51 protein-coding genes and 3 pseudogenes (1 of these 54 running past the window's edge) are annotated in these 57671 nt (G+C 61.2%); 41 read left to right on the top strand and 13 right to left on the bottom strand.

The genetic code is table 11. The features are described 5' to 3' along the window. Positions 1 to 515, top strand: partial view of a substrate-binding domain-containing protein gene (locus ASD01_RS08855; protein ID WP_060517939.1) — the final stretch only. The gene continues 529 nt to the left of window position 1, outside the view; 515 of the gene's 1044 nt are visible here — the last part of the coding sequence; its start codon lies off the left edge, out of view; it ends in the stop codon at positions 513 to 515. Positions 516 to 572: 57 nt separating this feature from the next. On the opposite strand, the gene ASD01_RS08850 is transcribed toward ASD01_RS08855, so the two are convergent. The 3 genes from ASD01_RS08850 to ASD01_RS08840 all read right to left on the bottom strand — a co-directional run bounded on the left by ASD01_RS08850 (position 573) and on the right by ASD01_RS08840 (position 3960). Continuing rightward, positions 573 to 797 (bottom strand): hypothetical protein, encoded by a 225-nt coding sequence (locus ASD01_RS08850; protein WP_034796449.1) that lies wholly within the window; start codon positions 795 to 797, stop codon positions 573 to 575. Between the two features lie 70 nt (positions 798 to 867). Beyond that, entirely contained in the window at positions 868 to 2922 is a 2055-nt protein-coding gene (locus ASD01_RS08845; RefSeq protein ID WP_060643833.1) for a bifunctional aldolase/short-chain dehydrogenase, read from the bottom strand. A 57-nt stretch (positions 2923 to 2979) separates the two neighbouring features. After that, positions 2980 to 3960: a sugar-binding transcriptional regulator gene (locus tag ASD01_RS08840; RefSeq protein WP_034796445.1), complete on the bottom strand. Its 981-nt coding sequence runs from the start codon at positions 3958 to 3960 to the stop codon at positions 2980 to 2982. A 296-nt stretch (positions 3961 to 4256) separates the two neighbouring features. On the opposite strand from ASD01_RS08840, the gene ASD01_RS08835 reads away from it, so the two are divergent. From ASD01_RS08835 to ASD01_RS08825, 3 genes are read left to right on the top strand one after another with little or no spacing between them, the layout of a single operon-like run. After that, positions 4257 to 4808, top strand: coding sequence for a MaoC family dehydratase (locus ASD01_RS08835; protein ID WP_060643832.1), 552 nt, complete (start codon positions 4257 to 4259; stop codon positions 4806 to 4808). Positions 4809 to 4815: 7 nt separating this feature from the next. Beyond that, a complete protein-coding gene (locus ASD01_RS08830) occupies positions 4816 to 5976 on the top strand; it encodes a CaiB/BaiF CoA transferase family protein (RefSeq protein WP_060643831.1) in 1161 nt (386 codons plus the stop codon). Continuing rightward, a complete protein-coding gene (locus ASD01_RS08825; RefSeq protein WP_113080539.1) occupies positions 5973 to 7109 on the top strand; it encodes an extracellular solute-binding protein in 1137 nt (378 codons plus the stop codon). The genes ASD01_RS08830 and ASD01_RS08825 overlap by 4 nt, the downstream gene beginning before the upstream one ends. Positions 7110 to 7163: 54 nt before the next feature. Here ASD01_RS08825 and ASD01_RS08820 read toward each other — a convergent pair whose 3' ends face one another. Together ASD01_RS08820 and ASD01_RS08815 are read right to left on the bottom strand one after the other, a co-directional pair. Then, the gene (locus tag ASD01_RS08820) at positions 7164 to 8000 is read right to left on the bottom strand and encodes an amidohydrolase family protein (RefSeq protein WP_060643830.1); all 837 of its coding nucleotides are present in this window, start codon (positions 7998 to 8000) and stop codon (positions 7164 to 7166) included. 76 nt (positions 8001 to 8076) lie between these two features. Then, on the bottom strand, positions 8077 to 8865 hold the full coding sequence (locus ASD01_RS08815; RefSeq protein ID WP_034796531.1) for an IclR family transcriptional regulator: 789 nt from the start codon (positions 8863 to 8865) through the stop codon (positions 8077 to 8079). A 164-nt stretch (positions 8866 to 9029) separates the two neighbouring features. Between ASD01_RS08815 and ASD01_RS08810 the strand changes: the two genes are divergently transcribed. The 15 genes from ASD01_RS08810 (at position 9030) to ASD01_RS08740 (ending at position 22757) form a co-directional block, all read left to right on the top strand. Further along, positions 9030 to 10349 carry an extracellular solute-binding protein gene (locus ASD01_RS08810; RefSeq protein ID WP_034796434.1) on the top strand — a complete coding sequence of 440 codons (1320 nt, stop codon included), beginning with the start codon at positions 9030 to 9032 and terminating at the stop codon, positions 10347 to 10349. Between the two features lie 81 nt (positions 10350 to 10430). Continuing rightward, positions 10431 to 11327, top strand: coding sequence for a carbohydrate ABC transporter permease (locus ASD01_RS08805; RefSeq protein ID WP_034796432.1), 897 nt, complete (start codon positions 10431 to 10433; stop codon positions 11325 to 11327). After that, a complete protein-coding gene (locus tag ASD01_RS08800) occupies positions 11327 to 12193 on the top strand; it encodes a carbohydrate ABC transporter permease (protein ID WP_034796430.1) in 867 nt (288 codons plus the stop codon). Before ASD01_RS08805 ends, ASD01_RS08800 begins: the two co-directional genes overlap by 1 nt. Positions 12194 to 12199: 6 nt before the next feature. Beyond that, positions 12200 to 13297 (top strand): ABC transporter ATP-binding protein, encoded by a 1098-nt coding sequence (locus ASD01_RS08795; RefSeq protein WP_060517928.1) that lies wholly within the window; start codon positions 12200 to 12202, stop codon positions 13295 to 13297. 1 nt (position 13298) lies between these two features. Further along, complete coding sequence (locus ASD01_RS08790) at positions 13299 to 14411, top strand: mandelate racemase/muconate lactonizing enzyme family protein (protein ID WP_060643829.1); 1113 nt, start codon at positions 13299 to 13301, stop codon at positions 14409 to 14411. Between the two features lie 15 nt (positions 14412 to 14426). Continuing rightward, positions 14427 to 14777, top strand: coding sequence for an L-rhamnose mutarotase (locus ASD01_RS08785; RefSeq protein ID WP_034796424.1), 351 nt, complete (start codon positions 14427 to 14429; stop codon positions 14775 to 14777). Then, on the top strand, positions 14770 to 15849 hold the full coding sequence (locus ASD01_RS08780) for a Gfo/Idh/MocA family protein (RefSeq protein WP_060643828.1): 1080 nt from the start codon (positions 14770 to 14772) through the stop codon (positions 15847 to 15849). The genes ASD01_RS08785 and ASD01_RS08780 overlap by 8 nt, the downstream gene beginning before the upstream one ends. 1 nt (position 15850) lies before the next feature. Continuing rightward, the gene (locus ASD01_RS08775; RefSeq protein ID WP_034796420.1) at positions 15851 to 16297 is read left to right on the top strand and encodes a MaoC/PaaZ C-terminal domain-containing protein; all 447 of its coding nucleotides are present in this window, start codon (positions 15851 to 15853) and stop codon (positions 16295 to 16297) included. Positions 16298 to 16307: 10 nt separating this feature from the next. Beyond that, positions 16308 to 17042: an SDR family oxidoreductase gene (locus ASD01_RS08770; RefSeq protein WP_060517918.1), complete on the top strand. Its 735-nt coding sequence runs from the start codon at positions 16308 to 16310 to the stop codon at positions 17040 to 17042. 25 nt (positions 17043 to 17067) lie between these two features. Continuing rightward, positions 17068 to 17913, top strand: a complete 846-nt coding sequence (locus ASD01_RS08765; protein ID WP_060643827.1) for a fumarylacetoacetate hydrolase family protein — start codon at positions 17068 to 17070, stop codon at positions 17911 to 17913. Positions 17914 to 17932: 19 nt separating this feature from the next. After that, positions 17933 to 19210, top strand: a complete 1278-nt coding sequence (locus tag ASD01_RS08760; RefSeq protein WP_060643826.1) for an L-fuconate dehydratase — start codon at positions 17933 to 17935, stop codon at positions 19208 to 19210. A gap of 195 nt (positions 19211 to 19405) precedes the next feature. Next, positions 19406 to 20383 carry a C4-dicarboxylate TRAP transporter substrate-binding protein gene (locus ASD01_RS08755; RefSeq protein ID WP_060517914.1) on the top strand — a complete coding sequence of 326 codons (978 nt, stop codon included), beginning with the start codon at positions 19406 to 19408 and terminating at the stop codon, positions 20381 to 20383. Positions 20384 to 20520: 137 nt separating this feature from the next. Continuing rightward, positions 20521 to 21033 (top strand): TRAP transporter small permease, encoded by a 513-nt coding sequence (locus ASD01_RS08750; protein ID WP_060518088.1) that lies wholly within the window; start codon positions 20521 to 20523, stop codon positions 21031 to 21033. Further along, on the top strand, positions 21030 to 22343 hold the full coding sequence (locus tag ASD01_RS08745; protein ID WP_060517912.1) for a TRAP transporter large permease: 1314 nt from the start codon (positions 21030 to 21032) through the stop codon (positions 22341 to 22343). The genes ASD01_RS08750 and ASD01_RS08745 overlap by 4 nt, the downstream gene beginning before the upstream one ends. A 165-nt stretch (positions 22344 to 22508) precedes the next feature. Next, a complete protein-coding gene (locus ASD01_RS08740; protein WP_060643825.1) occupies positions 22509 to 22757 on the top strand; it encodes a WGR domain-containing protein in 249 nt (82 codons plus the stop codon). Between the two features lie 19 nt (positions 22758 to 22776). On the opposite strand, the gene ASD01_RS08735 is transcribed toward ASD01_RS08740, so the two are convergent. From ASD01_RS08735 to ASD01_RS08725, 3 genes are all read right to left on the bottom strand, one after another. After that, entirely contained in the window at positions 22777 to 23316 is a 540-nt protein-coding gene (locus ASD01_RS08735; protein ID WP_370689566.1) for an NUDIX hydrolase, read from the bottom strand. Positions 23317 to 23376: 60 nt separating this feature from the next. Further along, complete coding sequence (locus tag ASD01_RS08730) at positions 23377 to 24960, bottom strand: Na+/H+ antiporter (protein WP_060530119.1); 1584 nt, start codon at positions 24958 to 24960, stop codon at positions 23377 to 23379. 641 nt (positions 24961 to 25601) lie between these two features. Next, positions 25602 to 26915, bottom strand: a complete 1314-nt coding sequence (locus ASD01_RS08725) for an MFS transporter (protein ID WP_060603774.1) — start codon at positions 26913 to 26915, stop codon at positions 25602 to 25604. A 202-nt stretch (positions 26916 to 27117) separates the two neighbouring features. On the opposite strand from ASD01_RS08725, the gene ASD01_RS08720 reads away from it, so the two are divergent. Genes ASD01_RS08720 through ASD01_RS08700 form a run of 5 tightly spaced genes read left to right on the top strand, consistent with a single transcriptional unit; the run spans position 27118 to position 32287 of the window. Continuing rightward, positions 27118 to 27957, top strand: coding sequence for an inositol monophosphatase family protein (locus ASD01_RS08720; protein ID WP_034796402.1), 840 nt, complete (start codon positions 27118 to 27120; stop codon positions 27955 to 27957). A gap of 56 nt (positions 27958 to 28013) precedes the next feature. Next, positions 28014 to 28634 (top strand): dual specificity protein phosphatase family protein, encoded by a 621-nt coding sequence (locus tag ASD01_RS08715; protein WP_029742776.1) that lies wholly within the window; start codon positions 28014 to 28016, stop codon positions 28632 to 28634. Continuing rightward, a complete protein-coding gene (locus ASD01_RS08710) occupies positions 28627 to 30327 on the top strand; it encodes a metallophosphoesterase family protein (RefSeq protein WP_060643824.1) in 1701 nt (566 codons plus the stop codon). Before ASD01_RS08715 ends, ASD01_RS08710 begins: the two co-directional genes overlap by 8 nt. Before the next feature lie 2 nt (positions 30328 to 30329). Next, a complete protein-coding gene (locus tag ASD01_RS08705) occupies positions 30330 to 30620 on the top strand; it encodes a MurR/RpiR family transcriptional regulator (RefSeq protein WP_049810991.1) in 291 nt (96 codons plus the stop codon). A 20-nt stretch (positions 30621 to 30640) separates the two neighbouring features. Further along, a complete protein-coding gene (locus ASD01_RS08700) occupies positions 30641 to 32287 on the top strand; it encodes a Na/Pi cotransporter family protein (protein ID WP_060530114.1) in 1647 nt (548 codons plus the stop codon). 10 nt (positions 32288 to 32297) lie between these two features. Here the strand turns inward: ASD01_RS08700 and ASD01_RS08695 are convergent, their stop codons facing one another. Then, positions 32298 to 33287, bottom strand: coding sequence for a LacI family DNA-binding transcriptional regulator (locus tag ASD01_RS08695; protein ID WP_060517897.1), 990 nt, complete (start codon positions 33285 to 33287; stop codon positions 32298 to 32300). A 584-nt stretch (positions 33288 to 33871) separates the two neighbouring features. On the opposite strand from ASD01_RS08695, the gene ASD01_RS08690 reads away from it, so the two are divergent. The 8 genes from ASD01_RS08690 to ASD01_RS08655 all read left to right on the top strand — a co-directional run bounded on the left by ASD01_RS08690 (position 33872) and on the right by ASD01_RS08655 (position 43733). Next, on the top strand, positions 33872 to 35722 hold the full coding sequence (locus ASD01_RS08690; protein ID WP_029742781.1) for an ABC transporter permease: 1851 nt from the start codon (positions 33872 to 33874) through the stop codon (positions 35720 to 35722). Then, positions 35722 to 36855 (top strand): ABC transporter ATP-binding protein, encoded by a 1134-nt coding sequence (locus ASD01_RS08685; RefSeq protein WP_060530112.1) that lies wholly within the window; start codon positions 35722 to 35724, stop codon positions 36853 to 36855. Before ASD01_RS08690 ends, ASD01_RS08685 begins: the two co-directional genes overlap by 1 nt. A gap of 54 nt (positions 36856 to 36909) precedes the next feature. After that, on the top strand, positions 36910 to 38046 hold the full coding sequence (locus ASD01_RS08680; protein WP_034796395.1) for an ABC transporter substrate-binding protein: 1137 nt from the start codon (positions 36910 to 36912) through the stop codon (positions 38044 to 38046). Between the two features lie 71 nt (positions 38047 to 38117). After that, positions 38118 to 39215 carry an ABC transporter substrate-binding protein gene (locus ASD01_RS08675; RefSeq protein WP_060530220.1) on the top strand — a complete coding sequence of 366 codons (1098 nt, stop codon included), beginning with the start codon at positions 38118 to 38120 and terminating at the stop codon, positions 39213 to 39215. Between the two features lie 68 nt (positions 39216 to 39283). Beyond that, positions 39284 to 40177, top strand: coding sequence for an inositol monophosphatase family protein (locus tag ASD01_RS08670; protein WP_060530111.1), 894 nt, complete (start codon positions 39284 to 39286; stop codon positions 40175 to 40177). A gap of 17 nt (positions 40178 to 40194) precedes the next feature. Beyond that, the gene (locus tag ASD01_RS08665; protein WP_029742786.1) at positions 40195 to 40827 is read left to right on the top strand and encodes a dual specificity protein phosphatase family protein; all 633 of its coding nucleotides are present in this window, start codon (positions 40195 to 40197) and stop codon (positions 40825 to 40827) included. Between the two features lie 856 nt (positions 40828 to 41683). Continuing rightward, entirely contained in the window at positions 41684 to 42961 is a 1278-nt protein-coding gene (locus tag ASD01_RS08660) for a pilus assembly protein TadG-related protein (protein ID WP_060643823.1), read from the top strand. 151 nt (positions 42962 to 43112) lie between these two features. After that, entirely contained in the window at positions 43113 to 43733 is a 621-nt protein-coding gene (locus ASD01_RS08655) for a pentapeptide repeat-containing protein (RefSeq protein WP_034796525.1), read from the top strand. A gap of 28 nt (positions 43734 to 43761) precedes the next feature. On the opposite strand, the pseudogene ASD01_RS36590 reads toward ASD01_RS08655, so the two are convergent. From ASD01_RS36590 to ASD01_RS08645, 3 genes and pseudogenes are all read right to left on the bottom strand, one after another. After that, positions 43762 to 43842 (bottom strand): annotated as a pseudogene (locus tag ASD01_RS36590) (helix-turn-helix domain-containing protein); the annotation flags it as partial. Between the two features lie 245 nt (positions 43843 to 44087). Next, complete coding sequence (locus tag ASD01_RS08650; protein WP_060580704.1) at positions 44088 to 45053, bottom strand: magnesium and cobalt transport protein CorA; 966 nt, start codon at positions 45051 to 45053, stop codon at positions 44088 to 44090. Between the two features lie 51 nt (positions 45054 to 45104). Beyond that, on the bottom strand, positions 45105 to 47003 hold the full coding sequence (locus ASD01_RS08645) for a potassium transporter Kup (protein ID WP_060643886.1): 1899 nt from the start codon (positions 47001 to 47003) through the stop codon (positions 45105 to 45107). A 415-nt stretch (positions 47004 to 47418) separates the two neighbouring features. On the opposite strand from ASD01_RS08645, the gene ASD01_RS08640 reads away from it, so the two are divergent. The 5 genes from ASD01_RS08640 (at position 47419) to ASD01_RS08625 (ending at position 53895) form a co-directional block, all read left to right on the top strand. Further along, positions 47419 to 49197, top strand: coding sequence for a hypothetical protein (locus ASD01_RS08640; protein WP_060643822.1), 1779 nt, complete (start codon positions 47419 to 47421; stop codon positions 49195 to 49197). 296 nt (positions 49198 to 49493) lie between these two features. After that, entirely contained in the window at positions 49494 to 50837 is a 1344-nt protein-coding gene (locus tag ASD01_RS08635) for an enoyl ACP reductase FabMG family protein (RefSeq protein ID WP_060643821.1), read from the top strand. Between the two features lie 452 nt (positions 50838 to 51289). After that, a complete protein-coding gene (locus ASD01_RS36155) occupies positions 51290 to 51427 on the top strand; it encodes a hypothetical protein (protein ID WP_164475046.1) in 138 nt (45 codons plus the stop codon). Between the two features lie 542 nt (positions 51428 to 51969). Then, the gene (locus ASD01_RS08630) at positions 51970 to 52539 is read left to right on the top strand and encodes a helix-turn-helix domain-containing protein (RefSeq protein WP_060517886.1); all 570 of its coding nucleotides are present in this window, start codon (positions 51970 to 51972) and stop codon (positions 52537 to 52539) included. Positions 52540 to 52698: 159 nt separating this feature from the next. Then, positions 52699 to 53895 (top strand): MFS transporter, encoded by a 1197-nt coding sequence (locus ASD01_RS08625; RefSeq protein WP_060643820.1) that lies wholly within the window; start codon positions 52699 to 52701, stop codon positions 53893 to 53895. A 32-nt stretch (positions 53896 to 53927) separates the two neighbouring features. On the opposite strand, the gene ASD01_RS08620 is transcribed toward ASD01_RS08625, so the two are convergent. Continuing rightward, positions 53928 to 54437, bottom strand: a complete 510-nt coding sequence (locus ASD01_RS08620; RefSeq protein ID WP_162250969.1) for a GNAT family N-acetyltransferase — start codon at positions 54435 to 54437, stop codon at positions 53928 to 53930. A 230-nt stretch (positions 54438 to 54667) separates the two neighbouring features. Between ASD01_RS08620 and ASD01_RS08615 the strand changes: the two genes are divergently transcribed. The 4 genes and pseudogenes from ASD01_RS08615 to ASD01_RS08605 all read left to right on the top strand — a co-directional run. Next, positions 54668 to 55240, top strand: coding sequence for an NADPH-dependent FMN reductase (locus tag ASD01_RS08615; protein WP_060643818.1), 573 nt, complete (start codon positions 54668 to 54670; stop codon positions 55238 to 55240). Positions 55241 to 55586: 346 nt separating this feature from the next. Beyond that, positions 55587 to 55769: pseudogene (locus ASD01_RS08610) on the top strand (helix-turn-helix domain-containing protein); the annotation flags it as partial. A gap of 215 nt (positions 55770 to 55984) precedes the next feature. Next, a pseudogene (locus ASD01_RS37535) lies at positions 55985 to 56161 on the top strand (helix-turn-helix domain-containing protein); the annotation flags it as partial. 1 nt (position 56162) lies between these two features. Beyond that, positions 56163 to 57459 (top strand): ISNCY family transposase (locus tag ASD01_RS08605; protein ID WP_162250965.1); only part of this gene is annotated, 1297 nt, incomplete at its 5' end. Between the last annotated feature and the right edge of the window lie 212 nt (positions 57460 to 57671).

Genomic DNA, 57671 nt, shown 5'->3' with positions numbered 1-57671 from the left:
GCGACGAGACCTGGAAGGAATTCAAGGCGAAGTATTCCGGCATCGAGGAAGCCGCGCAATTCGGAACGATGGACAACCCGATCGCCAACTCGGTAGCCAACCAGGCCCGCGCGGTGATTTCGGCCAAGCCCGACATCACCGTGATGTTTGCGCCCTATGACGAGTTCGCCAAGGGCGTGAAGATCGCCGTCGACGAAGCGGGCCTGTCTTCCAGCGTCAAGATCTACTCGGCCGACATTTCGACGTCCGACATCGCCGCCATGCGCGAAACGGGCTCGGCCTGGACGGCGACGGCCGCCACCAACCCCGCCGTCGTCGGCCAGGTCTCGGTCCGCTCGCTCGCCATGCTGCTTGCCGGCGAAGACCCGGGCCGCCAGGTGGTCGTACCGCCGACGCTGATCACCCAGAAGGACCTGAACGATCAGGACATCAAGAACATGGAAGAGCTCGGCGTGAAGCTGCCGCAGTTCGCCCATGCAGATGTAGCCATGCCCGCATGGATGCCGAAGCCTTAATCTCCCAAGGCGAAACGAAAGGGGCGGTCGATCAGACCGCCCCTTTTTTTGTCCTTATTACTCTAATTCGCTTTCCGCCTTTGGCGGCACCCAGGCTTCGATCGCCGTCTCGGGATAGATCTGCACGGAGCCCGGCTCGAAATGGCTTTCGATCGCGTAGCCGAGGCTGGTCAGGTCTGTGCGATACCAGCCGACGATCTTGCCGCGCCATGAGGCGCGGCCTTTCTTGGCGGCATAGTCACCCATTTGAAACGCGGCATCTGCGGGCCATCGATCGACCATTTCGTCTCCATCCGAACAACTCTGGCGGGAGACTGCAGTGTGGCACGTTTTTACGCTTAGACGGAAGCGCTCAGCGCATCGCCGCTGCGATATTGCCGCCATCCACAGTCGTCACATCCGCGGTGGTTCGTTCTGCGAGCGCGTGGTGCACGAAGGCGCGCGCTACGTCCTCGGCCGTCACTTCGAGACCGAGCAGGTTTCCGCCCATGTAGTCCTTGACCGAAAGGCCGCGGGCGGCTGCACGATTGGCGATCATCTCGTCATTGAGCAGGCCCGAGCGGATGCGATCGGCGTTGACGGCATTGACGCGGATATGGTCGGCACCATGCTCAAGCGCATATTGCCGCGACAGAAACAGCGTCGCCGCTTTCGGCAATCCGTAGGCGCCGAACTTCGCGCCCGGGTTGACTGCCTGCTTGGAGGCGTTGAAGAGCAGCACGCCGCCGGTCTTTTGTTCCTTCATGATGCGCACGGCATTCTGCGCGACCGTCTGATGCGCGAAGAAATTCAGCTCGAAGCTACGGCGCAGCAGGGCGTCGTCCATCGTCGCAATCGGGCTTTCCCAGGCGGCGCCCGCATTGGAGACGACGATATCGACGCCGCCGAAGGTCGCGACCACCCGGTCGAAGGCGGCGCGCACCGAAGCGGGATCCGTGATGTCGCAGGCGATGCCAATCGAGTTGTTGCCGGCCGCCTTTGCCACGACTGCAGCCTTGTCGCCGTCGAGATCGAGCACGACGGCATGCGCGCCCTCGGCGACGAAAGCCTTGACGATGGCAGCGCCGATGGCGCCGGCGCCGCCGGTGACGAGCGCGACCTGGCCGGTAAACGGCTTCGGCTTGGCGCCTGCGAGTTTCGCCTGTTCCAGCGACCAGTATTCGAGATCGAAGAGATCCGGCCGGCTGACCGGCTCGAAGCGGCCAACGGATTCTGCGTCGCGCGCAGCCTCGATCCACATCTCGCCGACGTCGACGGCGATCATCGCGTCCTTGTAGGTGCGGCCATGGCCGAACATGCCGAGCCCGGGCACCAGCGTCAGGCGCGGCATGGGATCGAGCATGATGCGCTTGACGTCGTCTCGTGCGTCGTTGCTGTGGAAATACCCGGTGTAGTCGGCGGCAAAGGCGGTGACCCGCGCGTCGATCACGGCCCGGTAGCCCAAGAGATCATCTTTAGCCGGCGCCGGAAGCACCATCGGGCCGGTCTTGATGCGGATGGAAAGATCGGGCGTCGAAACGCCCCTGGCTGCCATCTCCTCAACCTGCTGCGCATTGACGAAGTCGAGGATATCGGGCGAGGTGCGGAACACACTGACCATGCGGTCAAAACGGCCTTCGCCCTTGTCGACGGCAACGGCGCCGCGCAGCATTGGCGCGATATCGGCAGGGCTTGCAAGCACTGCGGGCAGGGCGGCGGGCGTAAACGGATTGTGCCCCTTCGCTTTCACATGCTCTTCGGCAAGCGTGACATAGTGGATCATCCGATCATAGGCTTCCTTCGCCGTGTCGGCGAAGGTGAAGATTCCGTGCTTGTCGAGGATCAGCCCCTCGACTGTCGGATCCTGATCGAACACGTCCGCCGCAGCCTTCGCCAGCGCGAAGCCCGGCATGATGTAGGGCACGAAGCCCATCTTCCTGCCGAAAAGCTCGGCGCACATCTCCCGGCTCTTGGCCTGATCGGCGATGGCAAGAATGGCGGTCGAATGGGTGTGGTCGACGAACTTGTGTGGCAGGAAGGCGTGCAGCAGCGCCTCCACGGACGGGTTCGGCGAGGCCGGGTCGATGAGGTTGGCGCGCAACAGCGTCACCATGTCCTCGTCCGAAAGCCTTTCGAGCTTGCGGCTCTTGAGCAGGGGGGCGATCTTGACGGCTGGCAGGCCGGGGGGCTCGATCGTGCCCATGTCCCAGCCACTGCCCTTGACGCAGAGCACGGCATGCGTGTCCCCGACGAGGTCTGTGATTTCGGTTTTCACCGAGGTGTTGCCGCCGCCATGCAGCACGAGCCGCGGCTCGCCGCCAAGCAGTCGCGTCGTATAGGTCCGCAGCGCCAGATCGCGGCCGGTGCCCTTGGCCTGATAACCCGCAACGACCTTCTCCGCCTCGTCGTCGCGCCAGAGATTATCCATAAGTTCAGCCTCCCGATAAACCGGCCCGGCCGGTATCGGCGGACCCAAATTCGAGGCTCAGGGGGCGCCTGAGCCGCTTCTGCCAAGCCCTTCGCGGTTCCAGCGATCGAGGACTTTGCGTGCCATCGACTCGGTGATGACGAGATGCGAGGCGAAGCCGCCCTTCAAGGCCGCCATCAGCGGTTCGAACTTGCTGTCCTCCTGCACGACCAGCATGCGCTTCTTGATCGTGCGGATGGAGCCGAGATCGGCCGAAATGCAGCGGCGATTGTGCTCGCAATCCATCCATTGGCCGTCGCGATCGATGAGCTGTCCGGCAATGACGCCGGCCGCGCCCTTTTCGCCCATCGCATGCATGTCTGCAGCCGAGAGCGCGCCGCATTTGACGAGGTGGCTGTCATCCTCGATGCCGCCGACCGAATAGAGCGCCAGACCGCAGTCGGAGATGGTCGCGAGCTGCTCCTTGATGACGGGTTCGCCGCGCAGTTCTTCGGCGAGCCGCTCGGAGGAAAGCACGAGCGGCGCATAAAAATTAATCCCTTCGGCATTGAGGCGGCGGGCGATTTCCGTCGTGCATTGATCCGGGCGGTAGGAATAGGGCGCGCCGAGGTTGCCGCAAAGCTGCACGACCGTGACGCCGCGCAGGTCCGCAAAGGGCATGACGTCGGCGATATGATAGACGGTGCGGCCCCAGGCAACACCGATCCGGTCGCCCTTGTTGATCAGTTCGAGAAAGACGGAGGCCGCGACGACGGGCATTTCGGCGGCCGGGTCCATCGCCTGCCGATCTTCCGGCACGAGCCATGCAGTCGTAAGCCCGGTGGCGTCTTCGAGCTCGCGGGCAAGCACGTCCTGCGAAAACAGTTCTGTCGACGTGGTGATCGTGACGATGCCCATCTCGCGGGCCTTGCGCAGATACATGGCGATCGAGGCGCGGGATATCTCCAGCCGCTGCGCCACTTCGTCCTGGCGCAGGCCGTGCGTATAATAGAGCCAGGCGGCCTTGTGAATGATCTGGTCTGTGGCTCGGATGGGCATTGGCGGAACCTTCGCAAGATGGATCTGACATATTTCATCTATACTGACAAAAGTCAACGTTGTTGACGAATGTCGCCCTTTTCCGCGTTGCAGCAGCTGACCCTCTATCTGAATGATGGTCTTTACGGCGTCGCTTCTCGCCGCGAACGCGCTTGCAGCCCACAGCCGGTTGCAAACGGAATCCATATGTGAACATACTATTCATATAAGGATCCGAATGGAGATCGAGCGGCATTGCCCTCGGGAACCGTCGAACGGACCCGCAGTTGCCGACCTATTGCATCAGGGACTGACCAATGGATGACTTCATGCCCACTGTCGGGGTGTCCTCGACCCATCCCGGGGACATGCCGGAGGAGCACGCCGCGCTTCCCGTGTGGAACGCGGAAAATTGGTTCTATGAGGACTGGCCAGTCGGCCAGCGTATAAGGTCCTTGCGTCGCACGATCGCCGAGAGCGACAGCCACCTCTTCAATACGCTCGTCGTCGATATCCATCCTTACGTGCAGGATCAGATGTTTGCCGAGCGCGAGGGCATCTTCGGCAGGCGTCTCGTTGCCGGCGCCTTCGTCTTTTCCGCAGGCCTCGGGCTGGTCGCCACCAACTGCGTGAACGCCTTTTCCTACGGCTATGACAAGCTGCGCTTCATCAAGCCGGTCTTCATCGGCGAAACGATCTACACGATCCGTACCAACCTGGACAAAACGCCCCGCTACAGGGAGCTCGGGCTTATCCGGGCCAGCTACCAGGTCTTCAAGGGCGAGGGGGAGCTGGTGCTCTACTGTGAGCACCTGCAGACCGTGAAATACAAGAACCCCGCCGACTTCGTCGGCAAGACCGAGAAGTAAGATACCGATGACCGAAACCAACGAACTGCCGCTCTCTGGCCTTGTCGTCGTCGACATGAGCCAGTTTCTCTCAGGCCCCTACTGCTCCTTGCGCCTCATGGATCTCGGGGCGCGCGTCATCAAGATCGAGCGCCCCGACGGTGGCGACCTGTCGCGCCGGCTTTATCTGAGCGACACCGAGATCGGCGGCGATTCGACGATCTTTCATGCCATCAACCGCGCCAAGGAAAGCCTCGCGATCGACCTCAAGAACGAGGCCGATCTTAAAGCCTTGAAGACGTTGCTCGCCAAGGCCGACGTGCTGATCCAGAATTTCCGTCCCGGCGTCATCCAGCGGCTCGGGCTCGACTACGAGGCGGTCAAGGCGATCAACCCGAAGATCGTTTATGCCTCGATCAGCGGCTATGGCGAGGAAGGCCCCTGGGTGAAGCGGCCGGGGCAGGATCTGCTCGCGCAATCGCGCTCCGGCGTCATGTGGCTGAACGGCGATGAGGGCCAAGGGCCGGTGCCCTTTGGTCTGGCGATCGGCGACATGCTTGCGGGCGCCGCAGCAGCGCAAGGTATCCTTGCAGCCCTCGTCCGTCGCGGCATTTCCGGCAAGGGCAGCCTGATCGAGACGAGCCTGCTCGAGGCCCTCGTCGACTTCCAGTTCGAAGTCCTGACGACGCACTTGAATGACGGCCGCCGGCTGCCGACCCGGTCGGGTTTTCGCAGCGCCCATGCCTATCTGTCGGCGCCCTATGGGGTCTATCCGGCCAAGGACGGCTATCTCGCCATCGCCATGACGCCCATCCCGAAGCTTGCCGATCTCTTGCAAATGCCACAACTCGACGCCTATCGCGACGATCCGGCTACCTGGTTCTCCGAACGGGACGAAATCAAGGCGCTGATCGCCAAGCGGATCGCCGAAAACACCATCGACCATTGGCTTGGCGTGCTTGAGCCTGCGGACATCTGGTGCGCCCGGGTTCTAAACTGGAACGAACTGCTCGAAAGCGAAGGCTTCCGCGTGCTCGACATGCTGCAGACGGTGGTGCGCGAAGACGACGTTTCGATCCTGACGACGCGTTCGCCGCTCAGGGTCAACGGTAAGCGTGCGCAGGTGGACCGCGCAGCACCACGCATCGGCGAGCATAGCACCTCGATCCGAGAGGAGTTCGGCCTGTGAGCGTCACATTGAAGGGCATGACCTGGAGCCACCCGCGCGGCTACGATCCGATGATCGCCTGTTCGCGGCTTTGGCAGGAACGCACCGGCATAACGGTAGAATGGGACAAGCGCTCGCTACAGGATTTTGAGACCTATCCGGTCGAGGAATTGGCGCGGGCCTATGATCTTATCGTCATCGATCATCCGCATGTCGGCCAAATCACCAAGGAGAAGTGCCTGGCGCCGCTCGATGTGGAAGGCCGCCAAGCCGAGAGGAAGGCGCTTGAGGATGCGAGCGTCGGGCGCTCCTATCCGAGCTATACCTGGCAGGGCCGGCAATGGGCCTTTCCGATCGATGCGGCGACCCAGGTCCAGGCGTGGCGCCCGGACCTGACGGACCGCATGGAAAGCTGGACCGACATGCTGGCGCTCGCGCGACAGGCAAGGGTGGCGCTGCCGATGCGCCCACCGCATTCCCTGATGAGCTTCTACACGCTCGCCGGCAATCTCGGTTCCCCCTGCCGCAGTGACGCTACCGGGCCGCTGATCGATCCGGATGCGGGCATCAACGCCTTCGAGCGCCTGCGTGAATTGACAGACCTGATCGATCCCTCCTGCTTTTCCATGGACCCGATCGCCGTGCTGGAGGCAATGAGCGATCCGGCGTCGAAAGTTGTCTGTGCACCTCTGATCTACGGCTATGTCAGCTACGCGATGCCGGGCTTCCGGCCGTCGCTCGTGACGTTCGGCGATGTTCCGGTTGCCGGAACCAATGGTCCGGCAGGCTCGGCCCTCGGCGGAACGGGGATTGCGGTCTCGGCTTTCTCACAGGCGCGGGAAGCGGCGATCGATTTCGCCTATTTCGTTGCGAGCGGCGCCGTCCAGCGCGGTCCTTATGCCTCAGGAGGCGGGCAGCCCGGCCACGCGGCCGCCTGGGATGACGACGCCGTCAATGCCGCGACCTCCGATTTCTATCGTGCGACGCGCAAGACGCTGGAGAGCGCCTGGGTTCGCCCACGGCACGATGGCTACATGGCCTTCCAGCAGGCGGCATCCGATCGCATCAACGACGGCCTCACGGGCAAAGAGGCGGCGCGAAAGGTCGTCGACGATCTCAATCGGCTGTTTGCAGAGAGTTTTGCTACAGCCTGATTTCTGAGTTCCGGGATGCCCAGGCGTCCCGGAACGGACTTAGGGCAGGGCTTGCTAGGCGAGATTCCAGATCCGGCGCGCGTTGTCGGCAAGCAGCTTGCGCTTTTCCTCCGCGCTGCAGCCTTCCAGAAGCGCGTGGGTGGCGCCGACCCAGGTCGAAAGATTGCCGCCGAGCGTGCAGACCGGCCAATCGCTTCCCCAGACCACCCGATCCCAACCAAAGACGTCGATCGTGTGCTCGACATACGGGCGCAGCGTCTCGACCTGCCAGGCCTCGTCCGCATAGGCGACGACGCCGGAGATTTTTGCCGTGACGTTCGCACGCTGGGCGATCTCGCTCATGTGCTCGCGCCAGGGATGCTCGGCGCCGGCGCGAATGTCGGGCACGCCGCAATGGTCGAGAATAAACGGAACGTCGGGCGCCAGATCGGCAAGCGCAATCGCCTTTTCGATCTGGTGCGGCAGGACGCAGAGGTCGAAGGTGAAGCGACGGCCGCCGAGCCGGCGGATATTGTCACGAAAAGTCGCTCCTTCGGAGAGATCATCCGGCATCACATGCAGCACGCGGCGGAAGCCCTTGACGAGGCCGTTTGCTTCCTGGCGTTCCAGATAGGCCGAAAAGCCATCCTCTTCAGGTCGGCAGGCGGCAATAGCGCCCTTCAGCAGGCTATCCGCCTGGCCTGCGAGCCGCGCGACCTCGGATGTCTCCTTCTCCATCTCTAAAGGATCGACATCGACCTCCATGTGCAGGCTGGCGGTAATGCCGAGCCGCCGCGCTTCGCGCTCGTAGGTGGCGTAGAGAAAGTCCTGGTTGAGGGCAGGCACACCGGCGAGCCAGGGATAGGCGAGCCTCGACCTGTCGATGAGGTGAAGATGGGTGTCGATGATCAAGGCGCGCCTCCTCCGAACGGCTTCTCACATAAGAATGATCTATTCAGATAAGAAGTACGACCGTTCCCAAGTGCCGTCAATCTGTTGTGGAGGCCACGTCCGAACCGGCCAACGTCGACAGTTGCTCGGCGGTTTTCAGCAAAAGGGCGATGCTTTCAGTGATGTCTGGCGCCGAGGGCGCGTTGACGAGCGCGATATAGGGAACGGTCAGCGCCGCGATGCCGCGGCCATCAGGCCCCAGGATCGGCGCCGAGAGGTTATAGACGCCGGCTGTCTGCGCGCTCGCCATCATTTCATAGCCGCGCTCGCGGATCTGATCGAGGCGCGCGTAGAACTCAGGCCCGCGCGGGACCTCGTCTTTGCTCCTGGCATGTTCCGCGATCATCATTTCGCGCTCTTCGGCCGAGCGGAAGGCAAGCAGGATATGGCCGGAACCCGTGTCGAAGAGGCTGATATGCGACCCGACCCGGATCGAAATGCCCCAATAATCAGGCGCTTCCTGCTGGGCGATGACGACGGCGGAGCCGCGATCGAAGACGGCGAGGTGGTTTGCCTGCTTCGAGCGCTGGGCCAGATCCCGCATCAAGGGCGTGGCGTAGGAGGCAAGCCTGCGGACCGGCGCATGCAGTTGCGACAACCCGAAGAGCTTCAATGTCAGCGAATAGCGATCTCCGTCGATGCGCGTGACATAGCCGCGCCGCACCAGCCGATCGAGCATGCGGTAGAACTCGTTCGGACTCCGGTTCAGGCGCTTGGAAATCTCGGCCTGCGTCAGTCCGCCGTCGACGCTGGCGAGCAGCTCGAGAATGTCGAGCCCCTTATCAAGGGCCGGTGCGCGGTAGCGATCTGACTCTTCGGTGTCCATGAAGCCTCCTTGGTGAATATTCATATCCATATACGCAGACGAAGGCGCCCACAAAGGAAAGTTCTCCCTTGACGCCTCATAAAAATGTTGTTTGTATATGAATTAGTTTCTCACAAATGAGAACGTCACGTCAGGAAGAGGGCGTGAACATGGGAGGAGTGGATATGAAAAGGCTGCTTGCCGGCGTCTCCGCCGGCGTCGTTATGCTTGCCTGTGCAGGGGGAGCGGCGAATGCCGCAGAACTGCCCGGCAAGTTCGAGGGCGTCACGATCGACGCCAAGCTGATCGGCGGACAGCAATACGAAAAGCTCTACGAGCGGATCGGCGAATGGGAGAAGGCGACCGGCGCCAAGGTCAACATCCTGTCGAAGAAGAACCACTTCGAACTCGACAAGGAGATCAAGTCGGACATCGCGACTGGCGGCGTCAGCTGGTGCGTCGGCTCGAACCATTCCTCCTTCGCGCCGCAATACCCCGACATCTACACTGATCTCCTGGCGCTCCTGCCGCCGGAGGAGATCGCCAAATTCGTGCCGGCGCTGATCGACGCTTCGACGCTCGACGGCAAGCTGGTGATGTTGCCGCGCGCCCAGTTCGACGTGTCGGCGCTCTACTACCAGAAGAGCCTCTACCAGGACGAAGCCAAGAAGACCGCCTTCAAGGCGAAATACGGTTACGACCTCGCGCCGCCGGACACCTGGGCCCAGGTCAGCGATCAGGCCGAGTTCTTCGCCGCCCCGCCGAATTTCTACGGCACGCAGTTTGCCGGTAAGGAAGAGGCAATCAACGGTCGCTTCTATGAAATGCTGGTCGCCGAAGGTGGCGAATATCTCGACAAGGACGGGCGCCCCGCCTTCAACTCGGAAGCCGGTGTCCATGCGCTTGACTGGTTCGTCAAGCTCTACAAGGACAAGGCCGTACCGCCGGGCACGACCAACTATCTTTGGGACGACCTCGGCCAGGGTTTTGCCTCGGGCTCGATCGCCCTCAATCTCGACTGGCCTGGCTGGGCGAGCTTCTTCAACGACCCGAAGTCCTCCAAGGTCGCCGGCAATGTCGGCGTGAAGGTGCAGCCGGCCGGTTCTTCCGGCAAGCGCACCGGCTGGTCGGGCCATCATGGCTTCTCGGTCACCGAAGATTGCGCCAACAAGGAAGCGGCCGCTTCGCTCGTCTGGTGGCTGACCAACGAGGACAGCCAGAAGCTGGAATCGGCTGCCGGCCCGTTGCCGACCCGGACTGCCGTCTGGGAATACAACATCAAGCAAGCCGAGGGCGACGCCTACAAGACGGAAGTGCTGCAGGCTTTCCAGGAAGCCGCAAAGCATGCCTTCCCGGTTCCGAAGACGGCCGAGTGGATCGAAATCTCCAACGCCGTCTATCCGGAACTCCAGGCCGCCATCCTCGGCGACAAGACGTCGAAGGAAGCGCTTGATGCCGCCGCTCAGAAAGCGACCGGCATTCTCGAAGACGCGGGCAAGCTCTGATCGTTACCCATGAGGCGGCGCCGATGCCTTGAAGGCGCCGGCGCCGCCTCAGCCATTTCATGCAATCCTCAGGACTGCCCGATGAAGCTCAAGAAATTGTCAGCACCGGCCCTGCTTCTGCTTCCGGCCTTTGTCGTGCTCGCGGCGGTGATCGTGTTGCCGCTCCTTTTTTCCTTCTATTCGAGCTTCACGCCGTTCCGCTTGACCAAACCGGAGACGCTGTGGGTCTTTGTCGGCCTGCGCAACTACGCGACCGTACTTGGCAACGCCGAATTCTGGGTCGCGTTTGGCCGCACCGTGCTGTTGCTGACTGTGGCTCTGAACGCCGAGATGCTGCTCGGTCTCGGCCTGGCTTTGCTTGTCAACAAGGCGACCCACGGCCAGCGCCTGCTGCGCACCATGATGATGTTTCCGATGATGTTTTCGCCGGTGCTCGTCGGCTTCCAGTTCAAGTTCCTCTTCAACGACAATATCGGCTTCGTCAACAATGCGCTGCAGTCGCTGGGACTGACGGATCAGGCAATTCCCTGGTTGATCGACGGCAATCTCGCACTGCTCTCGATCATCATCGCCGAAGTCTGGTCCTCGACCGCAGTCTTTGCGATCCTGATTCTGGCCGGCCTGCTCGCCATGCCGAAGGATCCGGTCGAGGCTGCCCATGTCGACGGCTGCACACCCTGGCAGACCTTCCGCTATGTCACCTGGCCCTATCTGATGCCGTTCGCCTTCATCGCCATGACGATCCGCTCTCTCGACGTCGCGCGCGCCTATGACATCGTCAAGATCATGACCGATGGCGGCCCGGCCAAGCGCACGGAGCTACTCTGGACGCTCGTCGGCCGCACAGCCTATGCCGATGCCCGCATGGGGCTCGCCAACGCCATGGCCTATGTCGCGATCCTCCTGTCGATCGTCTTCACCGTCTATTTCTTCCGCAAGCTCGCCGCGGCGCGCCAGCAGATCGGAGCCGAGTGGTAATGGATATCAACGCTTCGCACCGCCTGCGCCGCCGCCTGTTGAAGACGGTGCACCTGATCGGCCTGTTTCTCGCAATGGCCGTGATCTGCCTTCCCGGCCTCTGGATCGTGCTGTCGTCGCTGCGCCCGACCGTCGAAATCATGGCGAAACCACCGGTTTGGATCCCCGAGAGCATTTCGCTCGATGCCTATCGCGCCATGTTTGCGGGCGCCGGGCAGGGTGGCGTTCCCGTCTGGGACTATTTTCGCAATTCGCTGATCATCTCGGTGACCTCGACGGTGATTGCACTGGCGATCGGCATGGCCGGCGGCTACGCCTTTGCCCGCTATCGTTTCAAGGCGAAGTCGGCGATCTTCCTTGGCTTCATGCTGACGCGCGCCGTGCCTGGCATCGCGCTCTCGCTGCCGCTCTTCATGCTCTACGCCCGCACCGGGATCATCGACACGCATTTTTCGCTGATCCTGACCTATGTCGCGCTCAACGTGCCCTTCACCATCTGGCTGATCGACGGCTTCTTCCGCCAGGTGCCGAAGGATCTCGCCGAGGCCGCCCAGATAGACGGCTGCACGCCATGGCAGGCCTTCTGGCAGGTGGAGTTTCCGCTTGCCGGTCCCGGCATCGCATCCGCCGGCATCTTTGCGTTCCTGACGTCCTGGAACGAGTATGCGCTTGCCTCGCAGATCACCCGCTCGGTCAATTCCAAGACCTTGCCGGTCGGGCTTCTCGACTACACCGCCGAATTCACCATCGACTGGCGCGGCATGTGTGCGCTCGCCGTCGTGATGATCATCCCGGCGCTGACCCTTACCTTCATCATTCAGAAGCACCTCGTTTCGGGCCTCACCTTCGGCGCGGTGAAAGGATAATCGTTCATGGCTCCTGTCACCCTCAGGAAACTGGTCAAGCGCTACGGCGCGCTCGAGGTCGTCCACGGCATCGACCTCGAAGTGAAGGACCGCGAGTTCATCGCGCTCGTCGGCCCGTCGGGCTGCGGCAAGTCGACAACGCTGCGCATGATCGCAGGCCTCGAAGACGTCAGCGATGGCGCGATCGAAATCGGCGGAAAGAAGGTCAACGACCTGCCACCTCGGGCGCGCAACATTTCCATGGTCTTCCAGTCCTATGCGCTTTATCCGCATATGACGGTCGCCGAAAACATGGGTTTTTCGCTGAAGATCGCCGGACGCTCGGCAGACGAGATCAAGACGCGGGTCGATGAAGCCGCTGCCATCCTCGATCTTAGCCATCTTCTGGAGCGTCGCCCGTCGCAGCTTTCCGGCGGCCAGCGCCAGCGCGTCGCCATGGGGCGCGCGATCGTGCGCCAGCCGGATGTCTTCCTGTTCGACGAACCTCTGTCGAACCTGGATGCGAAGCTGCGCACCCAGGTGCGAACCGAGATCAAGAAGCTGCATGCCCGCATGCAGGCGACGATGATCTACGTCACCCACGACCAGGTCGAGGCGATGACATTGTCAGACCGCATCGTCATCATGCGTGACGGCTATATCGAACAAGTGGGCACGCCGGAAGAAGTGTTCCAGCGCCCGGCCACAAAGTTCGTGGCCGGCTTCATCGGCTCGCCGCCGATGAACATGGACGAGGCGATCGTCGACAACGGTACGCTCGTCTTTGTAAGCGGCATGCGGCTGCCGATCCCGCCGCGGTTTGTGAACGCGCTCCGTCCGGGACAGAAGGTCACCTTCGGTCTGAGGCCTGACGACATCTATCCGAGCGGCCATGGTCTGCATGCCGGCGACCCGGCCGCCGTGCACGAGGTCGAGCTACCGGTGTCGATCACCGAACCGCTGGGTAACGAAACGCTGGTCTTCATCCAGTTCAACGGTCGAGACTGGGTTTCGCGCATGCTCAATCCCCGCCCGCTTGGCCCGGGCGAGAAGGTGCGCATGAGCTTCGACCTCTCGCGCGCCCATCTCTTCGACATCGATACCGGCAAGGCTCTGGAAGGCTGACATGGCAAAAATCGAGAAAATTGAACTGCGCATGGTCGACCTGCCGCCGAAGGTGAAGCGGACCGATGCGATCCAGAGCTTCGTCAGCCAGGAAACCCCGATCGTCACCATCACCGACAGCGATGGTGCGACGGGCACCGGCTACAGCTATACGATCGGTACCGGCGGTTCGTCGGTGATGCGGCTTCTCTCCGACCACCTGGTGCCGATCCTGATCGGCGAGGATGCCGATTGCATCGAGGCGATCTGGCACAGACTAGAATTTGCGACCCACGCGACGACGATCGGCCCGATAACGGCGCTGGCGCTGGCGGCAGTTGACACAGCACTTTGGGACCTGCGCGCCAAAAAGCAGAAGCTGCCGCTCTGGAAGCTTGCCGGCGGCGCCAAGGAAAGCTGCCCCCTCTATACCACCGAGGGCGGCTGGCTGCACATCGAAAAGGAAGCGCTGATCGAGGACGCGCTTGCCGCCAAGGCCAAGGGCTTTTCAGGTTCGAAGGTGAAGATCGGCAAGGCGCACGGCTCGGAGGATTACGATCGCCTGTCGGCAATGCGCAAGGCGCTCGGCGACGGCTTCGAGATCATGACCGACTGCAACCAGGGTTTCACCGTCGACGAGGCGATCCGCCGCGCGTCCAGGCTGAAGGAGCTCGACCTTGCCTGGATCGAGGAGCCGCTGCCGGCCGACGATCTCGACGGTCATATCCGGCTGACGCGCTCGACGCCCACACCGATTGCGGTTGGTGAATCCATGTACTCGATCCGTCATTTCCGCGAATACATGCAGAAGGGCGCCTGCTCGATCGTCCAGGTCGACGTTGCCCGTATCGGCGGCATCACGCCGTGGTTGAAAGTCGCGCATGCGGCGGAAGCCTTCGACATTCCGGTCTGCCCGCACTTCCTGATGGAGCTGCATGTCAGCCTCGTCTGCGCCGTGCCGAACGGCAAATATGTTGAGTACATTCCGCAGCTCGATGATCTCACGACCAAGGGCATGGAGATCCGGAACGGTCGCGCATTGGCGCCGTCCGAGCCAGGCATCGGGATTTCCTGGGACTGGGATGCCGTGCGCGCCCGGTCGATCGACGAGTTTACCCGCGAGTTTCGGGGCTAGGATAGGGAGGTCATCATGCAGCGAATGGGAATGGTGATCGGTCTGGAGGCGTCCAAGGTCGCCGAATACAAGGCGTTGCACGCCGCCGTCTGGCCGGAGATCCTCGCGCTGATTTCCGAGTGCAACGTTACCAACTACTCGATCTTCCTCAAGGAGCCGGAAAACCTGCTCTTCGGCTACTGGGAGTATGTCGGCTCTGATTTTGAGGCGGACATGGCCAAGATGGCCGCCCATCCCAAGAACCAGGAATGGTGGTCGGTCTGTATGCCCTGCCAGAAGCCGCTTGAGACGCGCCAGGAAGGTGAGTGGTGGGCGATGATGGAAGAGGTCTTCCATCACGACGGCAAGGTCTCCCACAATGGCTGAAAATTTCGATCCGGGCGCGCTCAGGCAGTGGTGGCCGAAACCGGCAAAGCCCCGGCCGATCGTGATCTTCGGCGCCGGCAGCATCGTCGGCGACGCACATCTGCCGGCTTATCGCCAGGCCGGCTTCCCAGTCGCGGGCCTTTATGATCCAGACCGGGAGAAGGCCGCGAAGCTTGCCGGCGCCTGGTGCATTCCCGCCTTCGAACGGGAAGAGGATGCGCTTGCGGTCGCTGATGCAATCTTTGATCTGGCGACCCCGCCGGCGGCCCATGCCGCCATCCTGGCGAAGCTTCCAATCGGCGCCGCTGCCCTCATCCAGAAGCCGATGGGCTCGGACCTCGAAGCCGCAACCGCCATTCTCGAGACCTGCCGGACGCGCAAACTGAAGGCAGCGGTCAATTTCCAGCTCCGCTTCGCGCCGATGATGCTGGCGCTGAAAGACGCGATCGCGAAGGGATACCTCGGCGAGGTCGTCGATTTCGACGCCTGGCTTGCACTCTCCACCCCCTGGGGCTTGTGGCCCTTCTTGAAGGGCCTGCCGCGCATCGAGATCGCCATGCACTCGATCCACTATCTGGATCTCGTGCGCGGCCTGCTTGGCAATCCATTGGGCGTGCATGCAAAGACGATCGGCCATCCGAACCATGAGGTTGCCCAGACACGGACGGCTGCGATCCTCGACTATGGTGATCGAGTGCGCTGCGTGCTCTCGATCAATCACGACCATGATTTCGGCCGTAAGTTCCAGGCCTGCGAGTTCCGCATCTCGGGCACGTCGGGTGCTGCTTATGTAAAACTCGGTGTCAACCTCGACTATCCCAAGGGCGAGCCCGACGAGCTCTGGATCCGGCCAACCGGGGCTGTCGAGTGGGTGTCAGTTCCGCTTGAAGGCGCCTGGTTCCCCGACGCCTTCGCCAACCGAATGGCCAATCTGCAGCGTTTCGCCTCCGGCGAAGACCCGGAGCTGATCGGCTCGGTGGAAGACGCCTGGCAGACAATGGCCCTGGTCGAGGCCGCCTATCAATCGAGTGCCGCGCCGGCCACGGCGATCGCGCCACTTCCGGGACGCTGAGATGTCGGAACAGATCATCCATTTCGAAGACTACGAGCTCGGCCATGAGCGCCTGACGACGGGCCGGACGATTACCGAGACCGACTTCGTCGTTCATGCCGGCCACACCGGCGATTTCTTTCCGCACCACATGGATGCGGAGTTCGCCAAGACCCTGCCGGGCGGCCAGCGCATCGCCCACGGCACCATGATCTTTTCGATCGGGGTCGGGCTGACCGCATCTTTGATCAATCCGGTTGCGTTTTCCTACGGCTATGATCGTCTGCGCTTCGTGCGCCCGGTTCATATCGGCGATACGATCCGTACCCGCGTGACGATCGCCGCCAAGGAGGACGATCCGAAGCGGCCGAAGGCGGGACGCATCGTCGAACGGTTAGAAGTCATCAACCAGCGTGGCGAGGTCGTTCTCGCCGCCGACCATATCCTGGTCGTTGAACGCAAAGCATGAGGGATCGAGAATGACAGCGGATCTTAAAGGCAAGGTCGTCCTGATTACGGCTGCGGCTCAAGGCATCGGCCGCGCTTCGGCTTTGGCCTTTGTGAAGGCCGGCGCAAAGGTGCACGCGACCGATATCAATACCGATGCGCTTGCGGCACTTGCAAAGGAAGCCGACGTCGAAACGCACCGGCTCGACGTTCTCGACACGCAAGCGGTCGAAGCGCTCGTGGCAGAGATCGGCGCCGTCGACGTCCTCTTCAACTGCGCCGGTTTCGTGCATGCCGGTTCGATCCTGGAGATGAAGGATAGCGATCTGGAGTTCGCGCTCGACCTCAACGTCAAGGCGATGATCCGCACCATTCGTGCGGTCCTTCCGGGCATGCTTGTCCGCAAGGACGGCGCGATCATCAACATGGCTTCGGTCGCTTCCAGCATCAAGGGCGTACCCAACCGGTTTGCCTACGGCGTCACCAAGGCCGCCGTCATCGGTCTCACAAAGGCCGTCGCAGCCGATTACGTGTCTGAGGGCGTTCGCTGCAACGCCATTTGCCCGGGCACCGTCGAAAGCCCGTCGCTGCAGGACCGCATGCGCGCCCAGGGAGACTATGAAACTGCGCGTGCCGCCTTTATCGCCCGCCAGCCAATGGGACGTCTCGGCACCCCGGAAGAGATCGCCGACCTTGCCGTCCATCTCGCGGGCGCCACCTATACGACCGGCCAGGCCTATGCCATCGATGGCGGCTGGACCATCTGACAACAGACAAGCAGGAAGCAGAGATATGAAACTTCTTCGTTACGGCCTCCCGGGCCAGGAAAAGCCGGGCATCCTCGATGCGAACGGCACCTTGCGTGATCTTTCCGGCCACGTCGCCGATTTCTCAGGTGTGGCGCTCGACCCGGACAAACTCGCCGAACTCGAGGCACTCGATCTCGCCGGCCTTCCGGCTGTCGACGGCAACCAGCGGCTCGGCCCTTGCGTGGCCGGTACCGGCAAGTTCATCTGCATCGGCCTCAACTACTCCGACCATGCCGCCGAGACGGGCGCCACGGTTCCCTCCGAACCGATCATCTTCATGAAGGCGACGTCGGCGATCGTTGGCCCGAATGACGACCTGATCATTCCGCGCGGCTCGGAGAAGACCGACTGGGAAGTGGAACTCGGCGTCGTCATCGGCCGCAAGGCCAAGTACGTCACCGAGGCGGATGCACTCGACTATGTCGCCGGCTACTGCACCGTGCACGACGTCTCCGAACGCGCCTTCCAGATCGAGCGCCAGGGACAGTGGACCAAGGGCAAGTCCTGCGACACCTTTGGTCCGACAGGCCCGTGGCTGGTGACCAAGGACGAAGTGGCGGACCCGCAGAACCTGCCGATGTGGCTGAAGGTCAACGGCGAAACCATGCAGAACGGCTCGTCGAAGACCATGGTCTATGGCGTTGCCTACCTCGTCTCCTACCTGTCGCAGTTCATGTCGCTGCAGCCGGGCGACATCATCTCGACCGGCACGCCGCCCGGCGTCGGCATGGGCATGAAGCCGCCGCGTTACCTTAAGGCCGGCGACGTCGTCGAACTCGGCATCGAGGGCCTCGGCAGCCAGAAGCAGTCCGTGCGCGCGGACGATTGATCATAAGACTGGAGTGACCATGACCCGCATCACTGATCTGCGCGTCTTCGACCTGCGCTTTCCGACCTCGCAGAGCCTCGACGGTTCCGACGCGATGAACCCGGACCCGGACTATTCCGCGGCCTATGTCATCCTCGACACCGATCGGGAGGGACTTGCGGGCCATGGTCTCACCTTCACCATCGGCCGCGGCAACGACATTTGCTGCATGGCGATCAAGGCCATGCGGCATCTGATCGTCGGCCAGGAGACATCAGACATTCTCGCCCATCCCGGCCGGTTCTGGCGGCACCTGACCAGCGACAGCCAGCTGCGCTGGATCGGTCCGGAGAAAGGTGCGATGCATCTGGCGACCGGAGCCGTCGTCAACGCCGTCTGGGACCTGCTTGCCAAGGAGGCGGGCAAGCCCGTCTGGCGGCTTGTCGCCGACATGTCGCCGGAAGAAATCGCCGACATCGTCGACTACCGCTACATGACGGACGTGCTGACGCGTGACGAGGCGGTCGCCATCCTCAGCAGGGCCGAACCCGGCAAGGCTCAGCGCATCGCGACGCTCGAGAAGGAAGGCTACGCCTGCTACACGACATCGGCCGGCTGGCTCGGTTATGACGACGATAAGCTCCGGCGTCTCGCCCAGGAGGCGATCGACGAAGGTTTCAACCACATCAAGATGAAGGTCGGCCGCGACCTTGCCGACGACATCAGGCGACTGACAATCGCGCGCGAGGTGATCGGCCCGGACCGCTACTTGATGATCGACGCCAACCAGGTCTGGGAGGTTGGCGAGGCGATCGACTGGGTCAAGCAGCTTGCCTTTGCCAAGCCGTTCTTCATCGAAGAGCCGACGAGCCCCGACGATGTTGCCGGCCATCGCAAGATCCGCGAGGCGATCGGTCCGGTGAAGGTCGCGACCGGGGAGATGTGCCAGAACCGCATCATGTTCAAGCAGTTCATCGCCGAAGGCGCGATCGATATCGTCCAGATCGACAGTTGCCGCATGGGCGGCCTCAACGAGGTGCTGGCGGTGCTGCTCGTTGCCGCCAAATACGGACTGCCGGTCTGGCCGCATGCCGGCGGCGTCGGCCTTTGCGAATATGTCCAACACCTGTCGATGATCGATTATATTGCCGTATCCGGAACGAAGGATGGTCGCGTCATCGAATATGTCGACCATCTGCACGAACACTTCCTCGACCCCTGCGTGATCGCGAACGCCGCCTATATGCCGCCACAGCGGCCCGGGTTCTCGATCGAGATGAAGCCGCAGTCGATCGCCGACTACAGGTTCGGCGGTTAACGCAGAAGGTTTTATATAAGAATAACGTCTTCAATATTCAAAAGCCGGAGCGATATAAAGCCGCTCCGGCTTTGTTGTTTCCTCCGATCCTCGGTCAATTTCGGCGCCCAGCCCTTGACGTCATGCGTTCATTTATGAATGATCTATTCATTCATTGTGAATCCCGGAGGGGAGTCCGGGAAGAGGAGGAAATTGATGAAGACCTTTGTTCTGGCTGCAGCCGTGGCTGCGCTGTCCTTTTGCGCCGTCGCCAACGCGCAGGAATACAGCCTGAGGTTCTCGACCTCGCAGGTGAATCCGAACGAGCCGATCGTCAAAGCCATGAAGACCTATGCCGAGCGTGTCGGCGAACGTTCGGGTGGCCGCATCGCCATCACGGTCATGACCGGCGACCAGCTCGGCGCGCAGAAGAAGGTCAACGAGATGGTCATGAGCGGCGCAAGTCTGCTCAGCGCCACCGACTATGGCCAGCTCGGCCAGTTCGTCCCGGATCTCTCCATTCTGGCCGGCCCCTATGTCTACCCCGATCTGGCGGCGACCGACCGTCTCTTCGCGTCGGACCTCTACAAGGAGCTCTCGGGCAAGCTTGAGGCGCAGGGCATCAAAATCATCATGCCGAACGGCCTCTTCGGTTATCGCCACATCATCGCCAACAAGCCGGTTCGCTCGCCGGCCGATCTCGCCGGCGTCACCATCCGCGTGCCTTCGTCGCCGATCATGATGGCGACCTTCGGCAATTATGGCGCACGGCCGACCGAACTGCCCTGGGGCGACGTCTACAACGCGCTTCAGACCGGCGTCGTCGATGCGGCCGAAGGCCCCTTCGGTTCGATCGCCGGCGCCAAGCTGAACGAAACCCGCAAGGTCATCTCCAAAACCGGCCACCAGATCATGTTCACCGCCTGGGTGGCATCGAGCCAATTCTTCAACGGCCTGCCGGAAGACCTGCAGAAAATCCTGCTCGAGGAAGGCCAGACGATCGCCAAGGAGCTGACCGAAATGACGCTCGAAACGGATGACGCCTACGCCAAGCAGCTTGCGGCTTCCGGCGTCGAGATCGTCACCGACATCGACATCCCGGCCTTTATCGAAGCCTCGCGCGCTGCCTACGAGAAAGTGCCAAACATCACGCCTGGCGTGTACGACCAGGTGCAAAGGGCGATGGCGCAGTAAGCAGGCAATTGCACGACGCGGCGATAGAGACGCCGCGTCGTGCTGGCGTCGGGCGCGTTCAGGATGCCGCGACAGAAAACCATCAGGCCGGCCCAAGCGCCGGCCCTGTTCCGCCTTTCAAAATGATTGGGGCCATCATGGAAACCTCACCTTCGCCGGAAGAGACCGCTCCTCTCTTCAGCCTGCGGCGCGCCGATGAAGCGGTCGGCGTTGCCGCCCTTCTCGTCATCGTCTTTTCGATCCTCTGGGGTGTCGTCAGCCGCTACATCTTCCCGCAGCCGGCTGCCTGGACCTACGAGCTGGCGATCATGGCTTTTGCCTACCTCGTGTTCTTCGGCGCCGTCGCCGGTGTTCGTCTCGGCACGCATGCGGCGATCGATGTCCTCGTCGCGGCGCTACCCAACGGCTGGCAGCAGGCGATCGCCTGGTTCAACTACCTGCTGCTGGCGCTATTCTTCATCGTCATGACCGTTCTCTTCGGCTGGCAGGCCTGGACTTCGCGGCACGTGCACACGATCGCGATGGATCTGTCTCGCAGCCTTTCCTACGGGCCGCTGGCGCTGGCTTCGGCCGGCATGTTCGTCCAGCACCTGATCGTCGAAAGGCCATGGACCGTTCGCCTGCACCGCAATGTGGAATCGCTGATATGACCCTTTTTCATCTTGCCGGCCCCTCGCTGCTGGTCGTCGTCCTCTTCCTCCTGTCGACGCCGATCACCTGGGCGATGGCGATCGGGGCGCTTGCCTTCTTCTTCATCAACATGGACATGATCCCGCTTGCCAACTTCGCACAGGAGATGGCCGAGGGCAGCCAGTCCGTGTCACTGCTGGCATTGCCGCTCTTCGTGCTTGCCGGCTGCATCATGAATGCATCGGGCATCACCCGGCGCCTGCTGACGCTCGCCGACGTGCTGGTCGGCCACATGACCGGCGCACTGGCGCAGATGTGTACGGTGCTCGGCACGCTTCTCGGCGGCCTGACAGCGTCTGCCAACGCCGACGCTGCGATGCTCGCAAAGACGCTCGGCGTCGAGATGTCGGAACGGGGCTATAGCCGTGCCTTCGCCGCGGTCATCACCTCGTCGGCGGCGATCATTACCAGCCTGATCCCGCCTTCGATCGGTCTCATCGTCTACGGCTTCCTCGCCGAAACCTCGATCGGCCGACTGTTTGCTGCAGGCGTCGTTCCCGGCCTCGTGCTTGCGGCAGGTCTGATGGTCACCACCTATTTCATCGCCCGCAAGCGTGGCTACAAGCCGCTCCGCAAGGAACGCGCCAGCAGGGCGGAGGCGAGCCGGGCGCTGATCGACGGCCTTTGGGCGCTGTCGATCCCGGTCGTCATCTTCGCCGGCACGCGCTACGGCATCTTCACCACCACCGAGGCCGGGGCGGTTGTCGTCGTCTACGTGCTCTTCGTCGCCATCTTCGGATACCGCGAGTTCACCTTCCGGCAAATCCCGGAGGTCCTGGCAGAAGCGGTGCGCGATTCCGCCGTGGTGATGATCATGATCTGCGCGGCCGCCTCCTTCGGCTTTTATCTCGCCTGGGAACAGGTGCCGCAGGCCATGTCCGGCTGGCTAGGTGGCGCGACAGACAACCCGCTCCTCATGCTGCTCCTGATCAACGTTCTCCTCATCGTCATCGGCACGGCGATCGAAGGCTCGGCGGCGCTCATCATCCTCACCCCGATGCTGATCCCGATCATCGACGGCGTCGGTATCGACCGGGTGCATTTCGGCGTCGTCTTCATCACCAACCTGACGATCGCCGGCATCACGCCGCCGGTCGGCGGCCTGATGTACATCTCGTCGATGGTGTTGAAGGTACCGATGATGGCCTATGCGCGGGAGGTCCTGCCTTATCTCGCAATGATGATGGTGCTGCTGGTGATGCTCAGCATGTTTCCGCAGCTCTCGCTGTGGTTGCCGAACCTCGTCTACGGAACCGCGGCGGTTCAGTAGCGCGATCCAGAGCGGCTCCGGCGGCCTTTGACTTGGGCGCCAGACTAAGCCCTGGCACGTCGCTCCGACCCACCGTTGCGACAGATCACGAAAATGAATCGATCACCCCGGATCGATTCAAAACTCTCGTTGGACCTATGCGCGCCGATCGCCGAATCTTCGCGCATGACGATCGTTCAGCCCTACCAGATCTATGTCGAGCGAAGGGACGCGGCCAGAAACATGGCGCGCTACTACTCCATGCAGATCTCCATGTCCCTATTGGGCGAGGCGTGCCTGACGCGGCGCTGGGGACGGATCGGAAGTCACGGCCAGATGATGGTGCACCACTTCGCGCGGGAGGAGGAGGCGGTCAAACTCTTCCTCGAGCTAACGCGTAGCAAGCGTCAGTGCGGCTATCGTCCGAGGATGTGATCCGGAAAGGTGCGCGACCTCACCGCGGCTTGAAGTCGACCAGAAGCGATTTGAGCTCGATTTCGCGGACGCGCCGCGCCGCTTCATCGGGGCTGACCCAGGCGACCAAACGCTCGCCTTTCTCCTTGTATTTCTCCGCCAGCTTGGTGACTTCGATCTGGAAGATGTCAACGATACAGGGCACCACGTCGCCGTCATCGAGCATCTTTAAGTAGGTGTAGCTGCCAATCGGCTTCTTGCGAACTTTCCCGCGAACACCGGCCTCCTGCAAGGCTTCGATCGCCGCGGCCTCGTGCGGTTCCTTCTGTTTCATCGGCCAGCCTTTTGGAATGAGCCAGCGGCCGCTGTCGCGCGACGTCACAAGAAGGATCTCGATCGCGCCGTCAGGCACGTAACGATAGCAAAGTGCTGCACATTGCTGGCGAAACGAACCCGAAAACAGTTTCTCGGGCGAGGCAGCCAGCTTCTGCAACAGCGTCTTCGGTTTTGGTGGTTTCGGCGCCTTTGACTTCCTGATCGCTCTCAAGCTCCTCGATACTTGGCGCCAATTTGCGGACATCTAGGACATCCGCCCCTCATGTCAAAGGAGAAAATGGAAAGAAACGTTCGGGCAAGAGGCTCACGCCTTGGCAGATATTGCGCTCAATTCCTCAAGGTCGAGATCGCGCTCCAGTTCATGCAGCGTTTCATCGTCGATTTCGCCGGCGCGATGAAGCCGGATGAGTTCGCGCCGCCCGGTCGCGACCGCTTCGAGCACGACGTCGAAATGGGCGTGGAGGATCGGCGTGTAATGCTCCGTGCGCGCGGCATAGTCGACGATCGAAACCGCTCGGCGCTGATAGCGGTCCAGCAATTGCGGATGGATGAGATTGCCCGCCGTGTCATAGGCGCGGCTTTGAATGGTGATGAGCTGCGCCTGGGCCATCGCCGCCTCGGCCTGGCTTAGGGTGAGGGGCGCCTTTTCAGACGAAGGCTCGACGAGCCTCGCCCAGGCGATCACCCGCCCGAGAGTCGTTCCCTGGATCAGCACCGTTCCAAGGATCACGGCAAAGGAGGTCACCAGGATGAAGTCCCGGCCGGGGAAGCCTTCGGGCACGCTCAGCGCAAGCGCGAGCGTTACCACGCCGCGAACGCCGGCCCAGGAAAGCACGGTCGCACCGCGCGCGCCGACCGGCGTGTAGCGCTTGAGCCCCAGCCTGTTGCCAAGCCAGATTGCGAAGTCGGAACCGAACACCCAGAAGAAGCGGGCGACGGTGAGCGCGAAGAGCACCATGAGGATCGGCCATCCCAAGGTCGCTGCAACGGTCTCGAACCCGCCGCCGCGCTCGACCACGCCGCGAAGCGACAGGCCGATCAGGATGAAAACCGCGGCCTCCATCAGGAAGACGATGACGGTCCAGAAGGCGGAGCCGCGCATACGGGTGGCGGCCGAGAGCACGGTGTGCTGGTGCCAACTGGCGACGAGGCCGGTGGTAACTGTCGCGATCACGCCGGAAACATGCAGGAACTCGCCGAGGAGGTAGGACGTCCAGGACAAAAGGGCCGTCGCGGCGATGATCAGGTACTCATCTCCGAGGCGGCGGGCAAGCAGCACCCACGCCGTACCGATGGCGAGGCCGACAAGGGCACCGCCGATCGCCAGCAGGAAGAAGTTGCCGACCGCCTCGCCGGCGCTGAAAGCCCCGGTGACGCCGGCGGCGATAGCGAAGCGGAACAATACCAGTCCGCTTGCGTCGTTGAGCAGGCTTTCGCCTTCGAGCAGGATCTGCAGCCGTCGCGGCAACTGTACGCGCTGCAGCACGGCCCGTGCCGAGACGGCGTCGGGCGGCGAGACGATCGCCCCGAGCGCGGCGCATGCGGCCCAAGGCAGGGACGGGAAGATGAAGTGCGTCACGACGGCAACGACGGCCGCGGTAAAAAACACTGCGCCGATCGCAAGCGAGGCGATGCCGATCAGGTGACGGCGCAGGCGGCCGACCGCGATCGTCCAGGCGCCATCGAGGAGCAGCGGCGGCAAGAAGATGACGAGCACCAGCTCCGGGTCGACCGCGATGGCCGGCAGCCCCGGCATGAAGGCGAGCATCGCGCCACCGCTAAGAAGCGCCACCGACGGCGGCAGGCCGAGCCGATGCGCGACGTAGTGCAGCGCGATGATCGCGACAAACATGCCGATCACCAGTTCGAACAGATGTATCGGCTCCACCGGTCTCCCGCCTCCATCGCTCAATGACGCGGCCCATTACAGAACACGTTTTTTCGAAACGCAATTGCGCGTGCAGCAACAGTGGCGTGGAGCCTTGCCGAAGGTGAAGGGTCGCAGAAAAGAAAAAAGGGCCAGCGGAAGACCGCGGCCCATAAAGGTGTGAAGGTCAAAAACCTCCAGAGGGGAACAGCTGCTGCGGCGGACTGGGAGGAGACCCGCCATGTGCATCAGCTGTGTGCTTTATGCCTGATTTTTGACCAGCTGGAAAACATTTATTGTGCAATGCAGCTATGCATAAACGCAAGACGTGCGCCGCGGTCGTCGGCCGGAACTGCCAAACGGTGCCAAAATGAGCGTACGTCGGGAGGAGGGGGACGTCGCCAAGGACAGCCGCCCCGGCATACAATCGGGACCGGCACACGTGCCGGCCCCGATGAGATAGTTGCTACACTAACGGTCGTGAGCTTGACCGCACAGCCATTTTACGAGCGCTTTTACGATCGAACAGCCGGCAACCCGACTTCCGGCCTTGTCCGCAGCCGGTCCACAGGTTGTTCACAGGGAAAGGAGGCGCTAACGCGTTGAAACGCAGTTCAGTTTTCCAAACTGTGAGCTACTGCCCCTGAAAAGAATGCACCGTATCAGGTCAGCGATACCTTGCGGGTTTCCGCATCGATCAACGCAGCGGCGATCGCCGCCACAAGCAGCAAGCCTGCAAAGGTGCCGATCGCCAGGCCGAAGCCCTTCGCCACCAGCAATCCGATGAGCGAAGGCGCAAGCAGGCCACCGAGCCGAGCCATGCCGCCGGCCGCCCCCATGCCGGTCGCGCGCGAGGCGGTCGGATAGAGTTCCGGCGTATAGGCATAGAGTGCGCCCCATGTGCCGAGCAGTGCAAAGCTCATGATCAGGAGCGCAGCGGCAACGACCAAGGCCGCATCCGCCACGACGAACAACAGGCAACTGAGGGCGGAGAGCAGGCAGAAACCGACCAGCGTCGGGCGCCGTCCCCACTTCTCGACGCCGTAGGCGGCAAGCGCATAGCCCGGGATCTGCGCCAGAGCGATGAGAACGAGGAACCCATAGCCACGCACGAAGCCGAAGCCTTCTCCCGCAAGCCGCGGCGGCATCCAGGTAAAGACGCCATAGTAGGAGACTGAGACGAGGAACCAGACCGAAAGGATCAGAAGGCTGCGGCGACGCAAGTCCTTCGAAAAGATACTGAGATCGGCCGTCGGTACAGGCAGGGCGATCGATACGGTCGGCTCGAGTTGCGGTCGAGCGTTGGCTGCCAGCATTCGATCGACGATCGCCTTGGCCGCCTCCGCCTTGCCCGCGCGCAACAGGTAAAGCGGCGATTCCGGCACGAGGAAGCGTAGTCCGACGCCAATGACTGCCGGAATGGCCGTGACGGCAAAGATGTAGCGCCATCCGTCCGTAAGGCCGGCAAGAGCGATGAGCCATGCCGCCAGTGCCACGATCAGCGTGCCCACGGCCCAGAAGCCTTCGAGCATGACCAGCCATCGCCCGCGGCTGCGCGCCGGCAGGAATTCCGACATCATCGCATAATCGACGGGAAGTGTGCCGCCGACCGCAGCGCCGGTGAGGAAGCGCAGGACAAGCAGGACCACGAAATTCGGAGCGAAGATCGACAGAATGCCGAAGACCGCGTCGCAGGCAACGGTTACGATCAGGACCCGGCGCCGGCCGATCCGATCGGCAAGCCTGCCGAAGCCGACGGCGCCGATCAGCATGCCCAGGAAAAACAACGTGCCCGTCTGCAGCGCTTGGGGAACCGTCAGCCCGAATGTTGCGGCAATGGAGGCGGCGGTGAACCCGACGGCGAGCACCTGCATGGCGTCGGCCGTCCAAACCAGGCCAAATATGCCCATCAGGCGCCGCTGATAGGGGCCCGTGCCCGCCCGGTCGAGCGCTTCCTGTATCGTGATCGTCGTCATTCGACCCTACCTTGAGATTCGACGTGTGGACACTACGTCGACCGCGCCTGCTTGGATATTGCAGAAATGCCGCAGATGTCCGGCTGAGTGCGGCCGCGAGGATCGACCAATCTTCCGGGCACCTGGCACGGACCGGCAATTTCGACTTGCGCGACATGCACACGCGTGCAAATATGCACGCGTGTGCAATGGAGTTTCGCCGATGAACGATCACAAGCCGCGCTATTCGAACGACCTTTCGGGGCGGGCCCTGTTGTGTCGGGATGTCATTCGCTCTGCCGGCGCTCTGGTGCTCGACGGCTTCAAGGCAAGTGCCGAGCGTGGCTTTTCCCTAAAGGGCCCGCAGGATTTTCTGACGGAAACCGATGCGGCCTCCGAGGCCCATATTCGCGACGCAATTGCCACCCATTTTCCGGCCGATGCGTTCCTGGGCGAGGAGGGCGGCGGGACCGTTGCCGATCGCGTCTGGGTCGTCGATCCCGTCGACGGCACGGCAAACTTCGCGCGCGGAATCCCGCACTTCTGCATCTCCATAACCTATGTCGAACACGGACACGCAGAGATCGGCGCAATCTACAATCCGGCCCACGACGAACTTTATTTCTGCCGCCGGGGAGAAGGTGCAACGCTCAACGGCAAGGTCATCACGGTCTCGTCGACGGCGACCTTCGATGCCGCGTCGGTCGAAATGGGCTGGTCGCGGCGGGTGCCGGACGAGACCTATCTGGAGACGATGCGGCAGATGCTGGAGAAGGGCGCCAATGTGCGGCGCGGCGCTTCGGGGGCACTTGCGCTCGCTTACGTCGCCGATGGGCGCTCGGACGCCTATGTCGAGCTGCACATGAACTCGTGGGATTGCCTTGCCGGACTGTTGCTCGTTGCCGAGGCGGGCGGCGCCGTGTGTCCCTTCATGGAAATAGGCAGCCTGCTCGACGGCGGGCCGGTGCTCGCATCGACGCCGGCGATTGCCGGCGGCGTAAGTGTGGCTTCAGGCATCCCGGTCCAAAAAAGGGAGCAAGCCGCCAGGCTCCAGCTGGCCTGAAACCGCGGTAGCCTGAACACGCATGCCACCCGTTCGCATACACAAGGGGAAATCCAATGGACGCACCGGTCTACACCCGGCCCGCTATCAGTCTGATCGCCAGAGAACTCGGGCCCCACAGCGCCGATCTCTATATCGGCGGCAGTGACGGCGCGCGTGACCTGGACCTGCTCAAGCGTCACGGGATCTCCATTGTCGTCAATTGCGCGATCAACCTGGACATCAACCTCGTGCGCGAAGAAGAAGTCAGCATCAATGATGATCTTTGTGCAAGCGGCTATGCGGCCGTCCGCTATTACAAGCTCGGCATGATCGACGGTGATGGCAGCCCCGACACGATGATGCTCGGTGCCTATTACATTCTCGACGGTGCGCTACGCCAGACGATGCCGAAGCGCGCAACCTACCCCTTCGCCGATGGCGGCAACATCCTCGTCAATTGCCGCGGCGGACGCAGCCGCTCGGTGTCGCTGGTGGCGCTGTTCCTGCACAAGCAGCAGCCGCATCTGTTTCCCACACTCGACGCGGCCGTCGCCCACATCCGCGAGCATCGCGAACTGCGGCCGGATGAATGGTTCGAGACGCCGAAGCCCATGCTCTATGAGGCAGCGCGCCGCGCTTCGGCCTGGATCGACCTCGTCGAGGCCTCCCGTCTGGAGGTGAAGGCCGATGTCTGATTTGCCTCGGATCGCCATCATCGCCGACGCCCATTTCCATGATCTTGAAGGCGATTTCGAGTTCCCGCGGATAGAGATCGACGGCGAAAAACTGGCCGTCAGAAGCTGGACCGACACGCGCGAATCCACACGCGTCTTCAACGAAAGTGCCAAAGCGCTGGACGAGGCCTTGGCGGAGATCGCGCGCCGCGGCATCCGTCACGTCGTCCTTTTGGGCGACTACACGGACGACGGGCAAAGACAGACAACGGCGCGCGTGCGCACCATTCTTGATGGGCACGAGAGCGCCCATGGCACGCGCTTTTATGCGCTTCCGGGCAACCACGACATCTTCGGGCCCAAGGGGCGACACCACACCAAACAATTTCTTGATCGGAACGACGTGAGGGTCCTCGTCACGAGCGACATAGGAAAGGCAGCCCCCGGCAGCCACGCAACGCCGCGCATGTATTGCGAGGGATATCCGACGGGCCTTGCCCCCGTGGCTACCCATGGGTACTTCCGACGGCCGGACTATCTTCATTGGGAAACCCCGTTCGGGGCGTCTGACCGCGTCGAGGATCGGCTCTACCCGGTCTCGTCTCCGGACGGCCGGAATTGCTACCGGCTGATGGATGCCTCCTATCTGGTCGAGCCCGAGCCGGGTCTCTGGCTGCTGATGATCGACGCCAACGTCTTCGAACCACGCGACGGCCTGTTTGAGGAGGGTGATGAAGCCGCTTTCGTCGACAGCACCGGCGCGGGCTGGAACGCGCTTATCAGGCTGAAACCGTTCATCGTCGACTGGATTGCCGACGTGTCCGCGCGCGCAACGAAACTCGGAAAAACGCTGCTCGCATTCTCGCATTATCCGGTGCTCGATCCCTTCGATGGCGCAACGGGAGCCGAAAGCGTTCTCTTCGGCGAGACCAATATTGCCCGCAGGACACCACAGCAGGCGGTCGCAGATGCACTGATGACCGCCGGCATGACGCTGCATTTTAGCGGGCACCTGCATGTCGAAGGCGTTACGCGCCGCGCGCGCGGCTGCCGCTCGCTGATCAATGTCGCCGTGCCGTCGCTCGTGGCCTTTCCGCCGGCCTTCAAGATCGTCGAACCGTCTCAATCGGCGTCGTCCATCGAAACCGTCGAACTGTCCGCGATGGCCGTCGATCCACGCGTGCTGCGCGCCTATCGTCGCGAAGCGGCGCGAGCCGGCGAATATCCGGACCCAGCCTTTGCCGCGGCGGATTACGGTTCCTTCCTGAAGGCACACAAGCGTGCCCTGGTCCAGCATCGCTATTTTCCGAAGGAATGGCCCGGAGATGTCGTCAACGAAATATCCGGGCTTTCGATCGCTGCGGTCTGCAAGTTGATGCCCGACGCCGGCGCCATGACGAGCGCTTCCGGGCAAGGAGCGATCGCCATCTCTGAGGACGCCGCCAGCCTCGACATGATCGAGGTGATCGCCGATTGGTATTGCCTGCGCCAGGCCGGCGTCCTTGCTCTTGACAAGATACCTGAGCGGCGCCGCGCGCTTTATCGCCTGCTCGCCAAACACTTCGGCCGTCCGCCCGGGACCGGCTGGGACGGATCGACATCAGGCTTCCTGGCGATCTTCTTCGGGGCCTTCGACGCCTTCCTCGATCGTGCCGAAGCGGGAAGCCTGCACATCCGCATCGAGAGCACCTCCGACACGGAAGAGGCTGCCTGACCATGGACCAGTTGCTCTCCACGGCCTCTTCCTCCGCGCCGCCGGCGACTTTCATCGAGTTGCGGGAATCTTGCCGTCTGGGCCGACGTCATCTGAAGGGTGGGCGCCTGGAAGTGGCCAAGTTCGTGCTTGCCCATCCGTACGACGTCGCCTTTGCGAGCGCACGGGAAGTGGCCGTGCGCAGCGGTGTCTCGACGACGACAGTCATGCGGCTCGTCAGCGACCTCGGCTTTGAGACCTATGCATCCTTTCAGCAACTCTTTCGAGCGGAGTTGCTGCGCGGCCGGCAATAAGCAGCATTGGGGAGGGGGCCATGAGCACTGCGATCGTCAGCATCAACCTCTTCGGCGCGGTGGCGCTCCTCCTGTTCGGCCTTGGTCAGGTGCGCGACGGCATGCAACGCGCTTTTGGTGCCCGTCTGAAAGCCGGACTGGCGGCCGGGACGCGTGACGGTCTTCGTTCGTTTTTCAGTGGCCTCGTCGCAACCATCGCCCTTCAGAGCTCCACCGCCACCGCTCTCATGGTCGCGTCCTTCGTCGAGCGTGATCTCATCGTGCCGCGCATGGCGCAGATCGTGCTGCTCGGCGCCAACGTCGGCACGGCGATGACGGCCTGGATCGTGGCTTTGGGGCTCGGCTGGCTCTCACCGCTCTTGCTGCTTTGCGGTTTCGTTGTCGGGCGCGGCAGCTCGAGCACGCGCAAGGGATCAGGCGCAGCGCTCGTCGGCATCGGGCTGATGTTGCTGTCGCTGCATCTGATTGGCGGTGCGACCGAACCGCTGCGGACCTCTGCCGCCCTTTCGGCTTTCTTCGGGATGCTCGACAATGCCTGGCCGGTGGCGCTCGTCATCTCGGCAGGACTCGCAGCGCTCGCGTCATCGAGCCTGGCAGTCGTTGTGCTGATCCTGTCTCTTGCAACATCCGCCAGCCTTTCGACCGGCCCGCTCATCGCCCTCGTTCTGGGAGCCAATCTCGGCGGTGCTGTGCCCCCGGTTCTAGCCACATTCAAGGCTGCGGCGAGCGCCAGGCGGGTTGCCCTTGGCAACCTGATCGTGCGTGCCGTCGGCTGCCTGGCCGCTCTGGCGCTCGCCGGGTACATCGCCCCGCATATCGACTGGCCGCCTGTCTCACGCGGCAATCTGCCGGTTGATGTGCATCTCGCCTTCAATCTCGCACTGGCGCTTCTGGCGGCTCCCCTCGCTCGGCCTCTATCCCGCCTGACCATGCGCCTGTTGCCGGACGAGCCAAAGGCGACGGACGGCCCGCTTTTCCTGGAACAGAACGATCTCGGCACGCCGGTCGCAGCGCTTGCCGGCGCAAGTCGGGAAGTGCTCGGCGTCGGCGACCTGGTCGAGCGCATGCTGGTCGAAGCAAACGATGCCCTGCAGCAGACGGACCCTTCCAGGCTTGCTGCGATCAGCACGCTTGAAGGGCGCGTGGATCGCGTGCAACACGAGATCAAGGTGTACGTCTCGCGCGTCGGCCAGTCCGAAATCGCCGAGGAACAGCGCCGCCACGCCATGGATATCGTCGACTATGCCATCAACCTCGAGCATATCGGCGACATCATCGAGAAGGGGCTCCTTGCCGAACTTGCAAAGAAGATCGCCCGCGGCCTGGCTTTCTCCTCCGATGGCCACGAGGAACTGTCGCGTCTCTTCGCCATCACGATCGACAATCTGCGCATGGCCCAGGCCGTGTTTGCCACGCGTGACAACGCGATGGCGCGGCGCCTGGTAGAAGCCAAGGAAGATGTCCGCAGGCTGGAGCGGCAGTCGGCTGAGCGGCATCTGCAGCGCCTGCGCGATGGTCGCGCCGAAAGCATCGAAACCAGCTCGCTCCATCTCGACATGCTGCGCGATCTCAAACGCATCAATGCACACATCGCAACTGTCGCGCACCCCATCCTTGATCAGAGCGGGTTGTTGATCGACAGCCGTATCCGGCCGGCGGCCACTTGAGCATTCCGGTCTAGCGTCGGGCGGTCTTGCGCTCGACCATCGTGACGGGAACGACCTGAAGTCGCGTTTCCATCTCGTCGGCTTCCAGCGCTTCGAGAACATGCTCCGTCAGAGCGGAGAAGGACTGCGCAACGGTGGTGAGTTCGTAGCTCTTCCACCCTGCCTGCGGAATATCGTCGAAGCCGACGACGGAAAGATCGGCCGGCACGCGGCGGTGCATTTCGGTGCGGGCAGCGTCGAGAAAGCCGAGAGCCAAGAGATCGGTAACGCAAAACGCGCCGTCGATCGCCTCGTCGACGAGCACCTCGCAGCCAGCCTGGTAACCGCTTTCATAACTCGTGGTACCGCCCGACCAGGCGACCACCTCGACCCCGGCGGTCGCCATTTTCTTTTTGAACGCAGTGGTGCGGCGCACCTGAGCAGGGGTTTGGCTGCCACTCGAGATCACCGCAACCTTCTTGCAGCGCGCCTCGATCAGGCGCAGTGCTGCAAGGTCCGCACCGCGGGAATCGTCGCTCAGCACCATGCTGGTATCGGTGCGATCGATTTTCTGGTTGATCAGGATCAGGCGCACGCCGTTGGCAATGCACTGGTCGACGATCGATTCCGGCGGCTCTCCGGAAAGAACGATGATCGCTTGCGCCCGGAACTCGAACAGTAGCTCGATCAGCGGCGCGATATCCTTTCGCGCATCCGCGGCATTGAGCAACAGGCATTGCAGACCGCGACGCAACAGGCCGATGCTCAAGAGATCGAGCTGTTTTGCATGGAAGGGTGCGCTGAGATTGGCACCGACGACCCCGATGAGATTGGAGCGGTCGTTGTTCAGTCCTTGCGCCAGCCGGTTGACCCGGTAACCGAGCTCCCGGGCGGCTTTGAGAACCTTGCGCCGCACAGCCTGGGATACGCTGGCTCCGGGCGTAAAGGTTCGCGAGACCGCCGAGCGTGAGACGCCCGCGCGTTTTGCAACCTCTTCGGCCGTCACAAAGCCCCTCGCCATGCCTTTCTCCTGCAGAATCAGATGCTTTTCATCAGGGCCACAAAAGCAGGCCCATTCCAACGAAAAAGTTCGAGCCTACCCGCTCGGTGAACCAGCCGATGATGCCGGTGAACGGTCACCATCGCTCCATCTATATCGGCTGTTTCTTCCCGCTGAAGTCATTCGCCCAATCTCAATGATCACGTGTTCCAAAAACAATACAACAGTGTCACAAAAGAGTCATCAAAAACAATAGCTTATATCATTGCGCACGTGTGCATTTTTTTGTTGACAATGGCGCCTCACCATTGGATCATACGTTCCATAGACAGAGCTGGATTGGAATTTTTGTTCTGTCTATGTTCGTGGTGATGGCGGCGCGGTTGAGGAGCTTGCGCCGACATCTGGCAAGCGCTTGCGCCTGCCCTGCGAACGGGGAGGATTGAGTAACCGACAGCCGCGCCTTTTGCGTCATTGAGCGGCTTCTTGCGTAGGTCAGCGCCACGCCCTGGCGACTGATTTCTATTCCCCGTTGGCACTTTGAAAGTTCCGCCGGCATCGATCGCCGGGGCAGGCAGCGCATGTTGAGTTCCAAGGGGAAGAGCATGGCCTTATTGAGTGAGACAGCCAAAGCGGCAACATTGCCCGGCAGCGCAATGGCGCCGACGGCATGGCAGCGCTGGCGCTATCGGATGAAGGTCGCGTCGCGGGAGCCGACGACGCTGATCGGCGTCCTGACGGCACTTCTCTTTACCTATCTCATCGTCGTGCCGATCATCTCGATCGTGCTCGATTCCGTGCGTGTCCAATTCGGCCACGAGCGGCGGCTCGGCAAGGACTTTGGTGAGCTTACGCTCTACTACCTTGATCGAGCCTTCCTGTCGCCGGTCTCGGTCGATCTTTTCTGGCGGCCGCTCTTCAACACGCTATCGGTCGCGCTCGGAGCGATCAGCCTGTCTTTGTTGATCGGTACGGTGCTCGCCTGGTTGATCAGCCGGACAGACATGTTCGGACGGCGCTGGTTCGCAACAGCGCTGATCGTGCCCTACATGCTGCCGGCCTGGACCTTTGCGCTTGCCTGGACAACGCTCTTCAAGAACCGCACCGTCGGCGGCCAGCCGGGCTGGTTCGAGGCCATGGGGCTGACGCCGCCCGACTGGGTCGCCTATGGGCGCTTCCCGATCATCGTGATCCTGGCGCTACATTATACGCCTTTCGTCATCCTGCTGTTTGGCTCTGCCCTTCGTCGCTTCGATTCCCAGCTCGAAGATTCCGCCCGTATCCTTGGAGCCAAGCGCTACCAGGTGGCGATGCAGATCATCCTGCCGCTGATGCGTCCCGCACTTCTGTCCTCGATGGTGCTGATCTTCGCCAAGTGCCTCGGCGAGTTTGGCGTGCCCTATGTGCTCGGCCTGCCGGTCAAGTTCGAAGTGCTTTCCACCTCGCTCTTTCGCAGCATCGCGTCGCGCCAGACCGGCGTTGCCGGTGTCGTCGCGGCCTCGATCATGCTGATCGGCATCGTCACCCTGATGATCGATGCGCGTCTTGTTCGTGAAGCCCGGCGCTTCGTTACTGTTGGCTCGAAGGGTTCGATGAACCGCCAGAGCCGGCTCGGCAAGTACCGCCTGCCGGCGACCGGTTTTGCCGCACTTATCTTTCTCTTGAGCGTCGGACTGCCGCTTCTGACCCTGTTCCTCTCCACCATCATGAAGCTGCCGGCGCAGTTCACGCTCGACAATTTCACGCTCGACTACTGGATCGGCCGTGATCTCCACACGGTGGCACTGCAGACCGGGGTCCTCTTAAGCCCCGATCTATGGGCGGCTGCAAAAAACACGCTCGTCATCGTCGGCCTTGCGTCCTTGACCTCGGGCATTCTCGGACTTCTTGTTGGCTATGTGGTCATCCGCACGCCGGTGAAGGTCCTGTCGGTCTATCTGCGGCAGGTCACCTTCTTGCCCTATCTGGTGCCGGGTATCGCCTTTGCCGCCGCCTATCTGTCGCTCTTCGCCGTGCCACGCGGACCGATGCCGGCCCTCTATGGTACCGTCACCATCCTGGTCCTGGCGCTGATCGCCGACCAGATGCCTTACGCCTCGCGCGCCGGTATCTCGGCCATGACCCAGCTTGGCAAGGATCCGGAAGAGGCGGCCCAGATTTCCGGCGCCGGCTGGTTCCGGCGGATGATGTTGATCGTCATTCCGATCCAGAAGGGCTCGCTGGTAACAGGCGTGCTGCTGCCCTTCATCTCGGGCATCAAGGGCCTGAGCCTCTTCGTCATCCTCGCCGTGCCGAGCACCGATGTTCTGACCACCTATTCGCTCCGGCTCGTCGACTACCACTACACGCAAGCCGCCAATGCCGTCGTGCTGATCATCGCGGCGATCGCCTATCTCGGAACCCTGGCAGCCCAGAAGCTGACCAAGACCAATCTCGCAGAAGGACTCGGAAGCTGATGCCCACCATCAATCTCAGCGGCGCCCAGAAGAACTACGGCGTCAATTCCGCCAATGCCGTCTCGAACCTCGATCTCGAAATCCGCGACGGCGAGTTCATGTGCCTTCTTGGACCCTCTGGCTGCGGCAAGACCACGACGCTGCGCATGATCGCCGGCCTCGAAAACCTCTCGGACGGCGAGATCCGCATCGGAGAGCGGGTGGTCGACTCGGTCAGGGCAGGCGTGTTCATCCCGCCGGAAAAGCGTGAGATGGGGCTGGTGTTCCAGAGTTACGCGCTCTGGCCGCACCTGACAATCGAACGCAACACCGACTTCGGTCTGAGGCTGCGCAAACTGCCGAAGGAAGAGCGTGAAATGCGCGTCGAGAAAGTGATGCAGGCGCTCGACATCGCCAAGTACCGCGACCGCTACCCGTCGCAGCTCTCGGGCGGCCAGCAGCAGCGCGTGGCGCTCGCCCGCATGCTGGCGGTCAATCCAGGCGTTCTGTTGCTCGACGAACCGCTGTCGAACCTCGACGCCCGGCTCCGGCTCGAGATGCGCGCCGAGCTCAAACGCATCCACAAGGAGTTCAAGACGACCATCGTCTTCGTCACCCACGACCAGTGGGAGGCAATGACGCTGGCAACGACGATCGCCGTCATGAACGAGGGCACGCTGCAGCAGATGGGCACGCCCAACGATATCTATGATCGCCCGGCCAATCGCTTCGTCGCGGAATTCGTCGGTAGCCCGCCGATCAACATCCTGAACTTCGGATCGGCCGCCGCCTCTGAGCTGTCGCGCGCAGCCGAGGCCTATCTTGGCACGCGCCACCCGTCGCTGCGCGGCATTGGCTCGATCGGCATCCGACCGGAAGCGATCGGCTATTCGGTCAAAACCGACGATGTGCCGGCCGGCAGCTTCTCCGGCGAAATGACGGTGACAGGCGTCCTGCCGACCGGCGGCAGCTGGATCCTGGAGCTCAGGAACGGCAGCGACACGCTGTTCTTGACGACCAATGCCCTGCCGCGCGTCGAGACCGGAACGAGGGTTTCGTTCTTTGCGCCGCCTGAGGCGCTGCACGTCTTTAACAAGGACGGCCAGCGGATCGCCGAAGCGGACGCGCTGCTGCGCAAGTCCACGCTGAACTAAGGCGCTTCAGTGCCGAACGACAAACCGAAACATAATCTGAGGGAGGAACAGACGATGCAATTTCTAAGGACTGAAAGGACGCACCGTGCAATCAGGCGCGCGCTGCTGGCAACGACCATCGTCGCCTTCGCCGGACCGGCGCTGGCACAAGAGCCGTTCGACCTGAACGCGCTGATCGAGGCCGCGCGCAAGGAGCCGCCGATTACGGTTTATGACAGCACCGGCAAAATCGTCGAAATGGCCAAGGCCTTTGCCGAGAAATATGGCGTCGGCGCCGAGGGCTCCAAGGTCAAGGCGACGGCCCAGCTTGAGATGATCATTCGCGAGGCCCGTGCCAACAACATCCAGGGCGATGTCTCGATCATCAGCGACGCACCGGCCGCGATGGCGCAACTCATCCCGCAGGGCTTTGCCGAAAGCTGGCTGCCGCCGGATCTCGCAGCCAACATCCCCACTGAGTATCAGGACCCGCTGACCGTCGTTACCAGCGCCAATGTCTGGGCCTACAACACCGAGCTCTTCGACAAGTGCCCGGTCAGCAACATCTGGCAGCTGACGGGACCTGAGTGGAAAGGCAAGGTCGCCATGCAGGATCCGCTCGGCAAGCCATCCTATGTCGACTGGTTCAACCAGATGGCCAAGCACGGCGACGACAAAGTGGCGGCCGCCTATAAAGAGCTTTACGGGAAGGATCTCGAAACCGACGACGGCAGTGCGACGGCCGCCTGGGTCAAGGCGCTCGCTGCCAACGCTCCCTTGCTGACGGACGCCGATGCGGCCGCTGCTGATGCCGTCGGCGCGCCGGGTCAGTCGCAACCCTTCATGGGGCTGATGAGCTCGGCAAAGTTCCGCGACAATGCCGAAAAGGGCATGAAGCTCGGCCTTTGCAAGGACCTGAAACCCTGGCTCGGCTGGATGTATCCGGGCGTCGGGCTGATCACCAAGGGCACCAACAGCCCGAACGCCTCAAAGCTCTTCATCCACTACGTGATGACCGCCGAAGGCATCGCGCCGCAGGCAGAAGACGGAAAAATGTCGACCAACAAGGACGTTTCGCTGCCCGCAGACGAGCCGTCGGGCATCGGCGCCGTTCTTGATCAGGTCATGCCCTACCAGATGGCAACGAGCCTCGACGACTGGGACGCGCGCGAGACCTGGCAGGACCTGTGGCGGCTCAGCTACCAGAAGTAATCGCCTGAACATGTGAAACGGTCTCCTTGGGAGGGGAAACCATGAGCAAAGGTAAGAACAGGGTTATGATCATGGGGGCGGTATTTGCCGCCCTTGCGGCCGCATTGGCCGTCGAGGCAAACGCCGAGGAGGCGTTTGATCTCAATGCGCTGGTGGAGGCGGCGAAGAAAGAAAAGCCGATCAATGTCTATGACAGCACCGGCAAGATCGTCGAGATGGCCGAGGCCTTCACCGCCAAATACGGGGTGAAGGCGACCGGCGTCAAAGTCTCGGCCAACAGCCAGCTGGAGATGATCATCCGCGAAGCCCAGGCCGGCAACGTCCAGGGCGATGTCGCCCTGATCACCGACGCGCCGGCAGCGCTCGCCCAGCTTCTGCCGCAGGGCTTCGTCGAAAGCTATCTGCCCGGCGACATGAAGGAGAAGATACCGGCGGCCTTCCAGAACCCGCTGGCGATTTCGACCAATGCCAATGTCTGGGCCTATAACACCGAGGCCTATGACAAATGCCCGGTCGGCAATATCTGGGAGCTGACCGAGGCAAAATGGAAAGGCAAGATCGCGCTGGTCGATCCCCTGACCAAGAGCACCTATACCGACTGGTTCAACCAGTTGGAAAAGCATGCCGACAACGCCGTGAAGGAGGCCTACAAGGTCCACTTCGGCAAGGATCTCGAAACCGCTGAAAAAAGTGCAGCGGCCGCCTGGATCAAGGCCCTGGCACAAAACGGCCCGCTGGTAACGGACGGCGACGATCCGGTTGCCGAAGCCGTCGGCGCCGCCGGCCAGAAGGAGCCCTTTTTCGGGCTCCTGAGCTCCGCCAAGTTCCGTGATAACGAAGGCAAAGGCTACAAACTCGGGCTCTGCACGGAGCTGACCCCCTGGGTCGGCTGGACCTACACCAAGCTCGGCCTGATCGCCTCGAAATCCGCGAGCCCGAATGCCGCGAAGCTCTTCATCCACTACGTGCTGACGGAAGAGGGCATCGCGCCCCAGATGAAGGACGGTAAGCTGCCGACCAATGTCGACATCAAGATGCCTCAAGACGAACCCTCGGGGATCATGGAGGTAGCGGACCGCCTCTTTCCCTATGACGCGGCCACTGGGCTTGACGATTTCGACCGGCGCGAGGAGTGGCAGGATTTCTGGCGCATGAACTACAGCAAGTAAAATCCCGGCCGGCGCGGCCTCACGAGGACAGGTCGCGCCGGCCGTTCCAGGATGAACAGGAAGAGAGCATGACCGACGCCAATCTCGCCACGAGCCGTAGCCAATCCGATAGAGACGCCAAGCGCGACTACTCGCGGCGACTGATGACGATCGCCGAAGGTGCGGCCCGCTCGGCCGCCGGCCCCTTGCTCGCTGCGTTTCGCTCGGAAATGGTCGTCGACTACAAGCGCGATCTCCACGACGTCGTGACGGTCTACGACAGGCAAGCCGAGGCATCCATCCGCGACTACATCTTCGCGCACGAGCCGAATTCGGCGATGCTTGGCGAAGAGGGCGGGCAGGTCGGTGAGGGCGACATCCAATGGTATGTCGATCCGATCGACGGGACCGCGAACTTCGCACGAGGACTTGCCTTCTGGTGCATATCGATTGCGGCGGTTGAAGGCGGATCGGTTGTGGCCGGGGTCGTCTATGACCCGGTGGCCGATCTCCTGTTTTCGAGCGACGTCGAGCGTGCCTATCTCAATGGAAAGGTCATTGCCTCCAAAGCCATCGGTGACGAAAGCCGGGCAACGCTGATCACCGGCTACCCGGTCTCGCGCGACTTTCGCCTGGATGGCCGCAACGAGGCACTTGCCCGCCTCGGTGATCTGGTCGAAACCTTCTCGACCGTGCGTCGCCCTGGAAGTGCAGCTTTGAGCATCGCCCATGTGGCGGCGGGTTTTGTCGATGCGGCCGCGGGCTTTGGCGTCAACGCCTGGGATGTGGCCGCAGCGACGCTGATCCTGAAGAACGCAGGCGGCCGTTATGCGCCGTTGTCGCTTGGCAAAGTGCCGGAAGGATCCGCCGACTACCTTTGCCCGGGGTATCTCGCCTATGGCCGGGGTGGCGACTATCCAACCCTGAACCGTGTCGCCGCCGCAATCTCTGCCGGGCGCAGCGCGAAGGCGCCGTCGCCATGAAAGCCCATGAGGAAACCATGCTCGACAATCTTAGCGATGCCTCAACCACGGAAAAGACCAGCAGCGAATTGCCAAGGCTCAGTCTCGTGTATCCGAAGCATCCGACCTATGGCGTCGACATCTTCATTTCCGGCAAGGAAGGTGCGAGCGACCTCGAACTCCTGCGCAAGAGCGGGATCACGACGGTCGTCAATTGCGCGGTCAATCTGGACTTCAATTTCGTCGACCAGCCGAAGCTCGTCTCGGATCACCGCAACAGCATCCATGGACCGGGCGAAATCCGCTACTACAAGATCGGGCTTATCGACGGGGATGGGAACCCGGACACGCAAATGCTGGCTGCGCACTACATCCTGCGAGCGGCCCTGGAGCAGGTCCTACCCGAAAAGCCGTCCTATCCCAGGCGCGAACGTGGCGGTGTGCTCGTCAACTGCCGCGGTGGCCGATCGCGCTCGGTCGTCGTCGTGTCGCTGTTCCTGCATTTGACGCTGCCTGATCAATTCGAAACATTGGAGCGCGCCATCGACTTCGTCCGCGAGAAGCGCGAGATCCCAAAGGACGAGTGGTACAAGGCGCCCAAACCGGTTCTGGCGGCCTCGGCCGAGCGAGCCGCGGGATGGGCACGTGCGATTGAGAGCGGGAAGGCCTGACCCGAGAACGCAGTTCAGAGACCGTCTGCAGCATGGGCCAACGGAAACCTGCTCTCAGTACCGCCAGGGATGCCGACGTCTCGACGTCAGCCAGCCGTCGACGCATTCTCGGCCGCCCCTCCGGTCGCGACAGCTGGTTCTTTCGTGCATGCCAACGCGTTCGAACGCCCAAGCGGAATCGAAATCGCTTTATTAGGCGGAGCACCTTGACGCGCGCGGCCGGCGCCACCCTTGACGCCGGCAGATCGTGATTGAGTAGAATGAAAGGCCCTATTGTTTGGGCAATATGCCCTTGTTTACGAGCCATGTTTCGAAGGTGCCGGGGCACCCTTCGCTGGTCCATCGTCCCCGATAGGAAAAGCCGGGTGCTGCGCGCGCCGTCCCGACGAAGCCGTCATATGCGCTTCTATCGGCCCCGCCTATTTTGAATGCCTTATCGGGATGTTTCCTCTTTGCCTTTGTGAATTTCATCGTCCGCCCCTTACGCAGTACAACCATGGAGTCGAAAGCGTCGCACAGCGCACGGTGCAGTCAAGGATTAGGCAATGAGCAAAAGGGGTTAGTCGCCGCACTGCCTCAGCAGTCCAGCAACCTCTGAGTGAAGAAGACCCAGAATCCGCCTCTCGGGCACGCCAAAATCGCTTCCAACCGGCGAGCGTGGCAGCTGGCCGGTTGTGCCGAAGTGACGCGCGTTTAGCGCAAAATATCTTCAAATAACCTCGTTTCGCGCCTGTGTCAGAGCTCTGAAGAGCGTCTGAGAGAGTGCATACCGTTAACTCGGCCCGAAATTAAAGGATTGGCAAGGCTCCCTGCACGAAGAGGCGACTACTCTCCATCTGGTTGCAAAGAAACTGCCATGAACATACTGACCCTGCCACTGATCAGGCATTGCGCCTCGGCCCTGCTGAAATGCCGGTCCGGGAACTTCGGCCTCTTGGCAGCGCTTGTCGCGATCCCCCTCATTGCCGCTCTTGGCGTTGCGATCGATTTCGCAGCCGCGGTCAACCGAAAGGCCGCTATGCAAAGCGCGGCCGATGCTGCGGCACTGGCGGGAGCTGCAGCAGGTGTCGGTTCGGAGCAGAAGATCGCCGTGGGTTTTCTCGGCGCCCATCTTGGCAGCAGCGACACGCAAGATCTGAAAGAGCCCCCGAGCTGGAACCATCAGGTCACGGTCGAGCGGGATACGGTAGCGGTGGCTGTCAATGAGGACTACGAAACCGCCATCATGCATATGTTCGGCTTCCGGACGGTTCCGATCTCAGTCATCGCGAAAGCCGCCCGAGGGGCTGGCAGCTCGGCCTGCATCCTGATCCTTGATCCGGGCAGGGCCGATGCGCTGAAGATCATCAATTCGAACTCGGTCACCAGCGAATGCGGCTTCCAGGTGAACTCGTCCCATTCGCAACGTGCGTTCTACGCCGAAAACCAGGGGAAGTTCGCAGCACCGCTGATCGCCGTCACCGGCCAGTCGAAGCTTTCCGGCCGCCTGATTTCGCCGCTGCCGGTCGACGGATCTCCTGTCGTGCCCGACCCCATGGCCGGCATGCCCGAACCGGTGTCGCCGAACGACGCCTGTACCTCCCAAAGCCTGAAGACGATCAACAGCCAGGGCAAGTCGTCGCTCGAGCCCGGGATCTATTGCGGCGGGCTGACCGTGAATGCCACGGACGAGTTAACGCTGAAGCCCGGAATCTACGCGTTCCGCCGCGGCGCGTTGACCTTGAACACATCGGCCAAGGTCATAGGCAAGGATGTGCTTTTCTATTTCGAGGACGCGCAATCGCCGCTGTTTTTGAACGGTGCGGCAATCCTGCAGGTATCGGCGCCAACCAGCGGCGCGCATGCCGGCATCCTGATGTTCCAGGGCCGGCAGGCGAAGGACAGCAGCGTCCAGTTCCGCATCAACACGTCTGCTGGAAGCTTCTACAATGGGGCGATCTATTTGCCCTATGCGGTGGTCGACTGGAACGTCAGCGGAAGCCTCAATTCGGAATCGAAGTTTACCGCACTGATTACCAGGGTTTTGAACCTCTACGTGTCCGGAACGGCCTTCTTCAAGAAGCCGGGGGAAGAGGGCAAAGATTTCGTGCCCAACGGCTTCGGCAGGGGAGGCGGCGTGCGGCTGGTGGAATAGCGTCGAAACCAGCCCGTCGTAATTGCGTGCCCCGGTGGCTTCGCTCGTGCGCTCGATTTTTCGGCATTGCCAATCATCGCGAAGATGGAAATGCTCAGCGGCGAAGCAACAAAAGGCATTGCGCTTGGTGCGGGGCCGCAGATGGATGGATATGGCTGAACGACGATACGGCGAAGCGCCGCCCAAGACCGACAGCACGATTGCAAGCGCCGACTGGTACGGTCGCCAGATCGAGCGCGAGCGATACGACAACACGCTGTTCGTCGATCTCGACCTGACCGAGGCGCAGACCGTCGGCGTGGTCTTTCACGAATGCACCTTCCGGCGAGCCCGGTTCAATGCATCGTCACACCAGGCGAGCGCCTTCGTCAACTGCACGTTCGTCTCCTGTAAGTTCTTCGATAGCCGCTTCAAGGAGTGCAAGTTCGTCGGAAGCATGTTCGACGCTTGCGAGTTCGACCAGATGCAAGTGACGGGCGGCGACTGGTCCTTTACCGGATTGCCAGGCGCGGCTCTCGGCCGCGCATCCTTCAAGGAAACGCGAATGCGGGAAGCGGATCTGACCGGCGCCTCCTGCAAAGGCGGCTCGCTCAGGGACGTCGATCTTTCCGGTGCCTGGCTGCATGGGGCAGATTTTACCACCTGCGACCTCAGGGGCAGCGACCTCACCGCCTTCGATCCGGAGAACCTTCGCCTCAAGGACGCGATCATCACGATCGACCAGTCGATCATCATCGCCGAGGCTCTGGGTCTCGACGTCAGGCGAAAGTGACGCTGCCGGCGACGTATAGGACCCAACGGGTGCCTGCCGCGGACATGTCTTCGACGGCGCTATGGATCGCCTCAAAGGCATCGCTCTTGAACTTGCGCTTGGTCGCCATTGCAAGTCTCCTAGAGGGCACCGGTCCCGATTTCCGCGTCAAGCTCGGCCTGCGCCGCTAGAGTTCGGCGAACTTCCGGAAGGCCGAAGGTCACTTGCCGGAAGATGGGGGAGGCGGGCTGGAGGTAAGGCCGGATTGCCCGAGAGCACCAAGAGATACCATCACACAGAGCTTTTACCCGATAGCATGCTGCAATGCCGCGGTGTCGACACCAAACGAAACCCACGGAAAGATATTTCCGCCGGCTACAGCCATCCGGACCTTTTGAACCGCCAGTAGAGAATAGAGCAGAGCGTCGCAATGACACCGAGGACGGCAAAGTAGCCGTAACGGGTTGCCAGTTCAGGCATGTGTTCGAAGTTCATCCCGTAGATTCCGGCAATGGCTGTCGGTACGGCAAGAATTGCGGCCCAGGCTGCAAGCTGCCGTGTGATGGTGCCCTGTCGTTGCTGCTCCAGGAGATTGGAGGCCTCGAACACGGACGTCATTATCTCGCGAAGGCCGCCTACCAGGCCTTCCACACGTCTGACATGGTCAAGAACGTCTTTGAAGAATGGCTTGGCATTGTCGTCGATACAGGGCAGCTCGAGATGAGTTAGCTTACCCGCCACCTCTCCCATCGGCCCGAGCACCCGCTGGAAGCGAATGACGTGACGGCGCATCCGAAAGATGCGCCTGATCTGCTCGGGCTGCAGGAAGGACACAAGTACGTGTTTCTCGAGCTCCAGAACTTTGTCCTCAAGCGTTTCGACCACCGGCAAATAGCCGTCGACAACGAAGTCGATGATGCCGTGCAGGACATAGTCCGGTCCGTGCTCAAGAAGCTGGGGCGACTGTTCCAGGTGTTGGCGCAGTTCCTTGTGGGAGCGGGCAGATCCGTGGCGAACAGAAATCAGGTGGTGCTTCCCCACGAAAATGCAGGTTTCGCCGTAGGTGATCTTGTCACCCTCAAGGTGGGCCGTCTTGACGATCACGAACAACTGGTCGCCGTAGATGTCCACCTTCGGCACCTGATTGCCGTTGAGGGCGTCTTCGACGGCAAGTGGGTGAAGAGCGAACATGGCCTGAAGGTCGGCCATTTCCTGCTTTGTCGGTTCAGTCAAACCGATCCAGGCGAAGTCGCCACCTGATGCTTCGAATGGTTTGGCGGCAAGCGGGATTTCTTCGGCGCGCTTGCCCGAACGATACATGTAGGAGGCGACGACTGGCATTTTTTGAAGTTCCGGGAGTTGATATCGCAGCGTGAAGCATCTGACCTAAGGTTAGATCGTGACTTGCTCGCCAATCTCGACCACGCGATTGGCTGGCAGCTTGAAATAGGACGATGGATCGATGCCGAGACCTGCAAGTGCAATGTAGAGCTTGTCTTGCCAGCCGGGCAGACCTGAGTTCGGGTCACCAATAAGGGTCCTGCGCCCGAGATAGAAAGAGGTCTGCATGATCTCGAACTTGAAACCTGCCTTCTTGCACAGTGACAGCGCCTTCGAGACGTTCGGTTCGTCCATGAAGCCGAAGCAAAGCTCGAGCCTTGTAAACCGGTCTGACAGTTCAGTCATTGAGACGCGGTCTTCCTGCGCGACATACGGATGCTCGGATGTGCGAACCGTCAAAATAACATTGCGTTCGTGCAGGACATGATTGTGTTTGATGTTGTGGAGGAGAACGGCGGGTGTCTTATCGCCGACGCTGGTTAGAAAGATTGCCGTCCCTCGAACGGTCTGGGGCGCATGGGTGGACTTCTCTATCGAGCGGATGAATGTTTCCAGCGGGATATCGTTGCGCGCGGTCTTTTCGCGCAGCATTGCGGATCCCCGCGTCCAAGTCCACATCACCACCATGATTGTCAGTGCCAATGCCACCGGCACCCAGCCGCCATCATGAATCTTGAACAGATTGGCAAGCAAGAAGACGCTCTCGATGACGAGCAATGGCGCTAGAAGCAGTGCAGCCAGAACGGTTGAGTATCCCCAGACGGAGCGGAGAAACTGGAACGCCATCACTGTTGTCACAACCATCGCGCCTGTGACCGAGATTCCATACGCGGTCGCGAGAGACTCTGAGTCCCCGAACGAGAAAATCAGCACGATGACCCCGACGAACAGCAGCGCATTTACGGCAGGGACGTAGATCTGGCCGGTGTTGGTCTCGGACGTAAATTTGATCAGCAGTCGAGGAAGAAAGCCCAAATGGACCGCCTGGCGAGCGAGAGAAAACGCTCCCGTGATGACAGCTTGGCTAGCGATGATTGTCGCCATGGTCGCGAGAATGACCATCGGCAGCAGCGCCCAGTCTGGATAGAGAAGATAGAATGGGTTGTTGACCGCGTCTGGGTGGCTCAGCACGAGCGCGCCTTGGCCAAGGTAGTTCAGCGCCAATGCGGGGAATACAAGGATAAACCATGCCGTGCTGATCGGTTTCCTCCCGAAGTGGCCGAGATCTGCATAAAGGGCCTCGGCTCCCGTGACCGTCAGGAAGACGGCGCCAAGCACGATCAGACCTGCCCAGCCTGCATGCGTGATGAACCACAGGGCGTTGATCGGGTTCAGAGCCTGCAGGATGGTCCAGTCGTCGCCGATGTGGATGAGACCGCCCCACGCCATCGCGAGGAACCACACAACCGTGATTGGCCCGAAAAACCTTGCGACCGCTTCCGTACCCTTGGACTGCACGGCAAACAATGCAACCATAATGACCGCAGCAAGGGGAAGCACGTAGTCCGAAAAGGCTGGTGTGACGAGTTTCATGCCTTCGAGCGCCGACATGACCGAGAGGGCAGGGGTGATCATGGCATCCCCGATAAACAGGGCCGCCCCGATTAGGCCCGCGAAAAACAACACGGGCATGAAACTGCCGGTCTTCTTCATCAAGAGCGCGAGAAGCGACAATGTTCCACCTTCACCGTCATTGTCGGCGCGTAGGAGGAAAAGCACGTATTTGAACGTCACGATACACGTCAACGTCCAAACCATCAGGGAAATGAGACCGATGACTTCGTCAGGCTGCGCCCCGTCGCTCAAGAAGGGACGAAGGGCCTCCCGAAAAGCGTAGAGCGGACTTGTTCCGATATCGCCATAGACAACGCCGATGCATCCAAGCAGTAGAACGAGAAAGCTCTGCGTTCCCGATCGAGGTCCGACAGCTTCGCTGTGAGCATTGGGCATAAGGTCTCCTGAAACACCATCGGCATTAGCGATGGCAGATATATGCTGCATTGCGAAAGTCCAGGCAATTCTCACAGGAACCGCTCGAGAATGTCGAGTGTGAATAATCGGCCGTTGGACAAACCTAACTCGCGAAAACATCAGGGAATGGTTTGCGTTCCCACCCGCATCGGCTGAGATCAGTGTTCCGCATTGCTGAGGCGAACCAATTGCGCTTTTCTCTTGAGAATACCGAACGATGACCGACGCAGTGAATGTCGATTGTGAAGTCTCTGGGCCCGCATCGCAGACCGAGTTAAGCGAGGTTGCCCTTGAGGCAGAGTTTCGCACGCAACCTAAAATTACACACTTATTAAGAGAGTAGGTGTAGGCAATCTCGTGTGAGTTTGGGCGCTTCACACGAGTTTCATCTGCCATGAGTTTAGTTGTCGGCGAGACAAGTGTCGCGCGAGTTGATGAACGCTGGTCGGCAACGGGGTATTGGCTGATCTGCATCTTTATCGTCGGCCTACTCATCGGGTTCGATTTGTCCGGTGAGCGTATTCACAACGCTGACATCGACGACAGTTTGCGGGGTCTGCAAATCAAGGCATTCCTTGAGGATGGCGGGTGGCTTAGGCCGGCAATACCGCGGATCCTGATGCCCGAGCCGTATATTTCGCCTTGGTCGCGAATAGTTGACCTTCCCTACATGCTCATAGCTTTCTCTCTTCAGTCCGCCTTGGGAGCGGAAGACGCGCTCGCGGTGGCCTTCCAGGTTTGGCCAGCCGTAATGGCAGTCTTTTTCACCATTGGGGTTGTTGGGGTTTTGAGCCGGATAGCGCCACGAAAAGGTGAGCTTTCGCCCGGAATGCTATGCGCCGTCCTCGTCCTTATGGCCTTCGCGATCTGGGAATTTAGTCCTGGCCGCATTGACCACCATAACTTGCAGATGGTGCTGTTGCTCACGTTGATATACGGGATTGCTAGGTTCGATCGCATAGGCGGGGCGATCGTCGCGATTTCAGCGACAATCTCGCTCTTGGTAGGCCTGGAGACGTTGCCTGTTATCGCGCTGGTGTTGGGAGCCTTGGCACTAGCGTGGGCCGCGGGTTTGGACGGCACCCGAACGATGCTTGCCTCAACCGCCATCACATGCCTGGTTGCGGTACCCATCCTGACCTTTTTGGTAATCGGTCCTTCCGGGTTCTGGCGTGTGGAGAACGATGCTTTCTCCGCACCATTTGCATTCGCACTGCTTGGCTTTGGAGCGATCGCAACCGTGACCTTATGGCTGGTGCCGGAGGCTTCGAGCGCGGCGTTCAAGTTTGGACTTTTGGCTACCGCCGGTTCGATGCTATCGGCTGTGCTGTTGTTCGCCTATCCACAGCTTTTGGCCGGCCCATATGCAGCCATCGACGATCTGGCCCGGATATATTGGTTTGATCGCATCGACCAGGAAAAGAGTGCCCTGGAGTTTTTCCGAACAGGGGACTACGGCTCACTTGCTCTACTGGGTATTTTCAGCTGCGTCCTGGCTGTTAGCTTGCAGCGCGCGTTGAACGCCCCCCGAACGGCAAATCCGCAATTCGCTATCATCCATGCTGTCGCCGCAGCGCTCCTCCTGACCGCGTTGGTCTCCAACCGGTATTTGCGCTTCTCTGCTGCCGTCGTTCCGTTGTTGCTGCCTGCTGCGGCGTCGGTAATTCGCGAAGACAGCCAGGTGGCGGTTAGGCGGTTGGCTGCGTTTGGCGGGATGGCTGTTGTGATGGCCACCTCATTCTACTTCGTCGTGCCTTTTGAGCGTAAGACTACGGATGCTTTTGACCACCTGCTCTGGAATGATTGCAAGGGGGCGGATTTCTCGCTGCTTGCCACCCTTCCACCTGGACAAGTGATGACGCCGCCGGCACTGGGGCTTGAGATCGCCCGTAGGTCGCAGGACAGCCTTACGGTGTCGAGCGTTCCCTTTCACCGGGCCGCGCCAGCGATCGGACGGGTTCTTCGGGCCTTTATGTCGAGTAGCAACAATGAGCGGAATGCTCTTTTAGCCGGGTTCGACTATCTGGCCGTTTGTCGGGCGCCGTTAGGGCTCGTGGGAAGCGAGAAGATGCCGTTGTTCGATGCCATCATGACAGGCAGTGCTGGGCCGGGCCTTCATCCCGTATCATCAGTCAAACAGTCTGACCTCATCGTCCTGCGGATTGAAAAGTAGCGTGCGCCCAGGAGTATATGTTTGTTTCGCAGGCCACGTTCAGCCGGGCCACGACAGGATCCGAGGCCGGCATAAATCACGTCGAAGCGGTGAGTCGAAGCGGTGACGGTCACGCGGAAAGTTCACCATTCCGGATCGCTGCGGGGCTGGAATGGACGCCACTGCCGTTCCGTTCCGCTCACGGTTTGAATTGTAACGATACTTATTGTCACTTCCCACTTGCCGCCAATCAGTGCAGTGGTTCATCACGTAGTTTGTTTGGTTGCTCCGCGACCAGCTTTGAGAGAACCGGCAGTATGAAGAAACCAAACCCTCTGACGCACTTCCCGCGGACGAACATTTTCCGTCCAGGCGATGTTTTCGTTCTGTTTGGTGAGCTGTTCGATCGGGGTTATGCCACCCATCTGGTCGACCAGGCCAAGAAGGCCGGCATGGAAATTGTCGGGATCACGGTTGGCAGACGAGACGAAGCCAATGTTCTGCGGCCACTGAACGACGAGGAACTTGCGGCGGCTGAAGCCCGGCTCGGAGGCAAGATCATCAACGTGCCGATCATGGCAGGCTTCGATCTTGACGCGCCTGAAGGCGAGCCCACTCCGACCGACCTTCTCGCGAAGATGACGCTCGAGACGTGGCAAGACGAGAAACTCGACTGGTCGCACATCGAGAAATGCCGAGACGTCGGCGTCGAACGGTTCAAGAATGCCCTTTCTGAAGTCATGGGGATCCTTGATGGCATGATCGCTGATGGCAGGAATGTCTTCTTCGCGCACACCATGGCCGGTGGCATCCCGAAGGCCAAGGTGTTCATGGTCATCGCCAATCGCGTCTACAAGGGACGTGGCGCGCGCCACATGTCGTCGCAAACGCTGCTCGACAGCGATTTGGGCAAGCTCATTCTTCAGAATTTCGACGAGGTTTCGGCCAACACGTTCCGACACCTGATCGATCTGAGCACAGCCATCCGGGCGCGCATCGAAGCTTCCGGTGGCCAGGTTCGTTATTCGGCGTTTGGCTACCACGGTACGGGCATTCTCGTTGCTAACGAGTACCGCTGGCAGACCTATACCAATTACACGCAGGGCTACGCCAAGATGCGCCTGGAGCGCATCGCTGAGGAAGCCTGGAACAAGGGCATTAAGGCGACGGTCTACAATTGCCCTGAGATCCGCACCAATTCGTCCGACGTGTTCGCCGGCATCGAGCTGCCCCTCATTCCGCTTCTGCTCGCGCTGAAAAAAGAGGGCGGTGGCGAATGGGTCGCGCAGCAATGGCAGGCCTGCCAGGATTTGTTGGCAGATGGCTTCACCGTCGATGACGTCTTGCGGAAGATTTCCGATATGCAGACGAGCGAAGTGATGCGGCCGTTCTACGACTTTTCGTCCTGGCCAATGCCGAATAATCCGGGACAGTCCGACCTGACGATCGGTACGTCGAGCGAAATCACGGCGATGCACCGGGACGGCAAGGCGCTGATCTCCGATCTCTTGAGCCGGCTGGTGGTCGAAGCGGTTGGGCAGCTCATCTTTGGTGAGAGCTCGGCGCCATCGGGCCCTGTCCTGTGGCTCAACCACGACATCGTCGCGCGCACGCTGATCGAGACGAAAGGGTCAGCCCGCAACGCTCTCGAAGCGGCCTAAGCGCGACGCCGCAGGCGGCTACTGCCTGTCTCCTTGAGTCGCCTCCGATTGCGCGTCTGATCAGACGCGCACGCGAGGTCGATGACCGTGACGTCAAGCAGTCTTGGCGGTACTGGTCGTTAGTTGAACCAGACGACGCGTGACGATTGCACCCGCTCGGCCGACCTCTTGGGGTGGCCCTCGGCGTCCTCGGCAAACAGCGTCTTGCGTGCCAGCCGATCCATGTTCGCGAGCGCTTCGGCGATCGTCGTGTCGGCTGCGATCGTTTCTCTCTTAAATCTTGTAGCTCAAGAAGTTTGCCGGCGTAGGGCGCGCCGAGAGAGAGGATGTGCGCCTTTGTTTCAGTATCGATCGTTCGGATACAGGGTTTGGTTGAAAGTCGTGTCGTCGCCGGGTTGTCTGGGCGTTTGCCTGTGACTATGTGTGTGACAGCCAAAAAAGGATCAAACTCAATGCGTATTGCCACATTCTTGCTCGTACTCTCCGCGCTTGCCGGATGCTCCCAGACCGGCGGCGGTACGACCAGTGTCAGACAGGATTACTATGGTGGCGACGGCGGTTTTTATGCGGGCGCGGTTGCACCGCGCTGAAGCCGCTCCGGCGGCGCTGTAACTGCACTGCCGGCAGCTGTGCGAACTCTGACAGGGGGTGGGCCCGCTCAGGCGATTTTGACAAGCATGAGGGGCCCATCGCCTGATCTTCGGCCGTAGTGGCGCCGAACGTCGCCAAGCCGCCACGAGAATGTTGGCTAAGCGACCCTCGTCGAGAAAGCTCTCCTTCCATCAAGCCAACTCTCTGCCCTTCAGGTCCAAGCTCTGTCCGATTGTTCGGATTGCAAGGGCTTGCGCTTTGACAATGGCGCGGCCCGTAACGCCGTGATCTCCCCTGGAGCAACGTGCCGACCAACCGCTTTCATTCCCGACGGCCGGATGACGTCATCGCTCATTGCTCCGGAAAGCGTCCGTCTCAAGGACGCGATCATCATCGCCGATGCGCTGGGCCTCAACGTCAGGCGAAAGTGAGCGTCAGAAGATGCCACTGTCCCAGCATCGAGCCAGACGCGGGTGTCTGTTGACATCCGACCAAGCGTCCCTGCTATTCAACGGGGGAGGGCTATTGTCGCGAGGAAGGTATGGAGCTTGATCTGAAGGTTTGCGCTTTGCCGCTCGGATGCCGGCTTCGACGCTTCCGCAGGCTCAGGCAGATCAAGCAGGAAACGTTGGCGGCGGATCTTGGCGTGTCGCAGGGTCTGCTATCGCGATGGGAAGCCGGCCAGCATGAGCCTTCAGCAAAGGCCCGGGCCCGGGTCGAGACGCTGCTCGAGCGGCATGAGAGCGTCGGGATAGACCTGACATTGCGTCGGCTCATCGAAACGGCGCCGTTTCCGGTTCACCTTGTTTGCGACGACACCCATGCGCTTTTGAGCGTCTCACCGGCCAGGCAAGCCCAGTGGCGGATCTCTGCCGCGTCCTTTTTCGGCGTCTCGCTATGGCGATATGCGACGGCGGAAATCATCGAGAGAGAGCTTCAACTGCAAGAACTTGGCTGGTTTGAAGAGGTCTGGTCGGGAGCCGTCCAGTTCACGACCGGCGGCAGCGACGACCCCGATATGCCGATCCCCCCGAGCATCATCCGATGGGAACGAATAGGCATTTCCGACGGGCGCGTCGGCCGCCTGGTAACCAGTATCGATCCCATCTGAGACGCGAATATTTCATTCGTTGTCCGAGCTGTTCTGCCCCTGCTAGCCTGCCATGACCGCCAGTTGCCCCGAAACCGCCATACCAAAAAATTCGGCGGGCAGGGCGTCTGCGCTCACATCCCATCGGTCACGATAAATCCGCCAAGAGCACTCCGAACAATGACAAATTCGCGTCGCGCCATCACGTTTTCACTTCTCATCATCTGTGCAACGCTATCGCTGGCAGGGACCGACCTCGTCTTGCCGGCCGTTCCGCAATTGCCTGAAATCTTCGGCACTGACCGGGCGACCGCGCAGCTGGTGCTTGCCGCCTATGTCGGCGGCGGCGGTCTCGGCCTGCTTCTTTATGGGCGCCTGGCGGACCACTTTTCGCGCAAGGCGCTGCTTTTCTCTTCGCTCGCCGGATTTGCAGCCGCCTCGCTCGCCTGTGCCTTCTCGCCAAATATCACGGCACTTATCGCGCTGAGGTTCGTTCAAGGCGTGGCGTCTGCGGCGGCTCCGGTCTTTGGCCCAGGGTTGATCCGGCAGCTGTTCAGCGACAAGGCGGCGGTGCGCGCCATCGGGTTTCTCGGCAGCGTGGAATCGCTGGTGCCGGCGCTTGCGCCGATCTTCGGCGTGCTGCTGCTTTTGCATTTCGGATGGCAATCGTCATTCGAGTTGCTGGGTGTTGTGACGATGCTCGCTGCGGTCCTCATACTCGTGCTTGGGCTGCCCCGTGAGGAAGAACCCTCCGACACGCTCGGTAGTTATGGGCAACTGCTCACGGATCGCGTCTTCATGCGATACGCGCTCAGCCAGGCCCTGACGCTCGGCGGACTGCTCACCTTCGTCTTCGGCGCGCCGACAGTCATCGTCGCGTCGATGGGCGGCTCTCTGAACGACTTCATCATCATGCAGGTCATCAACATTTCCGGGTTCATCATCGTCACCAATCTGACCGCCCGGATTGCCGAACGTTTTGGCGCTGAAAACGTCATCCTGACCGGCACCATCATGGCTGCCTTGAGTGCCCTTGCGCTGTTCGCCTACGGTCTCATGGGCGGTACCAACACGCTGATGTTGCCTCTATTGTTTACGCCCATGGCGATCGGCTTGGGTCTTCGCGGCCCCATTGGCTTCTATCGCGGCATTCTTGCTTCGGGTCCCAATAATGCGCGCGGATCGGCGCTGATCGTCTTTTTCATCTTCATGATCACCACGCTTGGAACCGTCATCGCCGCGCCAATCATCGCAGCTGGGCTCGCGGCGCTCGCGTTCGTCGCCTGTGCTATCCACCTCCTGTCGGTGGCCCTCCTGCTCCTGCTTCCGGCAATGCCGGAGCCAACGCGCGATGCTGCCGGCGTACCCACGCTGTAGGTATCCGAACCAGATGAGGACCCCTTGAACGGCTAAATCGACGAATCTCCAAAGACGTGCCGGTATGCGCCGTAGCGCATGCCACTGATATCCACGTGTCGCTCAAGCGCGCCTCCGAGTTTTCTCGCGACCGCTTGGGAAGCCAAATTGTCATCGGTGATCAGGCTTATTGCCGTCCTCCAGCCAAGTTTGCTGGCTGCGAAGTCGAGAACGGCATGCATCGCCTCGGTAGCATAGCCTCGCCCCTGGAACTGGGGGTAAATGCCCCATCCCAATTCAGGTTCAAGCTTGTCCAAAGGAAGCTGCGCTCCGCAGTAGCCCGCCATTTCACCTGTTTTACTATCTTCGACAACGAAAAAGCCAAAGTCGCGCAAGTGCCAATGACCGATGAACGACAACATCCTTCGCCAGGCATCCTCACGCTTGATCGGACCCCCGACGAAGGCGGTGGTGACGGGGTCCCCCCAGAATCGAGCGAAGGCCTCAAAATTGTCCTCGCGCCATTGGCGCAATATCAGTCGTTCAGTTGCTATAGTTTGCACGATGTTCTTCTTTCAAAGGTAGCCATTCTTCCTTCCGCATCCGCCGGATACCATGCCGATCGCCGCGGCGACCGGCTCCGGATGAAAGCTGCAGTTCTGCCGGCATACTGGCGCGTTAAGAGAGTTCTGAGATCGGGTTTGCAGCGACTTGGAAACATGACAGTCACGGCGCGACGCGCTACATTGTCGTTGCAGTCCACGCCACAGGTCACGGTATCGGGAGAATTATTATGCAAACGCATAAGGTCGGATACTTGATTGGTAGTCTCGCCAAAGACTCCATAAATCGCAAGCTCGCCCGTGCACTGGTGAGGTTGGCTCCTGCACACCTTGAAATGACAGAAATATCGTTCAGGGAACTCCCGCTCTATAGCCATGACTATGATGCCGATTTTCCGCCGGTCGCGACAGCTTTCAAAGAAGAGTTGGCTGGGGTCGACGCCATTCTCTTTGTAACCCCGGAATACAACCGTTCAATCCCGGGTGGCCTAAAAAACGCCATTGACTGGGCGAGTCGCCCCTACGGAAAGAACTCCTTCACACGCAAGCCTTCGGCTGTCATCGGGACATCGCCGGGCTCGATCGGAACCGCGGTAGCGCAACAAGGACTGCGCAGTGTTCTTAGCTTCTGCAATTCACCGCAGATGAACGCCCCAGAAGCCTACATTCAATTCACTCCGGGGCTGATTTCCGACGACGGAGAAGTGACGGTGCAAACGACCGAGCAGTTTCTCCGTGGCTACATGGAAGAGTTTGCAGCCTTCATTGCGCGCGTGCTCTCTGTCCTGCCTCGCGACGCTTGAACAAGCGGCTGCCACTCGCGTCTCCTCAAGCCGTATGCAAGGGCGTCGAACAACGCTCGAAGTGGCTCAGGCGTCCTCACGATGGGTTCTGCCATGGCCACATCGAGGGTGCGGTCGAAATCGAGCGACGCAAGACGTATACTCGAAATGGCGAGCGCTGGTTCAATCATCTATCGCGAGGAAGTGAATTTTGATCAATGCGTTAGATGACATATTTGATACATCACATTCAGTTCCATAATTCAGATTATGCGATCTGAACCTGTAGCCGCAAAGTTAAAGTGTCCTGATCCTGCAAAGTTGGAATGTCACTCTCCCCGGGTTTTGATGACCTGGGAGATTGCGGATGGGATTGATTGCGATGAGCGAGCGCGATCTGCAGCGGATTGAGGTTTTGTCGAAGGTGATCGCCGGACGCATGACGTTGGTGTCGGCGGCACATGTGCTTGAGCTGAGCACCCGCCAGGTTCGCCGGTTGCTGGAGCGGATCAGCACTGGCGGTGCGGCGTCGATCCGGCACCAGGCTATGACCGTGCGCACCGCATGTTCGGCATCTTCCTAAGACGAGTGTCGCATGTCTAAATGGCTGACGACGCGCCGCCCAAATTGACATTTTAACTTTGCGCCAAAGCGGACAGTTCAACTTGGCTGCCACATTGCATGTAGCCGCAAAGTTAAAGTGTCCTGATCCTGCAAAGTTGGAATGTCACTCTCCCCGGGTTTTGATGACCTGGGAGATTGCGGATGGGATTGATTGCGATGAGCGAGCGCGATCTGCAGCGGATTGAGGTTTTGTCGAAGGTGATCGCCGGACGCATGACGTTGGTGTCGGCGGCACATGTGCTTGAGCTGAGCACCCGCCAGGTTCGCCGGTTGCTGGAGCGGATCAGCACTGGCGGTGCGGCGTCGATCCGGCACCACNGTTGGTGTCGGCGGCACATGTGCTTGAGCTGAGCACCCGCCAGGTTCGCCGGTTGCTGGAGCGGATCAGCACTGGCGGTGCGGCGTCGATCCGGCACCAGGCGATCGGCCGGCCATCGAACAACCGGATCTGCGACGGCGTACGCGATTACGCCATGACGATCGTGCACGAGCGTTATGCCGACTTTGGTCCGACGCTGGCGGCCGAGAAGCTTGCGGAGCGTGATGGTCTGACGGTGTCGCGCGAGACCTTGCGCCAATGGATGTCGGAGGCCGGCTTGTGGCTGTCGCGCAAGCAGCGACGGACGTTCCATCAGCCGCGGCTGCGGCGCGAGGCCTACGGCGAGTTGGTTCAGATCGACGGTTCCGAGCATCGCTGGTTCGAAGATCGCGGCGATCCATGTTCATTGCTGGTGTTCATCGATGATGCGACCGGCAAGCTGATGCAGTTGCGGTTTGTGCGCTCGGAAAGTGCGTTCAGCTATTTCGAGGCGCTGGAACTCTATCTGAAGGCGCATGGTGCTCCCGTCGCCTTCTATTCCGACAAGCATTCGGTGTTCCGGGTTGCGAAGAAGGATGCCAAGGGCGGCCAAGGCATGACCCAGTTCGGGCGTGCACTTTGCGAGTTAAACATCGAGATTCTTTGCGCAAACTCGAGTCAAGCCAAGGGCCGGGTCGAGCGGATGAACCGGACGCTACAGGACCGGTTGATTAAGGATCTGCGTCTGGAGGGCGTCTGCGGCATGGACGACGGCAACGCTTTCCTGCCTCGGTTCATGGAGCGCTATAACCGCCAGTTTGCCATTACCCCTGCCCGATCTGATGATCTGCATCGGCCGCTGAACCTTGCCCCGGATCGGCTGCGCGACGTGCTATGCAAACGTGAGCAGCGTTATGTCGGTGCCCAGTTGACGTTTTCGTACGAGCGCCAGCGGATCATGCTGGAAGAGACCGAGGTGACGCGCGGGCTGGTCGGTCGCTATGTCGAGACCTACGCGCTTGCCGACGGCAGGCTGGATGTGCGTTGGAAGGGGCATTCCCTACCCTACCGGGTGTTCGACAAGGACCAGCGGGTGACGCATGCGGCGATCACCGAGAACAAGCGGCTCGGTGAACTCCTGACCTACATCAAGGAACGTCAGGAGCAGCAGACGAAGCCCGCCGTGAAGACGAACAGCGAGAAGAACGGCTACGTTCGACGCGCGCGCGGCCCGGGACGTCGGAAGGATTTCATGAACGATCCTGCGGTCATTGCCCGGCGGCGACAGGCGCTCTCTGACCTCGATGCGGCGGAATGACCGGCTGCTTCAACTGTCCAAGCTAAAGCCGATGGGTGCGTCTCATCCGCCCCCTCCCTTCCCTTGCAACCCGGTCCAGCCGGTTCGGTCGGGGGCTTGCCTCAGCGCCAACGGAGATGTCGAGTGTCGCATGTCTAAATGGCTGACGACGCGCCGCCCAAATTGACATTTTAACTTTGCGCCAAAGCGGACAGTTCAACTTGGCTGCCACA

It is taken from the genome of Ensifer sp. Root423 (genome assembly GCF_001426275.1).
GTDB lineage: Bacteria > Pseudomonadota > Alphaproteobacteria > Rhizobiales > Rhizobiaceae > Ensifer > Ensifer adhaerens.
This window is presented reverse-complemented; position numbering and strand designations above follow the sequence as displayed.

Coding starts and splice junctions, on each gene's coding strand:
- ASD01_RS08850 (WP_034796449.1), bottom strand. CDS start 797: ATGGTCGATCGATGGCCCGCAGATGCCGCGTTTCAAATGGGTGACTAT.
- ASD01_RS08845 (WP_060643833.1), bottom strand. CDS start 2,922: ATGGATAATCTCTGGCGCGACGACGAGGCGGAGAAGGTCGTTGCGGGT.
- ASD01_RS08840 (WP_034796445.1), bottom strand. CDS start 3,960: ATGCCCATCCGAGCCACAGACCAGATCATTCACAAGGCCGCCTGGCTC.
- ASD01_RS08835 (WP_060643832.1), top strand. CDS start 4,257: ATGGATGACTTCATGCCCACTGTCGGGGTGTCCTCGACCCATCCCGGG.
- ASD01_RS08830 (WP_060643831.1), top strand. CDS start 4,816: ATGACCGAAACCAACGAACTGCCGCTCTCTGGCCTTGTCGTCGTCGAC.
- ASD01_RS08815 (WP_034796531.1), bottom strand. CDS start 8,865: ATGGACACCGAAGAGTCAGATCGCTACCGCGCACCGGCCCTTGATAAG.
- ASD01_RS08810 (WP_034796434.1), top strand. CDS start 9,030: ATGAAAAGGCTGCTTGCCGGCGTCTCCGCCGGCGTCGTTATGCTTGCC.
- ASD01_RS08805 (WP_034796432.1), top strand. CDS start 10,431: ATGAAGCTCAAGAAATTGTCAGCACCGGCCCTGCTTCTGCTTCCGGCC.
- ASD01_RS08800 (WP_034796430.1), top strand. CDS start 11,327: ATGGATATCAACGCTTCGCACCGCCTGCGCCGCCGCCTGTTGAAGACG.
- ASD01_RS08795 (WP_060517928.1), top strand. CDS start 12,200: ATGGCTCCTGTCACCCTCAGGAAACTGGTCAAGCGCTACGGCGCGCTC.
- ASD01_RS08790 (WP_060643829.1), top strand. CDS start 13,299: ATGGCAAAAATCGAGAAAATTGAACTGCGCATGGTCGACCTGCCGCCG.
- ASD01_RS08785 (WP_034796424.1), top strand. CDS start 14,427: ATGCAGCGAATGGGAATGGTGATCGGTCTGGAGGCGTCCAAGGTCGCC.
- ASD01_RS08780 (WP_060643828.1), top strand. CDS start 14,770: ATGGCTGAAAATTTCGATCCGGGCGCGCTCAGGCAGTGGTGGCCGAAA.
- ASD01_RS08775 (WP_034796420.1), top strand. CDS start 15,851: ATGTCGGAACAGATCATCCATTTCGAAGACTACGAGCTCGGCCATGAG.
- ASD01_RS08770 (WP_060517918.1), top strand. CDS start 16,308: ATGACAGCGGATCTTAAAGGCAAGGTCGTCCTGATTACGGCTGCGGCT.
- ASD01_RS08765 (WP_060643827.1), top strand. CDS start 17,068: ATGAAACTTCTTCGTTACGGCCTCCCGGGCCAGGAAAAGCCGGGCATC.
- ASD01_RS08760 (WP_060643826.1), top strand. CDS start 17,933: ATGACCCGCATCACTGATCTGCGCGTCTTCGACCTGCGCTTTCCGACC.
- ASD01_RS08755 (WP_060517914.1), top strand. CDS start 19,406: ATGAAGACCTTTGTTCTGGCTGCAGCCGTGGCTGCGCTGTCCTTTTGC.
- ASD01_RS08750 (WP_060518088.1), top strand. CDS start 20,521: ATGGAAACCTCACCTTCGCCGGAAGAGACCGCTCCTCTCTTCAGCCTG.
- ASD01_RS08745 (WP_060517912.1), top strand. CDS start 21,030: ATGACCCTTTTTCATCTTGCCGGCCCCTCGCTGCTGGTCGTCGTCCTC.
- ASD01_RS08740 (WP_060643825.1), top strand. CDS start 22,509: ATGACGATCGTTCAGCCCTACCAGATCTATGTCGAGCGAAGGGACGCG.
- ASD01_RS08735 (WP_370689566.1), bottom strand. CDS start 23,316: ATGTCCGCAAATTGGCGCCAAGTATCGAGGAGCTTGAGAGCGATCAGG.
- ASD01_RS08725 (WP_060603774.1), bottom strand. CDS start 26,915: ATGACGACGATCACGATACAGGAAGCGCTCGACCGGGCGGGCACGGGC.
- ASD01_RS08720 (WP_034796402.1), top strand. CDS start 27,118: ATGAACGATCACAAGCCGCGCTATTCGAACGACCTTTCGGGGCGGGCC.
- ASD01_RS08715 (WP_029742776.1), top strand. CDS start 28,014: ATGGACGCACCGGTCTACACCCGGCCCGCTATCAGTCTGATCGCCAGA.
- ASD01_RS08710 (WP_060643824.1), top strand. CDS start 28,627: ATGTCTGATTTGCCTCGGATCGCCATCATCGCCGACGCCCATTTCCAT.
- ASD01_RS08705 (WP_049810991.1), top strand. CDS start 30,330: ATGGACCAGTTGCTCTCCACGGCCTCTTCCTCCGCGCCGCCGGCGACT.
- ASD01_RS08700 (WP_060530114.1), top strand. CDS start 30,641: ATGAGCACTGCGATCGTCAGCATCAACCTCTTCGGCGCGGTGGCGCTC.
- ASD01_RS08695 (WP_060517897.1), bottom strand. CDS start 33,287: ATGGCGAGGGGCTTTGTGACGGCCGAAGAGGTTGCAAAACGCGCGGGC.
- ASD01_RS08690 (WP_029742781.1), top strand. CDS start 33,872: ATGGCCTTATTGAGTGAGACAGCCAAAGCGGCAACATTGCCCGGCAGC.
- ASD01_RS08685 (WP_060530112.1), top strand. CDS start 35,722: ATGCCCACCATCAATCTCAGCGGCGCCCAGAAGAACTACGGCGTCAAT.
- ASD01_RS08680 (WP_034796395.1), top strand. CDS start 36,910: ATGCAATTTCTAAGGACTGAAAGGACGCACCGTGCAATCAGGCGCGCG.
- ASD01_RS08675 (WP_060530220.1), top strand. CDS start 38,118: ATGGGGGCGGTATTTGCCGCCCTTGCGGCCGCATTGGCCGTCGAGGCA.
- ASD01_RS08670 (WP_060530111.1), top strand. CDS start 39,284: ATGACCGACGCCAATCTCGCCACGAGCCGTAGCCAATCCGATAGAGAC.
- ASD01_RS08665 (WP_029742786.1), top strand. CDS start 40,195: ATGCTCGACAATCTTAGCGATGCCTCAACCACGGAAAAGACCAGCAGC.
- ASD01_RS08660 (WP_060643823.1), top strand. CDS start 41,684: ATGAACATACTGACCCTGCCACTGATCAGGCATTGCGCCTCGGCCCTG.
- ASD01_RS08655 (WP_034796525.1), top strand. CDS start 43,113: ATGGCTGAACGACGATACGGCGAAGCGCCGCCCAAGACCGACAGCACG.
- ASD01_RS08650 (WP_060580704.1), bottom strand. CDS start 45,053: ATGCCAGTCGTCGCCTCCTACATGTATCGTTCGGGCAAGCGCGCCGAA.
- ASD01_RS08645 (WP_060643886.1), bottom strand. CDS start 47,003: ATGCCCAATGCTCACAGCGAAGCTGTCGGACCTCGATCGGGAACGCAG.
- ASD01_RS08640 (WP_060643822.1), top strand. CDS start 47,419: ATGAGTTTAGTTGTCGGCGAGACAAGTGTCGCGCGAGTTGATGAACGC.
- ASD01_RS08635 (WP_060643821.1), top strand. CDS start 49,494: ATGAAGAAACCAAACCCTCTGACGCACTTCCCGCGGACGAACATTTTC.
- ASD01_RS36155 (WP_164475046.1), top strand. CDS start 51,290: ATGCGTATTGCCACATTCTTGCTCGTACTCTCCGCGCTTGCCGGATGC.
- ASD01_RS08630 (WP_060517886.1), top strand. CDS start 51,970: ATGGAGCTTGATCTGAAGGTTTGCGCTTTGCCGCTCGGATGCCGGCTT.
- ASD01_RS08625 (WP_060643820.1), top strand. CDS start 52,699: ATGACAAATTCGCGTCGCGCCATCACGTTTTCACTTCTCATCATCTGT.
- ASD01_RS08615 (WP_060643818.1), top strand. CDS start 54,668: ATGCAAACGCATAAGGTCGGATACTTGATTGGTAGTCTCGCCAAAGAC.